Raw genomic sequence first — 57,671 nt, forward strand, 5'->3', positions numbered from 1 at the left:
TTAGAAAAGGAAAAACAAGCATGGACAAAATGGCACTCCTAACCGCAGAAAAACTTTATGAATTTGCTACAAGTAAAAAACAGTGACTCGGCACTGTTTTTTTTGTATTAAAATCCATCAACGTTCGTATAAATCTTTTGGACATCTTCGTCGTCTTCAAGGACTCCATACAGTTTTTCAAAGGTTGCAAGGTCATCACCCGATAATTCCACTTCTGATTGAGGAATCATCTCAAGTTCTGTGACTTGGAATTCTTCGATACCAGATTCACGCAAAGCCACAATAGCTTTGTGAAGGTCAGTTGGAGCTGTGTAAACAGTGATTGTTCCTTCTTCTGCTTCTACATCATCCACATCGACATCTGCTTCTAGCAAAAGTTCAAAGATTGCATCAGCATCGTCACCTGCAAATACGATAACGCCCTTGTTGTCAAAGAGATAAGATACAGAACCTGAAGCTCCCATATTCCCACCGTTTTTACCAAAGGCTGCACGCACGTTGGCAGCTGTACGGTTAACGTTTGAAGTCAAGGTATCAACGATTAGCATTGAACCATTTGGTCCAAAACCTTCATAACGGCCCTCTGTAAAGGTTTCGTCTGTGTTTCCTTTTGCTTTATCGATTGCTTTATCAATAACGTGTTTTGGCACTTGCGCTTGTTTAGCACGGTCGATAACGAATTTCAAAGCTGAGTTTGATTCTGGATCTGGATCGCCTTTTTTAGCTGCTACATAGATTTCTACACCAAATTTTGCATATACTTTCGAGTTAGCTCCATCTTTAGCCGTTTTCTTGGCTACGATATTGGCCCATTTACGTCCCATTAGGAATCTCCTTTTTTCACATTTTAATCTTCCTTATTATAACACAAGTCTATCCGATTTTCACTAGAGGAAACGGATTTTCTTTCGCAAATCCCGTTAGGATTTCACTCCACTCAGCAAGAGCTTCTTGCCCTCCTTTATCCAAGGGTGCTTGAAGAGCGAGAAGTAAAGTTGGATGGTCATAGCTAGCCAGATAAGGGGTTCGCAAAAAATAACACCTAAATAGCCAGACCAAGGAATAATCCAAGCAACAAAGGCAATCTTTCCTATAAGTTCAATAAAACTAGATACCAAAGGAAGGAGCTTTTGCCCTAAACCTTGCAAGCAATTCCGATAAATCAGCAAGAGACTCAAGATGGGATAAAAAGTAGAACTGATGCGCAGATACAAAGTGCCATTTTCTACCAAATAAGAGTCTGTCGAGCTTGCCAGGAAGGAGACCAAGGCAGGACTGGCAAAGAATAGGAAAATACAGACAAAGGCTGCCCAAGACATACTCAAACGACTAGAAATCCGAAGTCCTTGGACAATGCGGTCTGGCCGCTTGGCTCCATAGTTTTGAGAGGTGAAAGTCGTTATGGAGGCCGAAATAGAGGTCATCGGTAGTAAAGCAAAGGTCATAATACGCCTTGCCGCCGTTTGAGCACTGATAATGACTGCTCCAAAACTATTAACCGATGATTGTAAAATGACGCTACCAATAGAGACAATAGAACCCATCATCCCCATAGCTAAGCCTTGCTCCAAAAGATCTACATAGAGGGCCTTATCCCACTTAAAATGCTTGAGACTAGGCAGCAACTCAGGCACACTCCTGCGGATATAGAAAAAGCAGAGAAGAGCTGATAAACCTTGCGATATGATTGTTGCAAGACCTGCAGATTGGACTCCCAATTGCAGTTGTGTGATAAAGTACAAGTCAAGGGCAACATTGACCAGAGCTGAAAAAACCAAAAAGCCAAGTGCCGCAAGGCTGTCACCAACTGATCGCAATAAACCTGCAAAGAGATTGTAGGCAAAGCTGACGCCTACACAACTGACAATCATAGAGATATAATCGTAAGATTGGGAGAGAATTTCTGCAGGAGTTTCCAGATATTGGAGAAGTGGATAGAGACCAACAAAGCCTATCGCCATAACAATCACACTTAAAAGAGCCCCTAAAATCCAAGTAGCTGCGACAGCTTCTTTAATCTTTGAAAAGTTACGAGCTCCGTAATAGCGGGCAATCACCACTCCCATTCCATTGCCAACTCCAAGGGCAAAACCGATAATCAAATCAAAGATAGCCGTTGTTGCCCCAACAGCCGCCAAGGAGGATGGGCCTAGAAAACGTCCAACAATCAAAATATCAGCCGTATTGTAGAGTTGCTGAAAAATATTAGACAACAAGATTGGAAAGGCGAAGCTCAAAAGCGAGGGAAGGATGGGACCATGAATCAGGTCCACAGTTGATTTTTTATTCATAAGGCTATTATATCAGCTTTCTAGAAGAGGAACAAGGTCAGACTTAGCCTCTAACCCCCAAGAAAGCGGTTGCCTAGAAACTAACAATTTGGTATAATCGTGACAGAAAAGGAGTTTATGCATGAGCTTAACCAGCCAATTAATTACAGATGTATTTCCAGACCTTGAGAAAGTTGAAAAGTTAAATATCGAAGCCTTTCCTGAAGAAGAGCGAGTGTCCCTGTCTGAATTTTTACAATATCAGGATCGAGACGATGCCCACTTTTTCGCCTTTTACAACGAAGAGGAATTTGTAGGATTTGCCTTTGCCATTTCCAATCAAAAGGCTTTCTACATAAGTTTTTTTGCCATTATGCCTCATTTGCGTAGCCACGGCTATGGCAAAGAAATCATTGAAAAGCTGATTGATTTTTACCAGCGTACCATGATTCTTGAAGTTGAACGTTTGGATGAGGAATGCGATAACCTCGAACAGCGAAAAGCCCGCATGGAATTCTATACACAAAATGGCTTCAAAACCGCCAATGCCTTTTTGGAGTACGAAAGTCTTAGTTTTGAGATTCTATATCGTGGCGACCACTTTGATGAAGAAGCCTACCGTGATATCTTCCAAAAATTGCAAGAAGAAAATTATTTCGACTTCCACATAGAGTACCGTCGTTTCAGCGACCACTAACCTATACTGCAGTCTTTAACTTCCCAGTAAGAAACTGCAAATTTCTCTACAATGAATACCCAATCACCTGCACTACAGGTGATTTTTTTGTGATTCCGAAATAAGATAAAAACTTGGAAAAAATTATCACCGCATATCACAAATAAGAGACTGGGACAAAAGTCCTAGCCTCTCAATTGTCTTTGGATTGCCGAGCAAGACGCAGTGGTTGAGTGGGCTCTTCTACGCTGATTTCATCAGCTTTTACAGCCCTACTCAACTGTGCGGAGGTGGGACGACGAAATCGAATTCTAACGAATTACCGATTTCTGTCCCACTCTCTTATCATGATTTGTCTCATAAAGATGCACTAAGTTTACGCTTCTGTTCCAGCTTCTGGCATGATGAGCCAAAGAATGAGGTAAGCAAGAATTCCTGAACCACCTAGCAAAGTGAAGAGGATCCAAAGTCCACGAACAAGTGTTGCATCAATATCTAAATAGTCAGCAAGACCCGCACAAACACCAGCAATTTTTTTATCTTGAACATTACGAACTAAACGTTTTTCCATACCAACAGTCTCCTTAGCATTACTTTTATTCTCAATTTATTTTATTATCAAAGTAATCTTTTTGCAATAGTCTTCCTCATTTATATTGCGAAAACCTATCAATCCTGCCCTCATAACCTTGTTTTTTCTTCTCATATAGCAGAAAAAGTGGGGATTCCTCCACCACTTTCACTTTTTAATCTTCAATTTCGATTTCAAGATCATCGCCAAGGTCAAGAGTTACTTCTTGATTAGCTACTTCTACTTCGGTATCCTTTACTTTTTCATCGGCTACTGCATCGTCTTCAATCAAGCCAAACTTGACACGAACTTGGTGGTCAATCTCGTCAAAAATTTCTGGGTGATCCGCCAAGTATTTCTTAGCATTTTCAGAACCTTGTCCAATCTTTTCGTCTTTATAAGAATACCATGCTCCTGCTTTCTTGATGATGTCAAGATCACTTGCAATCTTCAAAAGCTCACCAGTTCTTGAAATTCCTTCACCATACATGATTTCAACAAAGGCTTCTTTAAATGGTGGAGCCACCTTGTTTTTAACAACCTTAATCTTGGTTTCTTTACCTACACTAGTATCTTTTTGATCACCAGTTCCCTTGATTTGTGTGCTTCCACGAACATCCAAACGGACAGAAGCGTAGAATTTAAGGGCGCGTCCACCAGGAGTTGTTTCTGGATTACCAAACATAACCCCTACTTTTTCACGCAACTGGTTGATAAAGATAGCAATCGTTTTTGTCTTATTGATTGAAGCTCCAAGTTTACGCATAGCCTGACTCATCATACGAGCTTGAAGACCAACGTGGCTATCTCCGATATCCCCATCGATTTCCGCACGAGGAACAAGGGCAGCAACTGAGTCAATAACGACAAGGTCAACGGCACCTGAATCGATCAATTTCCCCGCAATTTCAAGACCTTGCTCACCTGAGTCTGGTTGTGATAAGAGCAATTCATCAATATTAACACCAAGAGCTGCTGCATAGGCTGGGTCAAGAGCGTGTTCCGCATCGATAAAGGCTGCAATTCCGCCTTCTTTTTGCGCTTGCGCTACCGCATGAAGGGCAACAGTTGTCTTACCTGATGATTCTGGTCCGTAGATTTCAATGATACGTCCCTTTGGATAACCACCTGATCCGAGTGCGATATCAAGAGCCAAAGAACCTGAGCTCATCACTTGGACCTTTTGCTCGGCACGCTCACCCAAGCGCATGATTGACCCCTTACCGAAGTCTTTTTCGATCAATTTAAGGGCATCATTCAAGGCTTTTTCACGATCAGCACCGAATTTTTTGCCAATTTCGTCTAATTTTTTTGTTGGTTTTTTCGCCATTTTATTCTCCTGTATTCTAATAGTCCTTAGACCTTCTTCTATTATAACAAATCTCCAGCACTTAATAAAGCTTTGCGAACTAGGTTAAAGGCATGTAAGACTGCAATTTCTCGAACATCTCCACGACTTCTACCTGCGATATTTGCCTGGATAACTTCTGTACCCGAAGCTTGCGCTAAAGCAATGAAGACTGTACCTGCTGGATGTCCTTCTAGACTATCTGGACCAGCTACTCCCGTCAAACTAATTCCAAAATCTGACTGGGTCTTGATTCGTGCCTGTTCAGCCATTTTTTCAGCAGTAAAGGCTGAGGCAACTCCATGTTTTTCCAATTCAACTTGTGGAATATCAAGCATCTTAGATTTTTCTTCAAGGCTATAAGTCACAAAGCCACCTTTAAAGATAGCAGACACACCTGAAAAATCTGCCAAAGTTGCTTGAAAAAGTCCTGCCGTCAAGCTTTCTGCTGCGGTGATGGTTTTCTTTTGCTTTTTCAACTCTTCTACTACTAGGCTAGCCAAGCTAGTTTCTTCTCCATAGCCATAGCAAATTTCTCGAAGAGAAAGCCCCTCAAAGGTCTCTCTTTCAAGGATTTCCTCTGCTAACTCAACTAGAACACGATCCGCTTCTTCCTGACTGTCCGCCTTGGTAGACAAGCGAAGAGTCACCTCTCCAGTTTTAGCGTAAGGCGCTATGGTTGGATCCGTTTGCTGATCAATCAAATCTGATAGAATCGTCACTAGCTGACTTTCACCAATGCCAAAGAAACGCATGACATGCGAATAAAGCTTAGAGCCTGTTGTCAATCTCGGAAGTAACTCATTTAAGACCATAGGTTTCAATTCACTTGGAGGTCCTGGTACGACAACATAAGTGACTCCCGCAACCTTAATCATGCCACCTACTGCTAGACCCGTTTCATTTGGTAGCGGGGTCGCACCTTGGATGATTTGCGCTTGGCGCTCGTTGTTAGGAGTACGAGCATAGTCTGGTCTTTGAGCAAAAAAACGATCTAGTTTAGCCTGAGCTTGAGGATCAAAAACCAAATCTCGGCCCAAAAATTTGGCCACAGTTTGCTTGGTCAAGTCATCTTCCGTCGGACCCAAACCTCCCGTTAGAATGACCAGATTACTACGATTGCTAGCAAGCTCCAACAAGGATAAGAGACGACTTTCATTATCTCCCACAGCAGTCTGAAAATAGACATCCACGCCAATTTCAGCCAACTTTTCAGACAAGAATTGAGCATTGGTATTGACAATCTGACCCGTTAAAATCTCTGTCCCAACAGCTATAATTTCTGCTTTCATTTTTTCCTCCTACTTACCTATTCGGATTTCTTTGAAAAAATCGCAGGAAAATTCCTACGATTTGATGGATAGTCTCTTCTTATTCTGACTCTTCAGAAGATGGTGGCAAGTGGCCAAAGAGATTCTCATATAAAATCACATTGGTTTCCAACTCAGTTACCTCTGGTTTATCTACTGATCGACGTAAGAGATTCTGCATCTCTAACATATGCTCGGCGGAAACGATCTGGTAAGAAATCCCGTCAATCATTTCACCTTCACCACGTAATTGCTGGGTTTCGATATTTTTAAAGGCATCCTGATAACCCATCAACTGAGGAATGGTTGTTGTTGTAATCTCAATATTTGTCTGCATATTGTCACTAAGAGCCTTCAAAATGTCTTGGTAGTGACTCACACTGTTCAAACTGAGAATTTTCTCCACAACCTTTTGAATCACTTCACGTTGGCGTTTTTGACGACCATAGTCCCCTTCAGGATCCTGATAACGCATACGTGAATAAACAAGGGCTTCGTCACCATTGAGGGTTTGCTCACCGACTCCAATCGAAATCGTGTTAAAAGGTTCCTGATCTTGAATAGAGATTGGGAAGCCAAGTGTATTGTTCACTGTAATACCACCTACGGCATCAACCATTCTTTGAAGACCATGCATATTGACCATCACATAACGATCGATGTGGATATTCATCATCTTTTCAATAGTTGAAATAGCCAGCTCTGCGCCACCATTAGCATAGGCAGCGTTAAGTTTAGCCTCCCTTACACTACCGTCTGGTTGCTGAATTTGCGTCAGAATATCACGTTCCAAACTCATCATGATAGTTTTCTTGGTTTTAGGGTTTACTGTCACCAAAATCATCGAATCACTGTTACCTGCCCATGGGTCTGTACGCTCAACGTTCCCCGTGTCCACACCCATCAGTAAAATCGTCAGTGGCTCAGTCGCTTCAATTACCTTGGTTTCTTCCCCGATTTTTTTATAGGTTTTGGCTAGAGTCTGCGTACTTTGCTGATAAATTGTATAGGCATAAGCTCCTACACCTAGCACTGTCACAAGGACCAAACCCAAAAACATTCCAATTATTTTTTTTACCATACTCTTATTCGTCTATCAGTTGACCCATCAGGTAAACATCTAGAAACTCTCCTCCTTCTATACAAGCACCACGCTCCTGTGATCCTTCTATGATAAAACCCATTTTTTCATACAAATGAACGGCAGCTGTATTGCGTTTTTGTACTGTCAATTGTAAGCGGCGAATACTACCGCTAGATTTAGCCCATTCAATCGCTTCTTCCATCAAGATACTACCAAGGCCACAGCCCCAAAAAACTTTCTTGATTCCCAAGAAAACATCTCCGATATGACGGACCCTCGGTCGTTGGTCAGCTGTAATATTGATTATGCCTGCAAGATCATCATTCAAAAAAGCTAGTAGAGTGATTTGATTATCTGACTGGGCTTGTTGGTTAATGAACAACTCCATCTCAGACTCACTCATTGAGATTCCATTTTCATCCAAACTAGTAAAAGTCGACTCTTGTCCTATCTGATCCAGAAGGTTAATGACGGCTGAGGCATCATGGATTTCTACCTCACGAATTAAAAGATCATACTCCATCCGTCAACCTCTTTACTAAGTCTGTAGCCCTGCTACCATAAGGGTGAAAGATAATTTCTCGTCCCTCATCTGTTTTCAAGATTTCTAACTCTAGATAGTCTTTAGGCAGGTCTTCTCCTAGCAGATGCCCCCACTCGATAACTGTTACACCTTCTCCAAAAAGGAACTCATCTAGGTCAATCGAGTCAGCATCTCCTTCGATGCGATAAACATCTAAATGATACAAGGGTAGACGACCTTCATACTCTCTAACGATGGTATAGGTTGGACTCTTAATCATTTGATGAATCTCTAACCCCTTTGCCAGACCTTTTGTTAGGGTCGTTTTCCCAGCACCTAATTCACCAGTTAAAATCAAAACATCATTTTTTTCTAGCAGAGAACCCAGCTCTTTTCCAAGTGCTATCAGCTCATCTTCATTTTTTGTGTACATGTTACTATTATACCAAAAAGTTTTCTTTTGTGACATTTCCATCAACAAAAAACGAAGCTGTTGGACAGAAATCGATGGTCCAAATCTCCTTTTCCTAATCCTAGACCAGCAGAGCATCAAAAATAGACTGATTTGTTAAAGTTTATGAATCTAAAAAATGAAACTTTGGTTAAGAAATATTTGGATAGTAAAAAACCAATCATCAGGCATTTTATACTCAATGAAAATCAAAAAGCAAACTAGGAAGCGAGCCGCAGGTTGCTCAAAACACCGTATTGAGGTTGTGGATAGAACTGACCAAGTCAGTAACACATATACGGCAAGGCGAAGCTGACGTAATTTGAAAAGATTTTTGAAGAGTATTAAAAGTTCACTGCTCACAAAAAGGAGGCCGAGAAAAAAACCGCCCTCCCTCATTTTTAAGTTTTTGTCCTTAGTTTAGAGCCATGCTGATGTAGTTCAAGATGAACAAAGCATCCAAAATCCAAATCATAGCGTGTACGTCTTTAACTTGACCTTTGACAATTTTCGTCAAAGTGTAAGTTAGGAAGCCAATCGCAATCCCCTGAGTGATTGAGTAGCTGAATCCCATGAAGATAGATGTGAAGAAAGCAGGCACTGCTTCTGACATATCATCCCAAGGGATGTTTTTAAGATTAGAGAGCATCATGATTCCGACGATAATCAAAATTGGTGCTGTCGCTGCCGAAGGTACAATAGCAAGAAGTGGGCTAAAGAAGCTAGATAGGGCAAAACAGATAGCAACTACTAATGCTGTCAAACCAGTACGTCCACCAGCACCGATACCTGCTGCTGATTCGATATAAGTTGTAACGTTTGAAGTACCAGCAATGGCACCAACTGAAGTCGCTACCAAGTCAGAGTAAAGAGCCTTATCCAATTTATCTGACTCATGGTTTTCACCGTTTGTTGCAACGATACCAACTTTTTCACCTGTACCGATAAGAGTACCAATTGTGTCAAAAATATCAGTCAATGAGAAGGCAAGAATAGCCATCAAGGTTTCTGGTAAACGAGAAGTATTTGAAATCAAAGATCCCAAACCTTCTGATCCAAGACCTGCACCGAACAAAGTTCCCAAATCGTTAATCGCTGATGAAAGATTGTTGCTTGCAAAATCAATACTAGACAAATCAACAACACCAACTGCAATTGCAAGAACTGTAGTTGTTAAGATAGAAAGGATGATACCACCTTTGATCCCCTTAACAACGAAGAAGATAGTAATGGCAAGACCTGCAAGAGCTACCAAGACAGCTGGAGTGTTGAAGTCTACCAATCCTGGAACAGCTACTGAGTTTGCAGTAAGTGCTGCTTGAGCCTTATCTGCTCCTTCACCTGCTACTGTATAAGTCCCTGGGTCAATTGAGAATTTCAAAAGACCAGCATTCTTAATCCCGACATAGGCAAGGAAAACGCCAATACCAGCTGAGATTGCTGAACGAAGAGTTGTAGGAATGGATTCGATAATCATTTTACGAACATTGGTTAATGTAATAATCAAGGAAATAATCCCACAGATGAAGACCATACCAAGGGCTTCTTGCCATTTATAGCCCATCCCAAATACAACCGTAAAGGTAAAGAAGGCATTTAGTCCCATACCTGGTGCCTGAGCATATGGCAAATTCGCATAGAAGGCCATCATTGAAGTTCCTACAACCGAACCAATGATTGTCGCTAAGAAAACACCTTGAACTGGCATTCCAGTTTGTGAAAGCATTTGAGGGTTTACAAAGAGAATATAACTCATTGCAAAGAATGTTGTTAAACCAGCAAGCACCTCTGTTCGGACATCTGTCCCGTGCTCTTTTAGTTTAAATAGTTTGTCCATTTTTAATCTCCTTTGTCATTTTACGAACAATAGAACCATTATATCATCAATCATTCACCTTTTCAAGGTGTTTTTTTAAAAAATTAAAAAACACTAATAGATATTGTTCTCCCGCATTTCACTTAGAGTCAGCTTTTCTCTCCGCTTTTTGATATAATAGAAAACATCTTATCTGAAACTAGATTCGGGAGGATCTTATGACTAAAAAAATGATTGCCGTCGACTTGGACGGAACCTTACTTAATGGCGAAAGCAAACTATCGGATTTTACCAAGAATACTATCAAACAAATATCTAAAAAGGGCCACCATGTCGTAATTGCAACAGGTCGCCCTTATCGTATGGCTAAAGATTTTTATGACCAGCTTGAACTTGAAACGCCTATGATCAATTTCAATGGTTCACTCACTCACCTGCCTGGTAAGGTTTGGGACCATGAAAAATGCCTGACTGTTGATAAAAAATATCTCTTAGATATGGTTCAACGAAAAGAGGAAATTGAGGCAGACTTTATTGCAGGTGAATACCGTAAAAAGTTTTACATTACGGCTCCAGACAAGGAGATTGCCGACCCTAGGTTATTTGGTGTTGAAAACTTCAAACCTGAAAATCAATTTAATTCTGAGCTTGTCACCAAGGATCCTAACTGCATTTTATTGCAGACTCGTGCAAGTGACAAATATGCCCTCGCAGAAGAAATGAACAGTTTTTACAAGCATCAACTCAATATTAATACTTGGGGTGGTCCTTTAAACATCCTCGAATGTACGCCTAAAGGTGTTCACAAGGCCTTTGCTCTTGAATACCTCCTCAATGTCATGAATGTGGATAGAAAAAACTTGATTGCCTTTGGCGACGAACACAATGACCAAGAGATGCTTTCCTTTGCAGGCACAGGATATGCTATGAAAAATGCTAATCCTGCTCTACTTCCTTTCGCTGACCAACAGTTATCCCTAACCAACGAGGAAGATGGGGTTGCTCACTTTTTACAGGAACTCTTCCTTTAACATCATCCATTCTGTACTTTTGGGTTGAACTCAACTACCTTAAAAGTATGGAATTTTTTAATCACCAGAAATTGATGGAAGAAAAAAGGACTTGAATCTGGTTTATTTAGATTCAAATCCCTACAAATAATGTTTATTTCTTTAACACGATACGGTCTGAAATCTCACGATCCATATCATCAATGATAATCTGGTTTTCTTCTGCTACATAAACCTTGATATCATCTCCAACAAAGGCTCGCTGGTTTTCTGGTTCGAAGGTTACCTTTTTAATTTTCTGATCACCATCAGGCTCTACTTCCGTCCATGTTCCAGTGTTTCCAGTAACGACCAAGGTAATGGTGTCGCCATCATCTTGTCCCGTATAGGTTCCATCAATATTAGTTACTGAACTAGCTGTTGAACTAGAAGCAGATGTTTCCGATTTCTGACTAATGCTCGCTTCTGCACTACTACTTGCTTGAGAGGAAGGAGTTGACTGCGCTTTTGGGGAGCAAGCAACTAAGAGACTAAGACTTGCCAAAGCAGCAAGAGAAAGTGTGAATTTTTTTAGTGACATAGGGTCTCCTTTCTTTTAACAACTATGAAGCAACATAATACTGCTGAGCCATTCCACCTCTACTATATCAAATAAAGAGAGCGGGGTCAAACATTCACAAGATAGGCACGAACTTCAGATATAAAATAGAGGGAACCTGTCACAAAAAGCAAGTCTTTCTCTCCTGCAGAAGCTTCAAAAGTATCTATAAATTCTTGATAGGAACTAACTATTCTATAACCACTCAAGTCTTGCTCCTCTAAGGAGCCTTGGTAATCAAAACTCGTAACATAGAGATCTGCGTCAGGTAAATGCTCTGTTAAATAAGTAAGCATACCACTGTAATCTTTACGCTTTAAAGCTCCAAAAAGGATTTGAGGTTGATAACCTTGCTGGTTTTTCCCCTGAATAAACTCGACCAAGCGCTCTAGAGCTGGTAAATTGTGGGCCCCGTCCAGATAGATGTGTTCAGTGATAGCCTCTAGACGCCCAGCCCAGCTGGTTGTTTTCAGAGCACACCGGATAGCTTCCTCATTGAGCTTTTCACCTCTTTGTGTCATAAACAACAGAAATGCCTGCAAAGCAAGGGCGGCATTTTCCTCTTGATAAGCTCCTTCCAAACCCAGTTTTAATTGGGTCAAATCCTCTAGAGAAGAAGAAAAATTTCCTGATTTGAAAGAAAAATCTCGGTCAGCTTGATAGAGAGTCACACCTAAATCTTCCGAAACCTTTTGACAAACAATCTGTGCTTCCGGTGCTAGGTTGGCAATAACGGCTGACTTGCCTGACTTAAAAATCCCTGCCTTCTGCTCTGCAATTGCTTCCAGACTATCGCCCAAGGTCTCTTGGTGATCTAGGCCAATCGATGTAATAACTGCAATCTCTCCAGTTACCACATTAGTGGTATCAAGAAGTCCACCAATCCCAACTTCTAATAGAACTAGATCCACCTCTTGTTCTTTAAAATAGAGTAGAGCAATTAAGGTCAGCAACTCAAAAAAGGATAGCTGATCGTGAGTTTCTAGAAGTTCTTGCTCCATCGTCTTGACTTGATCTGCTAAACGAATAAAATCTGCGTCCGATACGGGGGCGCCATTAATGCAGATGCGATCATGGATGCTGACAATGTGGGGCGAAGTAAAGGTGCCAACCGTTTTCCCATGGGCAACAAAAAGCTCCCTCATAAAAGCAATGGTTGACCCCTTGCCATTTGTCCCTGTCACATGGATAATTGGATAGGTTTGCTCAGGGTTTCCCAGTAAATCTACTGCCCTTTGCATTCGTCCTAAACCTGATCTGAAATTCAATCCAATCCGACTATGGAGCCATTTTTCTACTTCAATCATGCTTATCTCCTTAACAAAAAAGCGAAGATTCTCTTCGCTTTTTACTCATTTTGCTAGATACTAGCTAAATTTTATTTTTAGCGTCAGGGTAAAAATGTTCACTGAACATTCCAACTCTTCCTAACTTCTGAGTTGGGCTGATACAGTTTCCCTGACTTACCAGCTCTCTCTTAATTCAAGGAGCTGGGCTAAAAACGTCCACTGGACTTACCAGTTCTCTCTTATTTCAAGGAACTGGGCTGATACAGTCTACCAGACTACCTGCGTTTCTAATTTCTAGCGCAGGGCTAAAAACGTCCACTGGACGTTCCTACTTTTTCTTATTTCTAGAAGCAGGGCTGATACAGTCTCCCAGACTGTATCACTCCTCCATAAAGCTGTTGAAGACTTCTTCAATCATGTTCCATTCATCTTCTGAATCTTCAGGGATTGGTTGCAATTCGCCTTCTGTTCCATCTTCATTTTCGATGAATGAGTATGCTTGGATTTCAACTTCGCCGTTTTCATCTTCTTCTGCGTTAACTGGTACAAGAAGAACATAGTTTTTACCAAATTCTTCTTTTCCGTCAATGGTCAAAAGGATTTCAAACAAAGTTTCGTTTCCTTGCTCATCTACAAGTGTAATAAGTTCACGTTCTTCGTGATCGTGGTTGTGATCGTGTGACATAGTTTCTCCTCTGTCTTAAAATTTTCTATCTAAATAATTTTGCAAAATCAATTGAGCAGCTAATTTATCAATAACTTTTTTACGCTTATTGCGACTAATATCCGCTTGCTCAATCAACATACGCTCAGCGGCAACCGTAGTCAAGCGTTCATCTTGATAATCTACCGGTAAGCCAAAGAGCTCTACCAACTTCTCGCCATATGCCTGGCTAGCTTCCACCCGAGGTCCACTGGTGTTGTTCATGTTTTTAGGCAAACCAACAACAAAACGATCTACCTTATAGGTAGTAACCAGTTCCTTGAGGCGTTCAAAACCGAACTCTCCCTGTTCTTCATTGATTTGGATGATTTCAAGCCCTTGTGCCGTAAAACCTAACGGGTCGCTAATCGCTACTCCTACCGTTTTGGAGCCAACGTCCAATCCCATAATTCTCATAGATTATAGATCGACTCCTTGTCCTTTAAGGTAGTAGCGAACCAGTTCTTCAACGATTTCATCTCGCTCATACTTACGGATTTGATTTCGTGCATTGTTATAACGAGGAACGTAAGCTGGGTCTCCACTGAGAACATAGCCCACGATCTGGTTAATAGGGTTATAGCCCTTTTCATTCAAAGAAGCATAGACATCTGTCAATGTTTCACTGATTTCTTTTTTATTGGAATCGTCCAATTTAAAACGTACGGTTTCTTCAGTAAATCCCATTCTAACACCCTCTTTCCTTAGAATAGTACTATTATAGCACATTCGCGGTCGTTCTACAAATCACACAGTCTGATTCTGCTGATTTTCTCTGACTTTTTACTGGACTGTTGCCCCATTTGCAACACGATTTGCGATATAGTCCTCTGGTTCGTTTTTCAATAGATTTTCCAGTCCAACATTCTTCAAGTATTCGTTTTCACTGGCTTTTTTAATATCCATCGTTTGGAAATCATAGCTAGTTTTGGTTTCCATTTCTTTCTCATTTAAAAGAGTCGTTTCAATGGTAAAGCCTGAAATTTTTCGAGCTGCTTGAACAGACTCATCCTTGTCCTCAGCTTCTTTAAGAGCTTTTTTAGCTTCATCTAATCCTCGTTCAGAAATATAAGTTTTTAAATCTTCTGATACGGGACGTTTTTGCTGAATGGTCAAGCTTAAAAATTGATTGCCTTTGTAAGTAATGATTTGAGTTTGCTGTGCTCCACTCTCATCAGCTGGCAACACCAAAGTCTTGGTAACAACTGTATTCTTGGTTGCATTTTCTAATACGGGCAAGGTAGACTGTAGAGCTTCCTGAGAACTCTCAGTAGTTGAAGCTGCTGTTTCTTTTTTCTGACCACATCCAACGAGCAAAAATAGTGCTGCGAATGTTCCAATGACTAACTTTTTCATAAATCCTCACATGTTATCCAATTTAAATATTAGAGAAGGCTAGGAGTCACTCCCAGCCTTGATGTTTTATAGAGCCGCACGTAAACGCGCTTCTGCATTTTCCACATTACGGACAGAGCGTGGCAAAAAGGCACGGATATCGTCTTCTTTATAGCCGACTTGTAGGCGTTTCTCATCTACAAGAATCGGACTTTTCAAGATACGTGGTGTTTCCATAATCAGGTTGAGCACTTCATTGACACTCAAATCTTCGATATCAACACCAAGGGCCTTTGCATAACGATTCTTCGATGATACGATACTTGCAATTCCATTATCTGTTTTTGTCAAAATATCAAGTAATTCTTCTCTCGTGATTCCTTCCTTACCGAGGTTTTGTTCTTTATAACTTAACTGGTGGGCATTGAGCCAGGTCTTAGCTTTTTTACAGCTAGTACAACTTGAGACTGTATAAATTTTAATCATGTACCTACCCCTTTCGCTACATGTTACTATCAGTTTAATCTATTATACCATAAAAAACATCGGACTTGCGACCTATTTTTAAAAAATTTTAACTTTTTTGGCAATTTTTGAACTTTTTTCTTGACAAAATACGAACTATAACCATTCTTTATACTTCTTAATGTAAAATTTCTTTATAACTGTGACGCTAAACATATACAAGAAAATAATACAGATTAAGAATAAGAAGTAAGGAAGCCCTAAGGGTGCTAGACGAAGGATATTTACTAGCGGTCCATAAGGCAGACTGGTTACGAAAAAGGCTGCAACCAGAGTCATCAAAATCACAAGCCAAGCTGGTCTGCTTTGTACAAAAGGAACTTTTGCTGTACGAAGCATATGGATGACCATGGTTTGAGACCACATAGATTCGATGAACCATCCTGTTTGGAACAAGATAATAAACTGAAGGGCAGATTCTGACCCATGAACATAGTGATGACCTGTTACCAAAGGAACAATGATAAAGTAGAGGAAGATAAAGGTCAAAATATCAAAGACAGATGAGATTGGTCCCATCCAAACCATAAATCGCGTAATGGATTTTGCTTCCCATGTATGGGGTTGTTTAAGGAAGTCTTGATCCACATTATCAAATGGCAATGCCACACAAGACAAATCATAGACTAGGTTTAGGACAATGAGATGAACAGGAGCCATTGGTAGAAATGGCAAGAAGATACTCGCAACAAGGAGTGAGAAGATATTCCCAAAGTTTGAACTAACGGTCATCTTGATGTACTTGGTCATGTTGGCGTAGACCTTGCGGCCCTCAACGATACCAGTTTCAAGGACCATGAGATCCTTGTCTAGCAAAATAACATCCGCAGTTTCCTTGGCGATATCAACTGCTGTATCTACAGAAATTCCAACATCAGCCACCTTCATGGATGGAGCGTCGTTGATTCCATCTCCCATATAACCAACGGCATGACCATTTTTCTTTAACTGTAAAATGATACGCGCTTTTTGATCAGGAGACAATTTAGCAAATACTGTTACACTTTCAACCGCTTCTGCCAATTCTTGATCTGTCATTTGGTCAATGTCAGCCCCTAAGAGCATATGCTCAACGTCCAAACCAACCTTTTCACAAATGGCTTGGGTTACTTTTTCGTTATCCCCAGTTAAAATTTTTGTTTTGACACCATGCTCAAGCAGAGCTTGAATAGCTGGTGCTGCAGATGGTTTTGGCGGATCCAAGAAGGCAAGGTAACCCGTAAGGATCATGTCACTTTCATCAGTCACAGCATAGGCATAATCTTCACGTAGACCTGACTTGTAACCAACACCTAAAACACGCAAACCTTGACGGTTTAATTGACCAACTTCTGCCAATACTTCTTGGCGAATGTCTTCGGTTAGGGGAATGATTTCTCCGCGATATTCCACATAAGTCGAAATGGTCAACATTTCTTCTAAAGCGCCTTTGGTAACCATACTAACGACATTGCTATCGTCTTTGACGATGACACTCATGCGTCTGCGTTCAAAGTCAAAAGGCAGTTCATCAATCTTTTGGAAGATGTTATCCAAATCTTGTAGAATAGCGTGTTCTTTGGCTTCTTTTTCGGTTCTACTGATAATGGCACGGTCCATCAAGTTTTTCAAACCGGTTTGGAAATGTGAATTTAGATAAGCTCTTCTCAAGACGGCCATATCCAAATCACCATGGATATCCAAGGGGTATTCTAAGACAATCTCATCTTGCGTTAGAGTTCCAGTTTTATCTGTACATAGGATATCAATTGCTCCTAAGTCCTGAATAGCATTAAGTTTTTTGATAACCACCTTTTCCTTGGCCATGATAATGGAACCTTTGGCCAAGCTGGCTGTGATAATCATTGGAAGCATTTCTGGTGTAAGTCCGACACCGACGCTCAAGGCAAAGACTCCAGCCTCTAGCCAGTCTCCATCAGTCAACCCATTTGCGAAAAACACGATCGGAACCATGACAAGCATCAAGCGGATCAAGAGCCAAGAAATGCTGTTCATTTCACGTTCAAAAGAAGTTGGTTCATCGTAGGTGTTGAGAGTCTGCTCAATGGCTCCCATCATGGTGTCATCACCAACTGCCAGAACCATAGCTGTAGCACTGCCTGAGATAACGTTTGTCCCCATGAATGCCAAAGATTCTGCTTCTAGTAGGCTATCTACATTTTGATTGGTGGCTTTATTTAAAGCAAGCTTTTCAACTGCATCACTTTCTCCAGTCAAGCCTGACTGTTGAACGAAAAAGTCGCGGGATTCAAATAAGATAACATCTGCTGGAATCATATCTCCCGCGCTTAATTTCACGAGATCTCCCACAACCAAGTCATCGATTGGCAACTCTTGTTCAAGACCATCACGAATAACAGTTGCAGTGTTGACAATCATTTTTGAAAGGTTGGTTGTTGCCTTATCGCTCCGCAATTCTTGGACAAAACGGATACCTCCTGAAATCAAAACCAAGACAACGATAATGATAGAAGTCGTTGGATCCTCTTGACCAGGTTTGGCAAGCCAGACGTTTGTAACGAGAGAGATAAAGGCAATCACAAGCAAAATGATTGTGAAAGGATTGATAATGGACTCATAAATCTTTTTTAAGATGGAATCCTCTTGACCTTTTGTGATGGTGTTTTCACCATATAGATCACGGTTTTCTTCAACCTGTTCTGAATCTAAGCCTTTTAGACTTGTATGATAAAAAGCTAGACTCTCTTTAAATGGAGTTTGAATAGCTGCTGCTAATCTTTCTTTTGTAGTTTTCATTGGTTTCTCCTATCTGTATGAATGGTGATTTCATACACGGGGACCAATCACTTTATAAGGACAGAACGACACAAATCAGCGATTGGCTGTGTATGTGCGGTTCTGGATGATCGTCAATTTGCATCGTTTGTCTCCTTTCTTTGTTTTAAAACAGCAGAAAGTCCTGCCATAAAATGGCAGGACTAAAAAACTTATTGTCTGTTTTCGTTCAAGCTTTAACTCCATAGGGCGATGTAATGAGCTTAGTCTTGACCTTCGCGACCAGGACTGTTGACCAACGAGTAGTGTCTCCACTGCTTTGCGGTAGTCATCCGTATCCCTATGGTAGCCTCACCTACCGTTTTCGCCTTTCAGTATACACCTTTAACTAGTAAAAGTCAACGATTTATCTCATTTTTCTTAGATTACGATTAATTCTTTTGGAGCAAGGGTTAATAACTCACAACCTGTATCTGTAATCAGGATATCATCTTCGATACGAACTCCGTATTTACCTTCAATATAAATACCCGGTTCATCAGTCAAGACCATACCAGTTTTGATAACTTCTTTAGAAGTTTGGCTAAAGTAAGGTTCTTCGTGAATATCAAGTCCGATACCATGCCCGATACCGTGTGTAAAGTATTCTCCATAGCCTGCTTCCACAATAATATCACGAGGAATTTTATCAAAATCACGGAAACCTAAGCCATCCTTAGCTTGGTCAATCAGAGCTTGGTTAGCCTTCAAAACAGTGTTGTAGATTTCTGCTTGTTCATCACTGACATGACCTAGATAGATAGTACGTGTCATATCACTGACATAGTGTTCATAAAGGCACCCAAAATCCATAGTGATTGCTTCACCTAGTTCTACTGGCTTGTGCATTGGGTGAGCATGGGGTTTAGAAGAGTTGATCCCACTAGCTAGAATCGTGTCAAAAGACAAACCAGCAGCGCCTAATTCACGCATACGGAAGTCAAGGAAGTTGGCAATCTCAATCTCAGTCTTTCCTGGCTTAATAAAGTCAAGCGCATCGCGGAAAGCTTGGTCTGAGATAGAACAAGCCTTGCGAATCGCTGCAATCTCCGTCTCATCTTTAATCATGCGAAGACCTTCAACAAACTGAGTTTGTGGAAGCAAGTCCAAACCCGCAAAAGCTGCCTGCATACGGTGATAATAAGACACTGAAATCTCATCTTCAAAACCGATTCGAGACAAGCCCATGTCCTTAACAATGCCAGCAATGACAGCCAATTCATCACGGTCAGCCACAATCTCAAAACCACTGGTTTCTTGCTTGGCTGCAATGATATAGCGAGAGTCTGTCACCAAGACCTGACGGTCACGGCTGATAAAGACTGTTCCGTTTGAACCCCAAAAACCAGTCAGGTAATAGACATTTTTAAGGTTATTGATAATGATTCCATCTAGTTCTTTTTCTTGCATTTTAGCTAGAAATGCTTGTACACGTTTATTCATGATGTAACTTTCCTTTCAAATAGTGTCCTGTGTAGCTGGCTTCGTTGGCCGCTACTTCTTCTGGAGTTCCTGTTGCGATGATGGTTCCACCGCCGACACCGCCCTCAGGACCCAAGTCAATAATATGGTCTGCCGTCTTGATAACATCTAGATTGTGCTCGATAACGAGGACTGTATTGCCATCGTCTACAAAGCGAGCTAAGACTGTAAGCAAGCGAGCAATATCCTCGGTATGAAGCCCTGTCGTCGGCTCATCCAGAATGTAGAAAGATTTTCCTGTCGAGCGTTTGTGGAGTTCGCTAGCCAACTTCATACGCTGAGCTTCTCCTCCAGAAAGGGTCGTAGCGGGTTGCCCTAGCGTTACATAGCCCAACCCCACATCCTTGATAGTCTGAAGTTTGCGTTGGATTTTCGGAATGTGTTGGAAGAACTCCACCGCATCGTTGACCGTCATATCCAAAACCTGCGAGATATTTTTTTCCTTGTAGTGAACTTCTAGGGTTTCGCTGTTATAGCGAGTCCCATGGCAAACCTCACAAGCCACATAAACATCTGGCAAGAAGTGCATCTCAATCTTGATAATCCCATCACCCGAGCAGGCTTCACAGCGCCCACCCTTGACATTGAAACTAAAACGACCCTTTTTGTAGCCACGAATCTTGGCTTCATTTGTCTGGGCAAAGAGGTCACGTATATCGTCAAAAACTCCCGTATAGGTAGCTGGGTTGGACCTTGGCGTTCGTCCGATAGGGCTCTGGTCAATATCAATCAAGCGGTCTACATGCTCAATCCCTGTTATGGTCTTGAATTTACCAGGCTTGTCTGAATTGCGGTTGAGCTTCTGAGCAATCGCTTTTTTGAGGATACTGTTGATTAAGGTCGATTTCCCTGAACCTGATACACCTGTCACCGCGATGAATTTTCCTAAGGGGAAACGAGCAGTGATATTTTGTAGGTTGTTTTCACGCGCTCCCGTCACTTCGATAAAACGACCATTACCGACACGACGCTCTTCTGGCACTGGAATGGCACGTTTGCCTGACAAGTACTGACCTGTGATAGACTTGCTGTTGCGAGCCACTTGCTTGGGCGTTCCTGCGGCAACAATCTCCCCACCAAAAACACCGGCACCAGGACCAACGTCAATTAGATAATCAGCCTCGCGCATGGTATCTTCATCATGTTCCACCACGATGAGGGTATTCCCCAAGTCACGCATCTTTTTGAGACTGGCAATCAGACGGTCATTATCCCTCTGGTGAAGACCAATTGACGGCTCGTCTAGAATATAAAGAACACCTGATAGGTTAGAACCAATCTGGGTTGCCAAACGAATACGCTGACTTTCCCCACCTGAAAGGGTTCCTGCCGAACGTGACAGGGTCAGATAGTTAAGACCCACGTTATTAAGGAAGGTCAAACGGTCCTTGATTTCCTTGAGAATAGGCCGAGCAATAATAGCTTCATTTTCAGACAAGGTTAACTGGCTCACCAACTCCAAGTGGTCTGCGATAGACAGGTCTGAAATTTCTCCGATATGTGGTCCTTTCTCACCACCAACACGGACAGACAAAGCCTGGTCATTGAGGCGATAACCATGACAAGTTCCGCAGGTCAGCTCATTCATGTAGAGGCGCATCTGGGTGCGCGTGTAATCACTGTTAGTCTCATGGTAACGACGTTTGATATTATTGACAACTCCCTCAAAAGGAATATCGATATCGCGCACACCACCAAATTCATTCTCATAGTGGAAATGGAATTCCTTGCCATCTGATCCATAGAGAATCAAGTTCTTATCTTCTTCTGACAAGTCCTCAAAAGGCTTATCCATATCCACTCCAAAGGCTGTCATGGCTTGTTCTAGCATATTTGGATAATAGTTAGAAGAGATCGGATTCCAGGGCGCTAAGGCTCCCTCACGAAGAGTCTTACTAGCATCTGGTACGACTAAGTCCGTATCAACCTCTAGCTTGATTCCCAAACCATCACACTCACTACAGGAGCCAAACGGTGCATTGAAGGAGAAGAGACGGGGTTCTAGCTCTGGAACCGTAAATCCACATACTGGACAAGCATAGTGTTCTGAAAAGAGCAACTCTGAATCATCCATAGTATCAATAACGACATAACCTTCAGCAATACGGAGAGCTGCTTCAATCGAATCGAAGAGACGACTACGGATACCTTCTTTGATAATGATACGGTCTACCACCACATCAATGTTGTGTTGCTTATTCTTTTCAAGTTCAGGAACTTCAGTCACGTCGTAGACAACTCCATCGACACGGACACGGACGTAACCATCCTTTTGAATCTTTTCAATCAGCGTCTTATGCTGACCCTTTTTCTTACGAATAACAGGAGCCAAAATCTGCAAGCGTTGGCGTTCTGGCAATTCCAAGACCTTATCCACAATCTGCTCTACAGACGAAGCCTTGATAGCCCCATGTCCATTGATACAGTAGGGTGTCCCTACACGTGCATAGAGAAGACGTAGATAATCGTTGATTTCCGTCGTTGTTCCAACCGTCGAACGAGGATTTTTACTGGTCGTTTTCTGGTCAATGGAAATGGCAGGGCTGAGACCATCGATAGAATCCACATCTGGCTTTTCCATATTGCCCAAGAACTGACGAGCATAGGCTGACAGACTTTCAACGTAGCGACGTTGCCCTTCTGCATAAAGGGTATCAAAGGCCAAACTAGACTTTCCTGATCCAGATAGTCCCGTCACCACAACTAGCTTGTCACGCGGAATTTCCACATCTATATTTTTTAAATTATGGGCGCGTGCCCCATGGATGACAATCTTATCTTGCATATTACTTCTTTCTAGTTCATTGTTGCTTTCCATTATACCAAAAAAAGTGAAATTCTATTACCAAAAAAGCCGATTTTGTAGTATAATAGTACGGTGTCAAAAATCACTGAAACACGGATTAGATTAGGAAAGGATAAGAGATATGAAGCAAGTCTTTATCTCAACAACAACTGAATTTAAAGAGATTGATACGCTCCAGCCGGGCACTTGGATCAATCTCGTCAATCCTACACAAAGCGAATCGATGGAAATTGCCTCAGCCTTTGATATTGATATCGCAGACCTCCGTGCACCGCTCGATGCGGAAGAGATGTCTCGTATCACCATCGAAGATGAGTACACCTTGATTATCGTAGACGTCCCAATCACAGAGGAAAGAAATAACCAGACCTACTATGTGACTATTCCCTTGGGGATTATCATCACAGAAGAGGCTATTATTACCACTTGCTTGGAGCCTCTACCACTTCTTGATGTCTTTATCAATCGTAGGCTTCGAAATTTCTATACCTTCATGCGTTCGCGCTTCATCTTCCAAATCCTCTACCGCAATGCGGAGATTTACTTGACAGCCCTCCGTTCAATCGAACGTAAGAGTGAGCAGATTGAGAGTCAACTTCATAAATCTACTCGAAACGAAGAATTGATTGAACTCATGGAGTTGGAAAAGACCATCGTCTACTTCAAAGCTTCACTTAAGACAAATGAGCGCGTGATTAAAAAATTGACCAGCGCAACTAGCAATATCAAGAAATATCTCGAAGACGAAGACTTACTGGAAGATACCTTGATTGAAACGCAACAGGCCATCGAGATGGCGGACATCTATGGAAACGTCCTTCACTCTATGACAGAGACCTTCGCTTCTATCATTTCAAACAACCAGAACAATATCATGAAAACCTTGGCCCTCGTGACCATCGTTATGTCCATCCCGACCATGATTTTCTCAGCCTACGGAATGAACTTTAAGGATAATGAAATTCCTTTAAACGGAGAACCACACGCTTTCTGGCTCATCGTCTTTATTGCCTTTGCTATGAGTGTTTCCCTCACTCTTTACCTCATCCATAAAAAATGGTTCTAAACAGGAGTTATTATGTCACAGATTGATTTACAAGAATTAACAAAGAAAAACCAGGAATTTATCCATATTGCAACCCAGCAATTTCTCAAGGACGGGAAAACAGATGCTGAAATCAAGGCTATCCTTGAAGAAGTCATTCCTCATATCCTTGAGGAGCAACCAAAAGGAGTGACAGCTCGTTCTATCTACGGAGCACCAACTCACTGGGCTCATAGTTTCAGCGAAAAAGAGCAATACGAAAAAGAACATCCAAAAGAAAACGACGATCCAAAATTGATGATGTTGGATTCAGCCCTTTTCATCACCGGACTTTTTGCAGTAGTTAGCGCTTTGATGAGCTTCTTCTCAAACCAACCTGTGGCCTACGGCTTGGTAACACTCATCAGTGTAGGGGCGTTTGGTGGGGTTGCCTTTTACCTGCTCTACCACTTCATCTACCGCTACTACGGACCAGATACTGACCGCAGCCAACGTCCTCCATTCTGGAAATCACTTTTGGTCATGTTAGCAACCATGTTTGCCTGGGTCTTCATCCTCTTCTTGAGTAACTTTCTTCCACAAGCCATCAACATTAGTCTCCCACCACTTGTTTTGTTGGTGATTGGAGGATCTCTCCTTGCCCTCCGTTTCTACCTCAAAAAACGTTTCAATATTAAGAGCGCAAGTGCAGGACCTGCTAGATATTAAGATAAACAATAAAAGTAGTGTGTTTTGTAGACAGACTACTTTTATCATGGCTCCAAAGTATTTTTTGATTCTCCAAAGAAAAGTAGCTACATTTTCTAAAAACGTTCTAATGTAACGGCTCCCCTTAAAATCCCTAGGTTTTATCCTTGAATTCAAGTTGTTTTTCTGTTATGATAATAAAGTAATAAGGAGAAATATATATGACTAAACAGAGAATTAATCAAATTGTCGGTTCAATTGGTGCCTTTATCGGAATTATTGTATTTATAGCCTACATCCCCCAAATTTTTGCCAATTTACAAGGGAACAAAGCTCAACCATTTCAACCTTTATCAGCAGCAATCTCTTGCTTAATCTGGGTCATTTATGGATGGACAAAAGAGCCTAAGAAAGACTGGATTCTAATCATTCCAAACTCGGCCGGGGTTGTCCTTGGCGGACTGACCTTCCTTACTGCTCTATAAGAATACAACTACTATAAAAAGCAACCACACGATTGGTTGCTTTTTTGCTTACTTTTTTGATCTAAAAGCCTTTTTCTGATTCTAATTCTTGTTGTTTCTCCTTATCTTTTGTGATACAATAGCATCAATTTATTTCTAGGAGGATGAGATATGGTTTCTACTATTGGTATTGTTAGTTTGTCTAGTGGCATTATCGGAGAAGACTTTGTCAAACACGAAGTGGACTTGGGTGTCCAACGTCTCAAAGATTTGGGACTCAATCCTATCTTTTTACCCCATTCGTTAAAAGGCTTAGACTTTATCAAGGACCATCCTGAAGCGCGTGCAGAGGATTTGATGCAGGCCTTTTCTGATAATAGCATCGACATGGTCCTATGCGCCATCGGTGGAGACGATACCTATCGTTTATTACCCTATCTTTTTGAAAATGACCAACTAGAAAAAGTTATCAAACAAAAGATTTTTCTTGGCTTCTCGGATACGACCATGAACCATCTCATGTTGCATAAACTAGGAATCAAGACTTTTTACGGCCAATCATTTCTAGCAGACATTTGTGAGTTAGACAAAGAAATGTTGCCATATAGCTGCCACTACTTTAAAGAATTGATTGAGACTGGAAAAATCTCAGAAATTCGCCCTAGTAACGTTTGGTATGAGGAAAGAACTGACTTCAGTCCCAAGGCTCTGGGAACACATCGTATCAGTCATGCAAATACTGGTTTTGACTTGTTACAAGGAACTGCCCAATTCGAGGGGGAAATCCTCGGCGGTTGCCTCGAATCCCTCTACGATATCTTTGACAACTCTCGATATGTAGACAGTACAGAACTCTGCCAAAAGTACAAACTCTTCCCTGACTTATCCGACTGGAAAGGAAAGATTCTCTTGTTAGAAACAAGCGAAGAAAAGCCTGAGCCAGAAAACTTCAAAAAGATGCTGCAGGCTTTAAAAGAAACTGGGATATTTGAAGTCATCAGTGGACTCTTGGTCGGAAAACCTATGGATGAAACTTTCTATGACGACTATAAAGAGGCACTATTGGATATCATTGACAGCAATACCCCGATTGTCTATAATCTAAACGTTGGCCATGCCACACCAAGAGCAATTGTTCCCTTTGGAGTCCACGCGTATGTAGACGCAACGGATCAAGTCATTCGCTTTGACTATAACAAAGAAAGCTGAGATGAATTTCTCAGCTTTTTCTCATTATCATTACTGGCATTTTCGTCACATACTACTGATAGCTAAAATGATGAAGGAGAGGCTATTCCCTAACATGTGAACAAATAGGGGATAGTAAATATTCTCCTTTTCTTTCACATAAATAATAGAAAAGGCAAGCCCACCACCTAGGTATCCGACTGCACCAATCCACTCTGATAAACTTACATTATGCATATGAGTCAGAGCAAAGACAAGTCCTACCAGAAGAATGCTTAGCCAAGTTGACAGTTTTTTCTGCAGGTGATGCAATAACAGTTGACGGAAAAAGAGCTCTTCCACTATAGGCCCTATGATGCAGGCGAAAACGGCTATCAGTAGTGGTTGCTCTTGAAAGGTGCTTTGAATATTCGACTGGTTTAGACCTTGTCCGACCAGCCCCAAAAACTGCCTCAACATCTCTGATACAAAGCCAAAGACAACAGTCATCAGAATGAGAAAGAGCCAGCCTGTTATGACGCCAAAGAAGAATTTTCTTTTAGTTTTTCTAATCTCATTCCATTGTTGAATCAATCTATCCCTGCACAAGAAAGAGCCATATAGTGCTAATACTACATAGACTAAATAATTTGCAATGGTAGATGGCATCAAATAAGACAGCAATTTAACACCATCAAACACAAAGAGAACTGTATAGAGAATCGCAAAAATCAGAATTCCCTTATTTTTGTTAGACATCATTTAAGACCCTTCCATTCACAATCATTCTCATGGTCATCAACCAAACCTGCAGCTTGTAGAAATGACAAAACTGCAACAGGACCCGTAAACTTAAAGCCTCGTTTTTTGAAATCTTTGGATAATTTCTCAGATAGAGCTGTTTTGGCAGGCGCCTGGCTGTAGTCAGGCACATCATTGACGATGGTTTTCCCCTCAACAAAAGACCAAAGGTAGGCATCAAAAGAACCATACTCCTTCTGAACTTGTAGAAAAGCCTGAGCGTTGGCCCGCGTCGCAAATATCTTGGCACGATTGCGGATGATGGCTGGATTATCCATCAAATCTTCCAATTCTTCATCAGTCATGTCCGCAACAGCTTGAATTTGGTAACCATGAAAAGCTTGGCGGAAGGCTTGGCGTTTATTGAGCACCGTTTCCCAAGAAAGACCAGCCTGATAAGTCTCCATACAGAGTAACTCAAAGAGAGCACGGTCATCATGTAGGGGACGCCCCCACTCCTCATCATGGTAGGCTACATATAGCGGGTTGTTCATTTTAACCCAGCCACAACGTTTTGGCATAGAAATCTCCTATTTCACCAACATTTTAAGGGCCGACTTGATATAATTCTCTGCTGTATCTGTCGTTCCTTCAAAAAATTTCTTGATTTTCTTGAGTTCAGTTGCCTTGTAGCCCAATGCCAACATGGCTTCCATCGCTTCTTCCAATTCTTGGTTGTCACTGCTAGATGGAGCTGCAGCCTTAGCAGGGAGGTCGTCTCCTGCCACAACAACTTTCCCTTCTAAGTCCAAGACCATCTGTTGGGCTGTTTTCTTACCGATTTTAGGGAACTTGGTCAAGTAGGTGATGTTCTTAGTCTCAATGGCTTGAACGAGGCCTGCATTGTCATCCGCCGCAATAATGGCAAGAGCGGAAACAGGACCAATGCCTGATACAGAAATCAAGCTGAGAAAGAGCTTTTTCTCGTCTTCTGAACGAAAACCGTAAAGCAGATGAGCATCTTCACGTACAACCTGATGCACATAGATTTGTGCTTCTTGGTTGACTTGCCCTGAGTAGGCATAAGGATTAGCCACGTGCAGGATGTAGCCAATACCATTAGCCTCTAGGACGATGTATTTGGCGGTAATTTTGGTAATAATACCCTTTAGATATTCGTACATAATTTTCCCTTCAATTTAGACTCAATGAAAATCAAATCTAAACTAGGAAGCTAACCGTAGGCATAACTTGAGTTAGGCAAGGTAAGGCTGACGCAGTTTAGAGAGATTTTCGAAGAGTATTAGTATTTTCCTAGCTCTCGGAGACTAGTATGATTTTCCTGAATGCGACGGAACATCTTTTCCATGTCCGACTTGGTAAAGTGTACCAAAACAGGACGTCCGTGTGGACAGTTATAGGGGTTGTCACATTGAGAGAGCTGATAGAGGAGTTGCCTAGCTGAGTGGTCATCGATACGATGATTGGCCTTGATGGATCGCTTGCAGGACATCATAATGGCTAGTTCAGCTCGGTATTTCTTGATTGAAACTTCCTTGGTCAAGAGGAGCATGTCGCACATCTCATAGATTCCAGACTCGATTTCCTCCTCTGCCATCCAAATGGGATGTTCGCGCAGGATGAATTGATTCTCCCCGTACTCTGCTAGAAAGACGCCTACTTCCTCTAAGAGAGGCATTCTTTCCTTGAGACGAAGGGCATCATCCGCAGGAAATTCAAAGATATAGGGCACTAGGAGTTGCTGCTGGCTCTGGTCAACATTGCCAATGCTCTCACGGTACTCCTCATACTTAACCCGTTCCTGAGCCGCGTGCTGATCTATGATGTAGAGCCCATCTCGACCTTGGGCAAAGAGATAGGTTCCATGCATTTGCCCGAAAAAATCCAACTCTGGGAAGCTCGAAGATTCTTCTCGCTCCAGCTTATCATAAGCCTTATCCAAACTAGCTAGATCTAACTCTGGATGGTCCAGTTGGTCATAGCTAGCAGGCTTTCTCTCTGCAAAATGCAGTTTAGCTGGCTTGGTCATCTGGTCCAAGGTTTCCTTAGCAAACAGATTCAAATCCTGTCTGTCTTCAGTCAGATTCACCTGATGGTCTGCCACCTCAGCTTGTGTCGGTCTGGTCGGTTCATTTTTTTCATAATAGAGCGTATTTTCTCTCAGTGGCAAAGTCGTTTGCTCTACTTTTTCACGATTTCTAACCGCAGATTTGGCTAGATTTTCCAAGGCATCTGGAATCAAGGTCTGTTCCTTGAGACTCTTTGCAATAGCTTCTGAAACCAGCGCCATCAGTTCTCTTTCCTTGGAAATTCGCACCTCTTGCTTGGTCGGGTGCACATTGACATCTGCTAAGTAAGGGTCAATCTGGATATGAATCACAGCCAGTGGAAAACGCCCCACCATAAGCTTGCTACCGTATCCATCTAAAATGGCACGATTGAGCAGGAAGTTTTTGATATAACGGCCATTGATAAAAAGGCTGATATAGTTACGATTAGCCCGTGTCAATTCAGGCAATGAGACAAAACCAGAAATTTCAAAGTCTAGGTCAGAATTCTCAATCTCAACCATTTTTTTAGCACTGGCTAAACCATAAATCCCAGCGATTGCTTGGCGCAGTTGACCCGTACCAGCTGTTCGTGTCATCTCCTTGCCATCGCTAATCAGGCTAAAGGAAATCTCAGGATGGGCTAGCCCCAAACGGTTGACAATATCAATGATGTGAGACAACTCTGCCTGCTGACTCTTCATATACTTGAGACGAGCCGGTGTATTGAAAAATAGGTCTTCCACACAAACCTTAGTCCCAACAGGACTGGTCGCTGGGCTAATCTCTTCAACTTCTCCCCCACGAGCCACTAACTTGGTTCCGTGACTTGCTCCATCCACCGCAGTCAACAAGGTTAAGACACTAACAGAAGCGATTGAAGGCAGAGCTTCACCACGAAAACCGAGGGTCCGAATCCGAAAAAGATCCGCTTGATTCTTAATTTTACTGGTCGCATGACGGCGGAGAGCCAACTCGACTTCATCGTGGGCAATCCCGTGACCATTATCTGTGATTTGGATTTTCTTAAGCCCAGCTTCTTCAATCTCTACGATAATCTGGCTAGAGCCAGCATCAATGGCATTTTCAACTAGCTCCTTAACCACACTAGCAGGACGTTCTATTACTTCTCCTGCCGCGATTTGATTGGCCAAGACTTCCGGCAATTCAATAATATGAGACATCTTTCAGCCCCTTTCTTAACTATTTTTATCTATTTCTCTGAAAATAATACTCTTCAAAAATCAAATTCAAACCACGTCAGTCTCGCCTTGCCGTATATGTGTTACTGACTTCGTCAGTTCTATCCACAACCTCAAAACTGTGTTTTGAGCAACCTGCGGCTAGCTTCCTAGTTTTCTCTTTGATTTTCATTGAGTATAAGCTAGTGCTATTATACCATATTTCACTCGTTTCCAAAAAAGTACAAGCAGCAACTTTCTTCCCGAATTTACTAGGTTATTTGCCAAGTTTGTGGTACAATAGGTAGAAACAATATTTTAAAAAGGAGAAAAGACACATGCACATTTTTGATGAGCTAAAAGAGCGTGGTTTGATTTTTCAAACGACTGATGAAGAAGCTTTGCGTAAAGCCCTAGAAGAAGGTCAAGTTTCTTATTATACTGGCTACGATCCAACTGCTGACAGCCTTCACCTAGGTCACCTTGTCGCAATCTTGACAAGTCGTCGCTTGCAGTTAGCAGGTCACAAACCTTATGCGCTCGTTGGCGGTGCTACAGGTCTCATCGGAGATCCGTCCTTCAAAGATGCTGAACGTAGTCTCCAAACAAAAGACACAGTGGATGGCTGGGTCAAGTCTATCCAAGGACAACTTTCTCGCTTTCTTGATTTTGAAAATGGGGAAAATAAAGCTGTCATGGTCAACAACTACGACTGGTTTGGCAGTATCAGCTTCATTGACTTCCTCCGTGATATCGGAAAATACTTCACTGTCAACTACATGATGAGCAAGGAGTCTGTGAAGAAACGTATTGAAACAGGGATTTCTTACACTGAGTTTGCCTACCAAATCATGCAAGGATACGACTTCTTTGTCCTTAACCAAGATCACAATGTTACTCTTCAAATCGGCGGATCTGACCAATGGGGAAATATGACAGCTGGTACTGAGTTGATGCGTCGTAAAGCCGACAAGACTGGTCACGTTATCACTGTTCCACTGATTACAGATGCAACTGGTAAGAAATTTGGTAAATCTGAAGGAAACGCTGTTTGGCTCAACCCTGAAAAGACTTCTCCATACGAAATGTACCAATTCTGGATGAATGTCATGGACGCTGACGCTGTTCGCTTCTTGAAAATCTTTACTTTCTTGTCACTTGATGAGATTGAAGAGATTCGCAAACAGTTTGAGGCTGCGCCACACGAACGTTTGGCTCAAAAAGTCTTGGCTCGTGAAGTCGTGACTCTTGTCCACGGAGAAGAAGCTTATAAAGAAGCCCTTAACATCACTGAGCAACTCTTTGCTGGAAATATCAAAAACCTTTCTGTCAAAGAACTCAAACAAGGACTTCGTGGCGTGCCAAACTACCAAGTACAAGCAGGCGAAAACCACAACATCGTTGAACTCCTCGTATCTTCTGGCGTGGTTAACTCAAAACGCCAAGCCCGCGAAGACGTACAAAATGGAGCTATCTACGTCAACGGTGACCGTATCCAAGACCTTGACTATGTCTTAGGAGATGCAGATAAGTTAGAGAACGAACTCACTGTTATCCGACGTGGGAAGAAAAAATACTTCGTATTGACTTACTAAATTGTTCAACATTTACCTATAAACAAAGGAGTTAACCTCGATAAAGGTAACTCCTTTTTGCTGTGAATAGTCCCCACCTATCCCTTAATAGACAGGCTACGCAGTACAATGCGTAAGGTTGTTAGATTATGTAAGATAGAAAGATTTGAAGGGCTGAGCCAGTTAAACAAGCCAAAGCCAATCAAACTACTATTTACGACAACGGTATCTTGAATATTCTTCTTGATGAGTGTTTGCAAAGATGATGATAGCGAATCCAACTCTTGGAAGAAATCCAAACGATTATCTAACAACAAGATATCGCTCATCTGCTTAGAAATATCTGCACTCTCATTCATCACCACGCCGATATCTGATAGGGTTAGAGCCGCTGAGTCATTCAATCCATCTCCAACCATCAAAATAGTGTGACCTGCTTTCTGCAGTTTCTCTACTAACTCAAATTTCCCATCAGGTTTTAAGTCTGTATAGACCTGATCAAAGGGCAAATCTTTGACTAATTCCTCTGTTCTAACCAAGGTGTCCCCTGTTGCCAGAATCAATTTTTTCCCTTGTTCCTTAAGTTTATCCAAGGCTGCCTTAGCTTCTTTTCTCAAAGGAGTATGAATGCAGAACATTCCAATCAATTCATTCTGGTAGGCTAAGAATAAGAGATTGTAGTGACTCTTGTACTCTTCAATTAAAGCATTTTGTTCTGAACTGATATGAATCTGCTCATCCTGCATCAAGACATAATTCCCAATAAGAACTGGTTGACCATCTATATGAGATTTGATCCCCTTACTTGCGATATATTGGAGTTTCCCATGCATTTCCTCATGTTCAATCCCCTCTATCTCGGCTTGCTTGACGATGGCATTAGCAATAGGATGATAAATGTGTTCCTCAAGACAGGCACTGATTCTGAGAATATCTTCCTCACTATTGTCTCCAAAAGGTAACACCTTTTCAACTATAGGATAGCTAGTTGTGATTGTCCCAGTCTTATCAAATAAGAAGGTATCAACTTCCAGGTATTTCTCCAGAACATCTCCATCCTTAATCACCATTTCACGGTTCAACCCCTCCTTGATAGCTGTCAAATAAGCTACAGGAGTAGAGATTTTCAAAGCGCAGGAGAAATCGACCAATAGGAAAGAGATAGCCTTAGAAAAAGAACCCGTTAATAGGTAAGTCAGCCCAGCCCCCAAGAAATTATATTTGACGACCTTGTCCGCCATCTTGATGAAATAGCGTTGTTTCGTTTTCTTGTTTTCTTCAGATTTTTTCATCAACTCAATCAGTTGTAAAATCCGGCTGTTCATCTGATTATCGGTTACACGAATGCATAACTCTCCAGTTTCTAATACTGTATTTGCACAAACCAAATCAGACTCTCTTTTTTCAACTGGAAAACTCTCTCCCGTCAAGGAACTTTCGTTGACCATACCTAAACCTGAAACTACTTGTCCATCAAACAGAATTTCATTTCCTTGAGATAAGATCAAAACATCTCCTATTTGAACATCGGAACTCTTGATACTAACAACCGTATCGCCCTGTACTAGGAATACATCGCTCTCTTTTGCAAGAAGGCTTTGTTCTAAATCTGTTGCAGTTTTTTTCAAAGACCACTGATCTAAATGATTCCCCAAATCAAGCATAAACATGATATTGCTAGCTGTCTTGGATTGGTTCATAAACAAGGACAATAAAATCGCCGAACAGTCCAAGACCTCCATCGTTAGTTCCTTACGCGCTAGTGTTTGATAGGCTTCTCTGATATAACCCAAAGCCTGATAGCAAGTCCATATATAGCGAATGGGATACGGCACAAAACTACGAAAAAGCACACGCTTAATCGCTGCACCTGAAACAATAGAATAAGCACTCTCTTCTCTACGAATGGGAAGAGTCATCAACTCAGAAACTTTCCCTTTATCAATTCTTTTTAAAAAGGCTTCTGCATTATCTAATACAGAAAAGCCTTCTTTTATACGTAGAGTAAAGTGCTGTTGATCCATGTAAAACTGGATAGACTCAATCCCCTTTTCATCTCTCGCCAAGGAACGAAGATAGTCTTGAATATCCAAGGTGAGTGAAAAAGAAGATGATAGTCGGATATGTTGGTATCCTTTATGTAGCACTTTAAAAGACATATTATTCACCTATAAGGCTATCTAATTGCTCTTCTTTTTTCTCTTGCTCGTACAAATATTTGGCATCTTGCAAGACATCGTCTCCATGTTGCTTCACAACAGAAACAGATGCATCTAGCTCGTCTTTCAACTTGTAAGCCTTAGCTAAAGCTTTAGAATAACCTTTTTTAGCTTCCTTACTTGCTAAGATTTTCAAACCAAGGGTACCAAATGCGACACCACCCAAAAAGAGTGATGATTTTTTCGCAACTTTTGCAACGGTTAGTACTTCTTTTAACATACTTATTTCCTCCTTATCATTATTATATAGCAATTTAGACATAAAAGCAATTTCATTCCATAAATTGGAGAATTAGTTTTATTTCTACTGAATCTCCCATCTACTTATTCCTAAAGTTGCTTTCATTTGCCTCTTTTGATACACTTAAACTATGAATACAAATCTCAAACCCAAACTTCAGCGTTTTGCTTCTGCGACTGCCTTTGCCTGTCCTATCTGTCAAGAAAATCTGACTCTGCTAGAGAGTAGTCTCAAATGCAACAATCGCCATTCTTTTGACTTGGCTAAATTTGGCTATGTCAATCTGGCACCTCAAATCAAGCAATCCGCCAACTATGACAAGGAAAACTTTCAAAATCGCCAGCAAATTCTAGAAGCTGGCTTTTATCAGACTATCTTAGAAGGCATCTCAGACATACTAGCGACTAAATCATCTGCAAAAACTGTCTTAGATATCGGTTGTGGCGAAGGCTTCTACTCTCGCAAACTCCAAGATGCCCATCCCGACAAAACCTTTTATGCCTTTGACATTTCAAAAGACTCGGTCCAAATCGCTGCTAAGAGTGAACCCAACTGGGCAGTCAACTGGTTCGTTGGCGACCTGGCTCGCCTTCCTATAAAAGACGCCAGTATGGATATTCTACTTGATATCTTCTCACCTGCCAACTACGGAGAATTTCGACGAGTCTTATCAGAGGACGGCATCTTGATCAAGGTCATCCCTACCGAAAATCACCTCAAAGAAATCCGTCAAATGGTACAGGGCCAACTGACAAAGAAAGATTATTCTAATCAGGATATCAAGGAACATTTCCAAGAACATTTCAGCATCCAATCTAGTCAAATCACTTCCCTGACCAAGCCCATTACAGCAGAACAACGCCAAGCCTTACTCAGCATGACTCCCCTGCTCTTTCATGTCGACCAAAGCAAGATTGATTGGAGTCAGTTGACAGAAATTACTATCGAAGCAGAGATCCTGGTCGGAAAAGCTCTGTAAACTAGTTTTTAAGATAAAACAAAACCCGCACCTCTTCTTGAGATGTGGGTTTAAAACACGATTTTTCACTGTCTTTCCGAAAAGTATTAAAAAATTTTGACCTCTCCATTTATTTTCGATTTGAAATGACAAATTTATCAATAAATAGCAAGTGATATAAGGCAAGTGATGCCCCATAACAACATCCATGAAAAGAGATTTCTTGATGAGTCAGTGGAAACGAAGAACTATTACCCATATAAAGGCATGACAAAATTACAAAAATAATCCAAAATAAATCAGTCCATTTATATTTTGAAAAATATTTTTTCCACATAAGAACATCCTCCTTCTTTACTACAATACAATTATAATACTGTTTGTAAACGAATACAAGAAATTTGAGGTAACAGCTAAGAAGAACCTCAGGCTTAAAGGTAGTAAAACCAGCCTTCTTAGTGTTCTCTAGGTCTTATTTTTAAGTCTAGAAATTATTGACAAATTATTTTTTTTTGAGACCAGTCAACCTCAAATCCATAACATTCAAAAAAGCGAATTTCATTTGAAACTCGCTTTTTTACAAAATGTATTAGTATAATTTTCTTAGTTCAAGTGCCAGATATCTTCGTTATACTGAGCGATTGTACGGTCAGATGAGAAGAATCCTGCTTTAGCAATGTTAACGATAACTTTATCCAACCATGCGTCACGGTCTTCGTACTCAGCAAGCATTTGCTCTTTCACTTTGATGTAGTCTTCCAAGTCAAGGAGAGTCATGAACCAGTCTTTGTTGATCAATTCATTGTAAAGACGTTCCAAGCGTTCTTTCTTACCTACTGCAAGAACAGCGTCGCTCACGATGAAGTCAACCAATGGTTTGATAGCTTCACGAGCGTAAAATTCGCTTGATTTGTATGCTGATTTAGCGTAAAGGTCGATAACAGTTTCTGAATCTTCACCGAAGATGTAGATGTTTTCGTCTCCAACCAACTCAGCGATTTCCACGTTAGCACCGTCCATAGTACCAAGAGTCAAAGCTCCGTTCAACATGAATTTCATGTTACCAGTACCTGAAGCTTCTTTAGAAGCAAGTGAGATTTGTTCTGAGATATCACATGCTGGGATGAGGAAGCTTGCTGCAGTAACGTTGTAGTTTTCAACCATTACAACTTGCAAGTGTGGTGCTACTGCTGGGTCGTTAGCAATCACTTCTGACAAGCAAAGAATCAAGTGGATGATGTCTTGGGCGATTGTGTAGGCAGGAGCTGCTTTACCACCAAAGAATACTGTGATTGGACGAGCAGGGATATTACCAGCCTTGATGTCCAAGTATTTGTGGATCACATACAATGCATTCATTTGTTGGCGTTTGTACTCGTGAAGACGTTTGATTTGGATGTCAAAGATAGAGTTAGTATTGATTTCCACACCTTGGTGTTCTTTCAAGTGGCGAGCCAATTTACGTTTGTTGTGAGCTTTGATGCTTTCCAATTTTTCTTTGACAGCAGCCTTGTCTTCGTAAGAAAGAAGGTCTTCCAATTTAGAAGCTTCATGGTGCCATTCGCGGCCAAGGATCTCATCCAAGTAGTGAGACAAGCTTGGGTTAGCATGCATGAGCCAACGACGGAAAGTGATACCGTTTGTTTTGTTGTTGAATTTTTCTGGGTAAAGATCGTAGAAAGCTTTCAACTCAGAGTTCTTCAAAATTTCTGTGTGAAGAGCTGCAACCCCGTTTACGCTGTATCCATAGTGGATATCCATGTGGGCCATATGTACACGATCGTTTTCATCAATGATTTGAACAGCTGGATCTTTGTATTCAGCACGAACACGACGATCCAATTCTTTGATGATTGGTACCAAGTGAGGAACCACTTCTTCTAAGAATTCAAGAGGCCATTTTTCAAGGGCTTCAGCAAGAATTGTGTGGTTTGTGTAGGCAGTCATGCTACGAACGATAGAGATTGCTTCATCAAGTTCGATACCACGTTCAGTCAAAAGACGGATCAATTCAGGGATCACCATTGATGGGTGAGTATCGTTGATTTGTACAACTGCGTAGTCAGCAAGGTCATGCAAGTTGCTTCCTTTTTCGATTGCTTCATCGATGATCAATTGCGCACCGTTTGAAACCATGAAGTATTGTTGGAAGATACGGAGCAATTCACCTTGTTTGTCGCTATCGTCTGGGTAAAGGAAAAGAGTCAAGTTGCGAGCGATGTCTGTCTTGTCAAAGTTAATGCCATCTTCAATGATAGATGAATCAACTGAATCCAAGTCAAACAAACGCAAACGGTTTTTCGTAGCTGTTTTGTAACCAGGTACATCGATATCGTAAAGAGTAGATGTCAATGTAAAGTGTGCAAATGGCACTTGGTAGCTACGGCTTGAGCGAACCAACCAGTTTTGGTCAGTCAACCAAGCGTTAGGAATTGTTTCTTGTTGGTTGTTTTTAAGCACTTGTTGGAAAAGACCGTAGTGGTAGTTCAAACCAACCCCATCACCGTTCAAACCAAGTGTAGCGATTGAGTCGATAAAGCAGGCTGCCAAACGTCCCAAACCACCATTACCAAGTGATGGTTCCAATTCTACTTCTTCGATTTCGATCAACTCTTTACCTGCATCAGCAAGTTCTTTCTTAACATCGTCATAAAGACCAAGGTTAATCAAGTTGTTAGACAAGAGTTTACCAATCAAGAACTCAGCTGAGATATAGTAAACTTTTTTCTTACCAGTGTTGACTGGTTTTTGGCTGCTTGCAAGTTTGCTGTAGTTAAGAAGAGCAAGGTAAAGCTCTTCGTTACTACATTCTGCGATAGATTTATTGTAACGATTTTGTACAAATTCTTTTAATGGTAACATTTTTTGTGTCTCCTGATAATGTCTTATTTCTTTAATTCTACCAAATTTTCATTGATACGGCGATAAATTGTAGTCAAGTCAAGCAAAGTTTCTTCGACAGCAGGAGTCAATTGTTCCTCTGTCATACGCCATGACCAGTTTCCACCAAGAGTAGATGGGAAGTTCATACGAGCTGAACCATCCAACTCTAGCAAATCTTGCATAGTTGCAATCGTCATGAAACTTACTGATGCGAAGGCTGTACGAAGCATAGCATGCACCACTGTTTCGTACTCTTTACGATTTGTGTAGCGTGCCATGTACTCACGAGTTGGATCATCAATCTCATCACGGTACCAACCAAGAACAGTGTTGTTATCATGTGTTCCTGTGTACATAACAGAGTTAGCTGGTGCCAAGTGTGGGCTGTCGATACTTTCGTCTTCTGGATTGAAGGCAAATTGAAGGACCTTCATTCCTGGGAATCCAGTGCGCTCACGTAATTCAATAACTTCATCAGTCATGAAACCAAGGTCTTCAGCGATGATGTTCAAGTCACCAAGTTCTTCTTTAACCGCTGCAAAGAGTTTGTAGTCAGGTCCTTTCACCCATTTACCAGGTGCTGCTGTTTCAGAACCAGCTGGAATTTCCCAGTAAGACTCAAATCCACGGAAGTGGTCGATACGAACGATATCGTAGATTTTGAAGCTTTCACGCAAGCGTTCAATCCACCATTTGTAACCATCGCGATCCATAGCTTCCCAGTCATAGATTGGGTTACCCCAGAGCTGACCAGTAGCAGAGAATTCATCTGGTGGGCAACCTGCGATGCAAGTCGCTTTCCCGTTTCCATCTGTTTTAAAGAGATGTGGATTTGCCCACATATCGCTTGAATCTTCAGCAACATAGATTGGCATATCCCCCACAATCTCGATGTGGTTTTCGTTAGCGTATGCTTTCAATTTCAACCATTGTTGGAAGAAAAGGTATTGGGTTACGCGGTGGTAAACAAGCTTGTCAGCTAATTTCTCACGGTAGCTTTCAAGAGTTGAAGCTTTACGAGCACGAGCATCTGCATCTGGCCATTCTGTCCAAGCAAGATTATCAAAATGCTCCTTGATAGCCATATACTCTGCAAATAGTTCAAGCCATGATTGATTTTCTTGAGCAAATTTTTCGAAGTCTTTGACATCTCCGGCTTCAAGGAAACGTTTGACAGCTTTCTCTAGAAGCGGACGACGTGCATAGTAGATTTTAGCGTAGTCAACTTCAGTTGGGTTACTACCAAAGTCCACGCCTTCAAGATCACTTGCTTCCAAGAGACCTTGCTCAACCAAGATATCAAGATCGATAAAGTGAGTATTACCTGCAAAAGCTGAGAATGATTGGTAAGGTGAGTCACCATAGCTTGTTGTTCCCAATGGAAGGATTTGCCAGTAGCGTTGCTTAGTGCGAACCAAGAAGTCAACGAAATCATAGGCGCTTTGACCAAATGATCCGATTCCGTAAGCTCCTGGAAGTGATGAGATGTGCATCAACACACCACTTTGACGTTTTTTCATATTAGCACCTCAAGTGTTTATAGTTAAATATTTCATTTTTATACGCGCAAACGTTTGCGCTAACTAAAGTATAACCCATTTCTAAAATAAATGCAAGCGTTTGTAAAAAAACTTTTTCAAATTATTTGCTTTTATAGCTTTTTAAAAATACTATATTCTTATTTTTTCATCTCCTATAAATTTCCTCTAAATCATGCAATCGTTTCCCTTCAATTATTTTTGAATCGAAATTTACACGATTACATCTTTTTCTTCTATTATATAAATAATTTTGAGAATTAGCTAGTCACAAGCTTTTTAAATTTTTTTCAAAAAAACGCTTGCAACCGTTTTCTGTTTGTGCTATACTAAGGTCATAAGGGAAAACGTTTGCGTTTCCTCGAAATTAAAATTTGTTATTCTTTAGGAGGAATACACTATGTCAACTAAATTCATGAAGAGCGCTGCTGTACTTGGTACTGCTACTCTTGCTAGCTTGCTTTTGGTAGCTTGCGGAAGCAAAACTGCTGATAAAGCAGCTGATTCTTCTGCATCAGGAAGCCAAGAAATCACTTTCTATGTTGAAGACCAATATAAAGCCTACGCTGAAAAAGTTGCTGCAGCTTATGAAAAAGAATCAGGTACAAAAGTTAACATCAAATCTGGTGACCAACTTGGCGGACTTGACAAACTTTCACTTGACAACCAATCAGGTCAAGCTGCTGACGTTATGATGGCACCATACGACCGTGTAGGTAGCCTTGGTACTGATGGACAACTTTCAGAAGTTAAACTAAGCGACGGTGCTAAAACAGATGATACTACTAAATCTCTTGTAACAGCTGCTGACGGTAAAGTTTACGGCGCTCCAGCCGTTATCGAGTCACTTGTTATGTACTATAACAAAGACTTGCTCAAAGAAGCTCCAAAAACATTTGCTGAACTAGAAGAACTTGCAAAAGATAGCAAATATGCTTTCGCTGGTGAAGATGGCAAAACTACTGCCTTCCTAGCTGACTGGACAAACTTCTACTACGCATACGGACTCCTTGCTGGTAACGGTGGTTATGTATTCGGTCAAAATGGTAAAGATCCTAAAGATATCGGTCTTGCTAACGATGGTGCTATCGCAGGAATCGAATACGCTAAAACTTGGTACGAAAAATGGCCTAAAGGTATGCAAGATACTGAAGGTGCTGGAAACTTGATCCAAACTCAATTCCAAGAAGGTAAAACAGCTGCTATCATCGATGGTCCTTGGAAAGCTCAAGCATTCAAAGATGCTAAAGTAAACTACGGTGTTGCAACTATCCCAACTCTTCCAAACGGCAAAAACTACGCAGCCTTTGGTGGTGGTAAAGCTTGGATCATCCCATCAAGCACTAAGAACCTTGAAGGCGCTCAAAAATTTGTAGACTTCCTTGTTTCAACTGATCAACAAAAAGCATTCTACGATGCAACTAACGAAATCCCAGCTAACACTGAAGCTCGTGCTTATGCTGAAGGTAAAAAAGATGAGTTGACTACAGCTGTTATCGAGCAGTTCAAGAACGCACAACCAATGCCAAACATCTCTCAAATGTCAACAGTTTGGGACCCAGCTAAAACAATGCTCTTTGACGCTGTAAGCGGTAAGAAAGATGCTAAAACAGCTGCTAATGATGCTGTAACATTGATCAAAGAAACAATCCAACAAAAATTTGGTAACTAATTGATTGATTCAAGGGAGATAATTTAAACATCTCCCTTGATTTTTAGATATATTGACAATGTTTTCAGCGATTTTGCTGATTAGCATCGAGCTCAACGCTCGTATCTTAGGAAAGGAGCACTCATGGAACAACAACCAAAAAAAGCAGCCTTGCTTTCATTGATTCCTGGGTTGGGACAAATCTATAACAAACAAAAAGCTAAAGGTTTTATCTTCCTTGCAGTAACAGTAGTTTTCGTCCTCTATTTTATAGCACTTGCAGCACCTGAATTGAGCAACTTGATCACACTCGGTGAAAAACCTGGCCGTGACAACTCTCTATTTATGTTGATTCGTGGTGCATTTCACTCTATTTTTGTAATTGTTTATCTAGCATTTTATATTCTCAATATTAAAGATGCTCATACCATTGCAAAACGTATCAATAATGGCATCCCTGTCCCAATGACACTTAAGGATATGATTAAAGGTATCTACGAAAATGGATTCCCATACTTGCTCATTATCCCATCTTACGTTGCCATGACATTTGCCATCATCTTCCCAGTTATTGTAACCTTGATGATCGCCTTTACTAACTATGATTTCCAACATTTACCACCAAATAAACTCCTGGACTGGGTTGGATTGACCAACTTCACAAATATCTGGAGCTTGAGTACTTTCCGTTCAGCCTTCGGTTCTGTTCTTTCTTGGACTATTATCTGGGCTTTGTCTGCATCTACTTTGCAAATTGTACTCGGTATCTTTACAGCTATTATTGCTAACCAACCATTCATCAAGGGGAAACGTATCTTTGGTGTTATCTTCCTTCTACCTTGGGCGGTCCCAGCCTTCATCACTATCTTGACATTCTCAAACATGTTCAACGATAGTGTTGGTGCTATCAACACTCAAGTAATCCCTCTCTTTGCTAAGGTTCTTCCATTCCTCGATGGAGCACTCATTCCTTGGAAAACAGACCCTACTTGGACTAAGGTTGCCTTGATTATGATGCAAGGTTGGCTTGGATTCCCATATATCTACGTTTTGACTTTGGGTATCTTGCAATCTATTCCTAACGACCTTTACGAAGCAGCTTATATTGACGGTGCCAATGCTTGGCAAAAATTCCGCAACATCACTTTCCCAATGATCTTGGCTGTTGCAGCACCTACTTTGATTAGCCAATACACTTTCAACTTTAACAACTTCTCTATCATGTACCTCTTCAATGGTGGAGGACCTGGTAGTGTCGGAGGGGGAGCTGGTTCAACCGATATCTTAATCTCATGGATCTACCGTTTGACAACAGGTACATCTCCTCAATACTCAATGGCGGCAGCTGTTACCTTGATTATCTCTATCATTGTCATCTCAATCTCTATGATCGCATTCAAGAAACTACACGCATTTGATATGGAGGACGTCTAAGATGAATAACTCAATCAAACTCAAACGTAGACTGACTCAAACCCTTACTTACCTTTACTTGATTGGCCTTTCAATCGTGATTATCTACCCACTGTTGATTACCATCATGTCAGCCTTTAAAGCAGGTAACGTCTCAGCCTTTAAACTAGATACTAACATCGACCTCAATTTTGATAACTTTAAAGGCCTCTTCACTGAAACCTTGTACGGCACTTGGTACCTCAACACTTTGATTATCGCCTTGATTACCATGGTTGTTCAAACAAGTATCATCGTATTTGCTGGCTATGCTTACAGCCGTTATAACTTCTTGGCTCGTAAACAAAGTTTGGTTTTCTTCTTGATTATCCAAATGGTGCCAACAATGGCCGCTTTGACTGCCTTCTTCGTTATGGCACTTATGTTGAACGCCCTTAACCACAGCTGGTTCCTCATCTTCCTCTACGTTGGTGGTGGTATCCCGATGAATGCTTGGCTCATGAAAGGCTACTTCGATACAGTGCCAATGTCTCTAGACGAATCTGCAAAACTAGACGGTGCAGGACACTTCCGCCGCTTCTGGCAAATTGTTCTTCCACTTGTTCGCCCAATGGTTGCCGTACAAGCTCTCTGGGCCTTCATGGGACCTTTCGGGGACTACATCCTCTCTAGTTTCTTGCTTCGTGAGAAAGAATACTTTACTGTTGCCGTAGGTCTCCAAACCTTCGTTAGCAATGTGAAAAACATGAAGATCGCCTACTTCTCAGCAGGTGCTATCCTCATCGCCCTTCCAATCTGTATTCTCTTCTTCTTCCTACAAAAGAACTTTGTTTCAGGACTTACAAGTGGTGGCGACAAGGGGTAATATACCCCCCGCCACCCTTTTTCATTTTGGAACTTGTCCTTACTTAGATAATCTGATGAGAAATAAAAGTTTAAGGTAAGGCTTCTTGTTTGTGAACAATTTAAAGCAAAAGCCTACTTTCAACCAGCATTGTACCTGCCCCACTTGAAATTAAACACATTTCTCTATATAATACTCATATAGAAAAATGCCTTAGAAAGAGAATTATGTTGCCATATCCATTTTCTTATTTTAATAGTATCTGGGGATTCCGTAAGCCCCTATCTCAACGTTTTGATCTCAACTGGTTCCAACTGATTTTTACCAGTATTTTCCTGATCAGCTTGTCTATGATCCCTATTGCCATCCAGAACAGTTCTCAGGAAACTTATCCTTTAGAAACTTTCATCGATGATGTCTACACTCCTTTGACGGATAGTGTAGTTCAGGATTTGGCTGCCAATGCAAAGATTATAGATGGTAAGTTGAGCTACACTGGTTCAACCCCTCATCAAGCTTCTATCCAAATCGGAGACGCTTCTAGTTCAAACTTCCCTGAGGAATTACTTCTGAACTTTGAACCTGCGAAACTCATCATCAGCAAGCAAGGAAAAGAATTGACCAGCATTCGCTATCACGCGATAACGACTGAGAGCTTCCAAAGCAAGGAAAGCTTAACACAAGCCATTTCTAAAGACTGGTATCAACAGAATCGCGTCTATATTAGTCTCTTTCTTGTGCTAGGTTCTAGCTTCCTCTTTGGACTTAATTTTTTTATTGTTGCTTTAGGTGCTAGCCTCTTGCTCTACTTCACGAAAAAATCGCGTCTCTTTTCATTTAAAAACTACAAAGAGTGCTATCATTTCATTTTGAACTGTTTAGGTTTACCAACCTTACTTGCTATGATTCTAGGTCTCCTAGGCCAAAATATGGCAACTTTAATTACTGTTCAAAATATTTTATTTATTCTATACCTGGTCACTATCTTTTACAAAACGCATTTCCGTGATCCAGACTACCATAAGTAGGAGATTATTATGCCTGTTACGATTAAAGACGTGGCCAAGGCTGCTGGTGTTTCACCTTCAACCGTAACCCGTGTCATTCAAAATAAATCAACCATTAGCGACGAAACGAAAAAACGCGTTCGCAAGGCTATGAAGGAACTCAACTACCATCCTAACCTCAATGCCCGAAGCCTAGTAAGTAGCTATACACAGGTTATCGGATTGGTTCTTCCTGACGACTCAGATGCCTTCTATCAAAATCCTTTCTTCCCATCTGTCCTCCGTGGTATCGCCCAAGTCGCCTCTGAAAACCACTACGCCATTCAGATTGCGACAGGTAAGGATGAAAAAGAGCGTTTAAAGGCCATTTCACAAATGGTCTATGGTAAGCGTGTAGACGGTTTGATTTTCCTCTATGCCCAAGAAGAGGACCCTTTGGTTAAGTTAGTAGCAGACGAGCAATTTCCTTTCCTTATCTTAGGTAAATCTCTATCTCCCTTCATTCCACTTGTCGATAATGACAATGTCCAAGCTGGTTTTGATGCGACAGAGTATTTCATCAAAAAAGGATGCAGCCGAATTGCCTTCATCGGGGGGACCAAAAAACTTTTCGTAACTCAGGATCGTTTAAAAGGCTACGAACAAGCCCTTCAAGAAAATCAGTTGCCTCTCGACAGTCAACGTACCTTCTTTGCAGATGAGTTTCTAGAAGAGAAGGGCTATAACTTTAGTAAACAACTCTTTAAATATGACCCTCAGACCGATGCTATTATCACAACGGATAGCCTCTTAGCTGAAGGTGTATGTAACTATCTCAACGAACACCAACTTGATGTTCCAGTCCTCAGCTTTGACTCGGTAAATCCAAGGTTGAATCTAGCTGCCTATGTAGATATCAACAGCCTTGCTCTTGGCCGAACTTCATTTGAAACCATCCTGCAAATCATCAGCGATGCCAAGGAAAATAGACAAATTTGCTATCGTCAATTGATTGCCCACGAAATCGTTGAAAAATAAAAACCAACTCTCTATTTTGAGTTGGTTTTTTTGTATCCTATTTACCTGAACAACTAGTTTTCGACTTCGACAAATCGTCCGAGGATATGGACATTTTCTGAGACAGATACAAAGGCCGTCGGATCCACTTGTTTCATAATCAGTTTAAAATCATTGAATTCTGCGCGAGTGATAACCGTAATCAAAACCGCTTTACGCTCGTGGTTATAGGTCCCTTCCGCATCATGAATGATGGTCGCTCCACGATGTAATCTATTGTGGATTTTTTCAATCACTGCATCGGGATTATTGGTCACTATCGTCGCCTGCATCCGTTTTTGTTTAGTGAAAACTGCATCTGTCACACGACTGGAGACAAAGATGGTAATCATGGAATAAAGAGCGTATTTCCAGCCAAAGGTCAAACCTGCAATCAGCATGATTGTCCCGTTCACCAAGAAAGAGATGCTTCCAACGTTACGACCTGTCTTCTTGCGAATAGTCAGACTGACAATATCTGTTCCACCACTGGAGATGTTATGGCGTAAAGCAAAGCCGATTCCTAGTCCCATGACGACTCCCCCAAAAAGGGCATTGATGATTGGGTCCTCTGTCAAGACCACCACTGGCACAAACTGGATAAAGAGCGAGCTCATAGATACCGTGATAAAGGTAAAAATCGTAAACTTATGTCCAATTTGGTACCAGGCCAAAATCATGAGTGGAATATTGATAGCATAGAAAGCCACTGAAATTGGGAAATAAAAGCCAAACCAGTGATTACTAAGCGCAGAAATGATCTGAGCCAAACCTGTTGCTCCACTTGAATAAACATGTCCTGGTTGGAAAAAGAAATTGACCGCTACTGCTGATAAAAAGCCATAGACCAGAGAAGCTGAAATCTTCTCATCATATTTTTCCTTTGAAATGCTTTGTAACACACGCAACATCTTTATCTGATAAGCAAAGCGGCGCAGATAGTAGCGCCACCGCTTAGTTCGCTTCGTTTGTTTCATCTTGTTCTACTTGTAGATTGAGTTCTTCTAGTTGTTTAAGGGCTACTGTTGATGGGGCTTGCGTCATTGGGTCGCTAGCCTTGTTATTCTTAGGAAAGGCAATGACTTCGCGAATATTTTCTTCTCCAGCGAGCAACATGACAAAACGGTCAAGACCGATAGCCAAACCACCGTGTGGTGGGAAGCCATAGTCCATAGCTTCCAAAAGGAAACCAAACTGGTCATTTGCTTCTTCAGCTGAGAAACCAAGAGCCTTGAACATACGTTCTTGAAGTTCTTTTTGGTTGATACGAAGGCTACCACCACCTAGTTCATAACCATTCAAGACGATGTCGTAAGCAATGGCACGGACATTAGCCAATTCACCTTCGAGTTCATGAGCAGTATCTGCCTGAGGAAGGGTAAATGGATGGTGGGCGCTCATGTAGCGACCTTCTTCTTCAGACCATTCAAACATTGGCCAGTCAACCACCCAAAGGAAGTTGAATTTATCACCATCAATCAAACCAAGCTCTTTGGCAATACGTCCACGAAGGGCTCCAAGTGTTGCATTAGCTACTTCAAGCGTATCAGCAACAAATAGAACCAAGTCCTTATCTTCAAGACCAAGTGCTGCTGTCAAGTCTGCTTGAATGCCAGTCAAGAATTTAGCAACTGGTCCGTTCAATTCTCCGTCAACAACCTTGACCCAAGCAAGACCTTTGGCACCGTACTGTTTGGCCACTTCAGTCATCTTGTCGATGTCTTTACGGGAATAGTTGTCCGCAGCGCCTTTAACTACAATTGCTTTTACAGCAGGTGCTTCTGAAAAGACTTTAAAGTCTACACCTTTGACCACTTCTGTCAAGTCTTGAAGCAACATGTCAAAACGAGTATCAGGCTTGTCAGAGCCATAAAGAGCCATAGCATCATCATACTTCATACGAGGGAATGGCAGGCTTACTTCAATCCCTTTTGTTTCCTTCATCACGCGCGCAATCAAGCCTTCTGTGATATCTTGGATTTCTTGCTCAGTAAGGAAAGAAGTTTCCAAGTCGACCTGTGTAAACTCAGGTTGACGGTCACCACGCAAGTCCTCGTCGCGGAAACATTTGACGATTTGGTAGTAACGATCAAATCCCGCATTCATTAACAACTGTTTTGTAATCTGCGGACTTTGAGGAAGAGCATAAAAATGCCCTTTATTAACACGTGATGGCACCAAATAGTCACGCGCCCCTTCTGGTGTTGACTTAGAAAGGAATGGTGTTTCAACATCGATAAATTCCAACTCATCCAAGTAGTTGCGGATAGAATGTGTTACTTTGGCACGAAGTTTAAGGTTTTCCAACATCTCTGGACGACGAAGGTCAAGATAACGGTAACGTAGACGCGTATCATCGTTCGCTTCAATGCCATCCTTGATTTCAAATGGTGTTGTTTTGGCTGTGTTAAGCACTGTAAGAGCTGTAACATTCAGTTCAACCGCTCCAGTCGCCAACTTATCATTTGCTTGCTCACGTGCTACAACATGCCCAGTAACCTCAATGACAAACTCACTACGAAGGCTTTCAGCTGTTGCCATCACTTCTGCAGAAACTTTCTCAGGGTTAATGACCAACTGCATGATCCCTTCACGGTCACGAAGGTCAATAAAGATCAATCCACCCAAGTCACGACGACGGGCAACCCATCCTTTCAAGGTAATTTCTTGTCCAATGTGCTCTGCACGAACACGGCCAGCATACATACTACGTTTCATGATTTCTCTCCTCTATTATTCTTTTACTATTTTACCATAAAAGCGCAGGCTCTTCATGAAAATCAGCAGAAAAGTTTGAGAGAATCCATTTTAAAAAGAAAAAATCCAGCGAAGTCTTCACTGGATCCAATTTTATTTGCTATTTCCTTCTTTTTTACCTTTTTCAGCGATCTCTGCTGCCTTTTTGGGCAAAACAATCTCTGTCACATAAGCCGTCGCAAATCGTATAACTCCTGCAAGAGGAGCAAAAAATACTGCTAGATTGTTATAAAAGAAATCCCCTTTAAAGACGTAGCCAAGTGCCCCCACGATAAAGAAGAGAACTACGGTCTGAACCACTGCTAATAATATTACTCGTTTCATGACTTCCTCCTGAGTCTATTATAGCATGAGAATCATTAAAAATCCGATTAAATTATTTAAAGCATGTAAAGCAATGCTGTATGCCAAACCACCTTTGCTGACATAAGCTAAGCCCAAGCTCAAACCTAGGGAACCATACACTAGGAATTGTTGAGGAGTGCCAGGGAAATGAACAAGTGCAAAAATGATAGTACTTACAAGAAGAAAGAGTACTGTCTGCTTGACGTTATCCTGCTGAGGGAAGACATAACGAGCTAACAGACCTCTAAAGGTCAACTCTTCTGTCAGGGGTGCAAAGACAACAATCATGAAGAAAGAGAAGAGAGGTTGATTATGAGTCAATTGTTCTGCCGTCTGTTGACTGACAGATGGATCATTTGGCAAAAAGAATTGTGCAACAATGATAAGGACCCATACCAAGGCAGGCAACCAGATGTATTTGTTAAGGCCCGTTTTTTCTATCGTAACAGTTCCTGTCTTATACCACTTGTATGTTAAGAAGGTAAAAGCTCCTGCTAATAGAATATAAAGCGGAAGAACACCGACTATAGGTGCACCTGAACCAAGAGCAATCAGAGGTAAAGTCTGAATAAAACCGTAGATAAACAAAAATGATAAGAAAGCTAGAACAAACCAGCCGATGTTTTTAAGTAATTTCATAAAAGACTCCTATTTTCCTTTATAACTATTTTTCAATACAAAGAGACTCGCTAGGCATAGAACAAGGACCCATACCAGTAAAAGACCAAGATTTCCCAGAGACAACTCGCCTCCACCTTCTTTTAATAAACCTACAAAAGGACCGATAAAAGAATAGTCCAACAGTTTTTGAACCGTATCATTTTGAAGAGCAATTATGGGTAAAAAAGAGACGATTAGCATAGGAAAGATACTATAGACTTGCGCTTTAGACTGAGTATCTGATACCGCACCGATTAGAAGGTTGAGAAAAATAATACTAATAGTTGCTAGGATCAAATAGATAACGTAGGCAAATAAGTAACCTGATAGATCTACTTTAAGATAGATTGGGAGTGAAATCATTCCAAGCAACATAATCAACATAGGGAGAACGAGCATACTGAAAGTATATTCTGTTGCTGTCACACCACTTAGGATGAGTGATTTAAGATTGCGCTTTTCCTTATCTTCCGCCATCATAATCGATACCATATAACCACTTCCCATACTCAAGACCATAGTCAAACTCGTAGAGAGAAGAAACATATTCAATTCTCCATTCTTATTTAAGAATTCATTTTGTAGAATAGTTATTCCAAAAGGCATCAATAGAGTCGCCAACAAAGTTGAATTGCTAATAAGAACTTGCACTCTTAACCATAGTAGGGCATTTAATTTTCTAAACATCTAACTTTTCTCCTGTCAATCTGATAAAGATCTCTTCTAAAGTTGGTTCACAAGAGTGAACAACCATCAAATCTGTCGTGTCTAAATGCGGCAATTCTTCAAACAGAACTATTTGTTCTCTTCCATCTTTATAACCTACACGTACTTTCTTATCCACATGGTATTTTTGAATAATCTCTTGTGGACTTCCATACTCTATTAAATTTCCCTTATTTAAAAGAGATAAGCGATCACAAAGCAAAGTTGCTTCATTCATATCATGCGTGGTCAGAAAGATAGTTGTCCCCGCCTGTTTTAATTCTTGAAGTAGGGTATGAATCATCTTAGATGTTGTAGGGTCTAAGCCACTGGTTGGCTCATCTAGAAAGAGAATCTTAGGAGCATTCAGAAGGGCACGAGCCAAGAACATTCGTTGTTTCATTCCTGTAGATAGTTTTTCTGCGATAATATCTTTAGCATCTGCCAATCCAACCTGTTGGAGCACCTGATTTACTCTATCTGACTTGAGACCATATAACTTAGCATAGATGAGAAGATTTTTATAAAGACTCATCTTTTCATAAAAACCACTGCCATCACTAACTATACCAATTTGTTCCAAATCATTTGAGGTTAAATCTTGAGAATTCTTGCCTAACAAAACTGTTTTACCTTGATCTGCAGCCAACTGACCTGTCAAGACATTGATCATGGTTGTTTTACCTGAGCCAGAAGGACCCAGAAAACCAAAGATTTCACCTTCCTTAATCTCAAAAGAAATCTGGTGAAGAGCTTTTTTGCTCCCAAAACTTTTGCTTACATTTTCAACACGAATCATAGAAACTCCTTTATTTGAAATAGCGTTTTGTTTTTCTTAATTGTGCGATAGTTATATAAAGATGGATGATAATCAAAAGAACTAAGGCAACTACTTGTATTTCTCGTAAAATAACTGATAATACTATCAGTAAAATATAGAGCAATGGCAGTATAATTTGATCCAGCCTAAACAGAGTTAAAAAGGCACTCTCCATCTCTGCCTGCTTTTCTCCCTCATCATAACTGTTAAGATAGGTTAAAATATCTTTTGGAGTGTAATAAGCAGACAGTTTATAGTGTCGAACGATAAAAATAGTTCGCAACAAGTAATTGGCAACAATAATGTATAAGCATAATAGAATAAGAGTAGGAAGAATTAGCAAGGTATTTTTAAATATCGGAGAAATTAGTATGATCCCACTGGTCATCATTGCTATCATCAAAACATTTGAAGAAACTGAACCATAATCTAAGTAACGATAAGCTCTTACATAGGTTTGGTTACTATCTTCTTCCTCTGTCGCCCTTTGATAAAGAGTATAAACTTCGCGACTTTTACCAAGATAATACATGGCTAAAACGAAGGAAAGTCCTCCAATAACAAGAGCGATTCCATAAATAGTAGGTAAGACTTGTTCCATTTGAATCTGTTCAACTATCCCTCTAAGAGTGTAGGCAAAGGCTACTACAAAAGCACTTAACATACACATTACTACTCTCAACCATCTACGGTTATTATTCATTTTCTGACCTCTATCTAAACTAGCCAATAACCTTAAGTAGTTTCAGTGATCTTTCCTATTTGAAATAGCGTTTTACCATAGGTAACTGCATCACATTGATATAAATATGGATTGTTCCTACGAGCAAGAAGGCTAGTAACTGAATCTCTCCTGTCAGTAAAGAAAAGAGAGCAATCAGAAAGTACAAAGCTGGCAAGACATACTGATGTAATTGGAATAAAATCCGAAAACTCTGTTCCAAATTAGCCTGGCGCTCCCCTTCATCGTAAGAATTGACATAATCTAAGATATCCTTTGGCATAGAGAAAAATACCATATCAAACTGGCGAACAATCGCAATGGTTTTATAAAAATATTTTTGAGCATTAAAAATCAACACTAATCCCAAAAAAGAAAGAGATAAGGTTATATTGCTTCTATTTAGTATAACCACTTCACTTGCTGAAATGAAGAGAGCCAATAAAATCGCTACGTTTGTAATATTAAAAGCAATGTTACCAAACTCAAGATTCCGGTACATTTGCACATAATAGGTTTCATTCAGGTCATCATCCATCTCCTCTTGATACAAGGAATGAAATTTTCTGCTTTTCTTTAAGAAATTGAACGTCAAAAGAATGCTAATGAAACCTAACAGTAAACAAATAGTTGATATCCAGGGTATCAAGACTTTTACATCTAAAATAACTTCGTAGGATTCGGCACCGGCCTTATACATCCCTACAAAACCGCCCAAGAAACCTCCAAAGACAACAGACATTAAAAATAACAAGCCACCTTTCTTATTCTTTTTCATATTCATTCTCCTTTTTCACTTGCTAAATTGTTTACTTTCTTTTCAATCCAGTCAACGACTGGGATAAGAGCAAAGTAGGTCCAAATAAATTGGTTGCTTTGATATGGATTAAACCAGCCTAGGTCCATCCCAATCAGTAGAAATACGCTGACTAATAAAGCTAGGGCAACTACATAATAAATCACTTTATACTTGTTCATCATTTTTCTCCTTTTTCTTCAACCGATTGAAAATGGACAAGAGGGCTAAATTAAGCCAAAACAAATACTTACTTTCAACAAAATAGAACCACCCCAGTAATGTTCCAACCATAGCGAAAGCATTCACAATGAGGGCAAGAACACTCATGTAATAAATCACTTTAAACTTATTCATCACTCGTCCTCCTCCAAGCGAAATACCGATTCGACTGTTTCGTTGAAAATTTGAGATATTTTCAGGGCAATGATAATGGACGGGGTGTATTCGTCCCGTTCTAATAGACTAATGGTCTGCCTGGACACGCCAGCTAGTTTGGCCAGCTCGGTTTGATTCAGGCCATCGCGAGCCCGAAGCTCTTTTAGACGGTTTTTTAGTTGCATGTTACACACCTACTCTCCGTCAAATTGAATCGTTTGGATATCCTCAATGCGTTGTAGTTTGAATTTTTCTTTTCCCTTTTTATCTACACGACGTAGCTTAACCCAATCTTCATCCATATCCACTACTTCCCAATTATCTGTCCTAAACACTTGTCCAAGGATTGTTGGTTTTTTCCCAATCAATTCTTTTAATAATCTTGACATATCTGTATTTCCTTTCTCTTTTTGCTCAATTCTTTTGATTTTATTCTCTAGTTTCTTGACCTTTTGGGAATGGTAGATATAATACATAATCACAAGAGGTACAAATCCTAATGCCCACATAATCGTTACTTTCTCCTTTTCTCTTAACTTGCTTATATTGTAACACATCTTTTTCTTTTTGACAAGCATATTTGTCAAAAAGTTTATGATTTTTGTCATTTTGCAAAAGAAAAAGGTCAGGAATAGGTTCCTGACCGGTTTATCTATTATTAAAAGCCTAGTTTTTCAAAGATTTCTGAGAAGTTTTGGCTGATTGCATCAAGTGACACTTGGAGTTCTTCTCGTGTTTGGTTGTTCTTGACAGTCACTTGTCCGCTTTCGACTTCGCTTTCTCCCAGGGTGATGAGGGTCTTAGCCGCAAAGACATCGGCTGACTTGAACTGAGCTTTGAGCTTACGGTTAAGGTAATCACGCTCTGCTTTGAAACCTTGTTGGCGAAGAGCTTGTACCAACTCCAAAGCCTTGACATTTGCTCCTTCTCCCAAGACTGCGATATAGACATCTAGGGCGTTTTCGATAGGGAGAGCCACACCTTGCTTTTCAAGGATGAGAAGCAGGCGCTCTACACCAAGTCCAAAACCAAATCCAGCAGTTTCAGGGCCTCCAAAGTAAGAAACCAAGCCATCATAACGACCACCCGCACAGACTGTCAAGTCATTGCCCTCAATCTCTGTGATGAACTCGAAAATGGTGTGGTTGTAGTAGTCCAGACCACGCACCATATTGGTATCGATGATATAGTCTACACCAAGATTTTCCAACATCTGACGCACAGCATCAAAGTGAGCTTGGCTTTCTTCATCAAGGAAGTCCAAGATAGAAGGCGCATTCTCCACTGCCACCTTGTCTTCTTTTTCCTTAGAGTCCAAGACACGAAGAGGATTTTCCTCCAAGCGACGCTGGCTATCCTTAGACAAGGTCTCCTTGAGCGGTGTCAAATAGTCAATCAAGGCTTGGCGATAGGCCGCGCGGCTCTCAGGATTTCCAAGAGTGTTGAGGTGCAACTTGACACCTTGGATGCCGATTTCTTTCAAGAAATGGGCTGCCATAGCGATTGTTTCCACATCGGTAGCTGGATTGCTAGAGCCAAAGCACTCAACCCCAATCTGGTAGAACTGGCGCAAACGCCCTGCCTGTGGACGCTCATAACGAAACATAGGGCCCATGTAGTAGAACTTGCTTGGCTTTTGGACTTCCGGTGCGAAGAGTTTGTTTTCCACATAAGAACGAACGACTGGAGCTGTTCCTTCTGGACGGAGAGTGATGTGGCGGTCACCCTTGTCGTAAAAGTCATACATTTCCTTGGTTACGATATCGGTTGTGTCCCCAACAGAACGACTGATGACCTCGTAGTGCTCAAAAATAGGGGTACGTACTTCTGCGTAGTTATAGCGTTTGAAGATTTCACGCGCAAAGCCTTCAACGTACTGCCACTTGGCAGACTCAGCAGGTAAAATATCCTGCGTTCCTTTTGGTTTTTGTAATTTCATAGGGAATCCTCTTTCTAACTTAATAGTCCTATTTTACCATAAATGAGAGGATTGGGACAGTGTGAAAAGAAGACTAACACCTAAATTTCATTTTTGAGATTGAGACTTGTCAGAAGAATAGCTATCAGAGAAAGACCTACGAAAAGTATCCAAGTCAACTGTATATCCCATACCGCCACCAGTGAAAAACAGGCCGTCCCCACTGGTATAGATAGAGTAAACAACAAACCTAAAAAATTACTGGTACGAGAGAGAACCTCTGGAGCAAGATTTTTCATGAGCAGAGCACTAATTTTTGGAGAAATTTTCCCAGAAACATACATGGTAAAAAAGACGAAAATCATCCCGAGCAAGACTTGGTTTAACAAATTAGATAGACCAACTAGACTGGCTCCTAATGTAACCCACATCATCAATTTAGGCAAAGATTGCTTCCCAAAATAGTCATTTCCCGTAAGACTACTGATGATAACTGCTAATAAGGTAATCAATTGTAAGATAAACAATGCATCCTTGTAGGAAAAATTCAGTAAGGAATGATTTAAAAGGAAGATGTTATAGATACCACCTAAGGCACCACCCAAAGCATTGATAAGCAAGATAGCAAAGAGCATAAAACCAAAGTTTTTCTGTCCACTTTTAAGAAAAACGAGACGTAAGTTTCGGTAAATCGTTAAAAACTGATCTTTGATAGAAAGTTTCTCATTTTTCAGTGATTTACTATCACCAAGTGGAGTTGATAAGCTTAATTCAGCCCTTCCTAAAAAGAGAATGAGAGCTGACACTAGGAAAAATATAGCATTGATTCCCGCTACGAGCGAAAAGTTCTGTGTCGACACCCCTAATAGCCAAACTCCGAAAGCTTGACCGCCAATAGCAGAAATATAGGTGATAAACTGGGAAAATGAGTAAGCCTCCATCAAATCTGACTCTGCTACTTTTTCTTTAACGAGAGGCATTCGCAAGCCACCCGCAAAATCACTGGCTACATCACTAATGACATTGATGAGGCAAAGGGTCGAAAAGGCAAAGAAACTAGCTTGCTGAACAACTAGGGCTGCTAGAAAAAATAAAACCGCCTGAAATAAACCGACATAGGTCATCCATTTGACCTTGTCCTTGGTATAATCTGCCCGAATTCCCACAAAAACTGTAAAAAGAGTTGGAAGCATCATCACAACATTCGCCATGGCAACGGCAACAGAAGCCTCTGGCAAAGTTGAGGCATAGACCACAAATACTAAATTAAAAATGGAAGCTCCAAAAGCATTGAAAAATCGTGATAAACTCAAAACTCTGTAAGCTTGATTTCTTAGTAATAGTTTCATATAGATTCCTCTCTTTCTCACATTCTACTTTTATGGTAGCTCTAGTATAGCATCAAGAATCTTACGAGAAGACATTTTTGAATATATGCAACAGACTAAACTGATAACGAAAACGATAGAATTTGTCTAATGCTAATAAGTATCTTCACAGTCCTATCGTTTCAAGTTATTTTATCTAGTTGCAGATATTCAACACTCCATGGCACTTCTATAATAGTCAGCAGATCTGCTACAACTAATCATCTCAAAAATACGAATAGCGTCCTCCATCTTTCTCTGCCCTTCCTCTGCTCTTCCTTGCTTACTATCAAGCAAACCTTCTGCCCATAGGTAGACTATTCGAAAATAGGTTTCATTTTCTTCAAAGAAGTTCTTTTCAATTTGTTTTTTAAAATAGAGGGCATTGGTAAAATCATCAATTTCAATACAGGCCATAAAAGCATTGAGGAGCAAGGTGTGCATCATATTTCGATTTTTCCCAACTCCTTGCAAGAAATCTGACTTCCGCAACATTTCTCGAGTGTACTTTGTAAAAAGCTGGACCGATAAAAGAGGAGAGCAGGAAGAAAAGAACAACAATTCATAGTGTCCCCAAATTTCGACAGAAAATAGATAATCATGTAGGACTCTTTCTTCCTCAGCGGTCAATGTAACCGTCTCATCAATGGCTTTCATATAGGATTTTATTAAAATCGCATTGAGAATGTGTTGCTGTCTATCTTTTGAAAAAGGAAGTTGTTGATACTCTCTCTGGTAGAGAGTGCGCAAGGATGTCAAATCTTGAGGGTCAATAGCCTCAACTATTCTGTTTCTAAATTCAGAATAGGCATCCTGATGAAAACCTCTCGCCAAAAATAACAATTCTTCCATACTCGCATGAATATTCTCCAAAGCTGTGATTAACTTTGGAGCAGATATTTCACTCTGACCATTTTCAAAACGCGACAATAAGGATGCTGAAAAGCGTCCACCTGTTGCTTTTCTCAAAGAAATTTTTCTTGATTCCCGTAACTCTTTAAAAACTTTTCCTAAATTCTTCATCCTCTTACCACTCGTCTTTTATTTTTTCCTATTTTACCACATTTCCTAATAAATACTAGTTCCAAACCAGCATTTACAATCTGCCACAGGCATGATACAATGAATAACATCAGATATACGAAGGAGAATTTATGAAAAAGAATATCTTGACAACTCTTGTGGCTACCCTTGTCTACTTTCTTTGCATCGGAGTAGGGGTTCTACTAGGAAACCTTGTCGACCACACTGGAAATATGTTTTATGCCCCTGCCTTTTCTGCTCTTGTGGGTGGTAGCATCTATATAATCCTTTTAGCAAAGGTTCCTCGTTTTGGGGCGATTACTACGATTGGGCTCGTTATCTCTCTATTTTTCCTCGGAAGCAAGCATGGTGCTGGTGCCTTTCTTCCAGGAATCATCTGCGGTCTTGCAGCAGATGGCATTGCTCATCTTGGCCACTACAAAGATAAGGTCAAGAACCTTCTTTCCTTCCTAGTTTTTGCTTTTGGTACTACTGGTCCCATCCTACTCATGTGGTTGACACCTCAAGCTTACATAGCAACCCTAGTTGCTCGTGGAAAATCCCAGGACTATATCGATCGCATCATGGTCGCACCTAACCCTGCTAATATCCTCCTCTTTATCACAAGTATTCTCATCGGCGCTTTACTTGGTGCCCTGATTGGACAAGCACTTAGTAAAAAATTTGCAGATAAAATGTGATAGAAAAAGAGCTACTAAGCTCTAAGAAGGTAGACAAACCCTTTCGGTAATTAAAGGAGCTTGGTTACTACATCTTGAAAACTCTTAGAAATGCAGATATAATGCTCTTTTTATACTCAATGAAAATCAAAGAGCAAACTAGGAAACTAGCCGCAGGCTGTACTTGAGTACGGCAAGGCGAAGCTGACGTG

The 57,671-nt window shown here is 40.9% G+C and carries 57 protein-coding genes and 1 riboswitch; of the genes, 14 read left to right on the forward strand and 43 right to left on the reverse strand.

The genetic code is table 11. From position 1 onward, the window contains the following. Positions 1-107: 107 nt before the first annotated feature. Positions 108-824: a YebC/PmpR family DNA-binding transcriptional regulator gene (locus tag HMPREF2987_RS05150; protein WP_075229615.1), complete on the reverse strand. Its 717-nt coding sequence runs from the start codon at positions 822-824 to the stop codon at positions 108-110. Between the two features lie 96 nt (positions 825-920). Next, complete coding sequence (locus HMPREF2987_RS05155) at positions 921-2,291, reverse strand: MATE family efflux transporter (protein ID WP_075229616.1); 1,371 nt, start codon at positions 2,289-2,291, stop codon at positions 921-923. Between the two features lie 121 nt (positions 2,292-2,412). On the opposite strand from HMPREF2987_RS05155, the gene HMPREF2987_RS05160 reads away from it, so the two are divergent. Continuing rightward, positions 2,413-2,967: a GNAT family N-acetyltransferase gene (locus tag HMPREF2987_RS05160; protein ID WP_075229617.1), complete on the forward strand. Its 555-nt coding sequence runs from the start codon at positions 2,413-2,415 to the stop codon at positions 2,965-2,967. Positions 2,968-3,322: 355 nt separating this feature from the next. Here the strand turns inward: HMPREF2987_RS05160 and HMPREF2987_RS05165 are convergent, their stop codons facing one another. The 7 genes from HMPREF2987_RS05165 to HMPREF2987_RS05200 form a co-directional block, all read right to left on the reverse strand. Then, complete coding sequence (locus HMPREF2987_RS05165; protein ID WP_075229618.1) at positions 3,323-3,517, reverse strand: PspC domain-containing protein; 195 nt, start codon at positions 3,515-3,517, stop codon at positions 3,323-3,325. Positions 3,518-3,692: 175 nt separating this feature from the next. Continuing rightward, positions 3,693-4,847: a recombinase RecA gene (gene recA / locus HMPREF2987_RS05170; RefSeq protein WP_075229619.1), complete on the reverse strand. Its 1,155-nt coding sequence runs from the start codon at positions 4,845-4,847 to the stop codon at positions 3,693-3,695. A gap of 41 nt (positions 4,848-4,888) precedes the next feature. Beyond that, a complete protein-coding gene (locus HMPREF2987_RS05175; RefSeq protein ID WP_075229620.1) occupies positions 4,889-6,157 on the reverse strand; it encodes a competence/damage-inducible protein A in 1,269 nt (422 codons plus the stop codon). A gap of 79 nt (positions 6,158-6,236) precedes the next feature. Next, on the reverse strand, positions 6,237-7,256 hold the full coding sequence (locus tag HMPREF2987_RS05180) for a glycopolymer--peptidoglycan transferase LytR (RefSeq protein ID WP_075229621.1): 1,020 nt from the start codon (positions 7,254-7,256) through the stop codon (positions 6,237-6,239). Positions 7,257-7,260: 4 nt separating this feature from the next. Beyond that, positions 7,261-7,782 (reverse strand): GNAT family N-acetyltransferase, encoded by a 522-nt coding sequence (locus HMPREF2987_RS05185; RefSeq protein WP_075229622.1) that lies wholly within the window; start codon positions 7,780-7,782, stop codon positions 7,261-7,263. After that, entirely contained in the window at positions 7,772-8,215 is a 444-nt protein-coding gene (tsaE, locus tag HMPREF2987_RS05190; protein ID WP_075229623.1) for a tRNA (adenosine(37)-N6)-threonylcarbamoyltransferase complex ATPase subunit type 1 TsaE, read from the reverse strand. Before tsaE ends, HMPREF2987_RS05185 begins: the two co-directional genes overlap by 11 nt. 433 nt (positions 8,216-8,648) lie before the next feature. Next, on the reverse strand, positions 8,649-10,070 hold the full coding sequence (locus tag HMPREF2987_RS05200) for an NCS2 family permease (RefSeq protein ID WP_075229625.1): 1,422 nt from the start codon (positions 10,068-10,070) through the stop codon (positions 8,649-8,651). A 197-nt stretch (positions 10,071-10,267) separates the two neighbouring features. Between HMPREF2987_RS05200 and HMPREF2987_RS05205 the strand changes: the two genes are divergently transcribed. Continuing rightward, entirely contained in the window at positions 10,268-11,080 is an 813-nt protein-coding gene (locus tag HMPREF2987_RS05205) for a Cof-type HAD-IIB family hydrolase (protein WP_075229626.1), read from the forward strand. 133 nt (positions 11,081-11,213) lie between these two features. On the opposite strand, the gene HMPREF2987_RS05210 is transcribed toward HMPREF2987_RS05205, so the two are convergent. From HMPREF2987_RS05210 to uvrA, 10 genes are all read right to left on the reverse strand, one after another. After that, a complete protein-coding gene (locus HMPREF2987_RS05210) occupies positions 11,214-11,639 on the reverse strand; it encodes an SP_0198 family lipoprotein (RefSeq protein ID WP_075229627.1) in 426 nt (141 codons plus the stop codon). Between the two features lie 86 nt (positions 11,640-11,725). Further along, a complete protein-coding gene (locus HMPREF2987_RS05215; protein WP_075229628.1) occupies positions 11,726-12,964 on the reverse strand; it encodes a bifunctional folylpolyglutamate synthase/dihydrofolate synthase in 1,239 nt (412 codons plus the stop codon). Positions 12,965-13,325: 361 nt separating this feature from the next. Next, the gene (locus HMPREF2987_RS05220) at positions 13,326-13,631 is read right to left on the reverse strand and encodes a DUF1292 domain-containing protein (protein ID WP_000017624.1); all 306 of its coding nucleotides are present in this window, start codon (positions 13,629-13,631) and stop codon (positions 13,326-13,328) included. A 15-nt stretch (positions 13,632-13,646) separates the two neighbouring features. After that, positions 13,647-14,066, reverse strand: a complete 420-nt coding sequence (gene ruvX / locus HMPREF2987_RS05225; protein WP_075229629.1) for a Holliday junction resolvase RuvX — start codon at positions 14,064-14,066, stop codon at positions 13,647-13,649. A gap of 3 nt (positions 14,067-14,069) precedes the next feature. Beyond that, entirely contained in the window at positions 14,070-14,336 is a 267-nt protein-coding gene (locus HMPREF2987_RS05230; protein ID WP_000507060.1) for an IreB family regulatory phosphoprotein, read from the reverse strand. Between the two features lie 96 nt (positions 14,337-14,432). Next, a complete protein-coding gene (locus tag HMPREF2987_RS05235) occupies positions 14,433-15,005 on the reverse strand; it encodes an SP0191 family lipoprotein (RefSeq protein WP_075229630.1) in 573 nt (190 codons plus the stop codon). A 66-nt stretch (positions 15,006-15,071) separates the two neighbouring features. Then, positions 15,072-15,470, reverse strand: a complete 399-nt coding sequence (gene spx / locus HMPREF2987_RS05240; protein ID WP_000591165.1) for a transcriptional regulator Spx — start codon at positions 15,468-15,470, stop codon at positions 15,072-15,074. Positions 15,471-15,605: 135 nt separating this feature from the next. Next, positions 15,606-18,266, reverse strand: coding sequence for a magnesium-translocating P-type ATPase (gene mgtA / locus HMPREF2987_RS05245; protein ID WP_075229631.1), 2,661 nt, complete (start codon positions 18,264-18,266; stop codon positions 15,606-15,608). Between the two features lie 192 nt (positions 18,267-18,458). After that, a riboswitch (M-box (ykoK) riboswitch) is annotated at positions 18,459-18,615 on the reverse strand. A gap of 50 nt (positions 18,616-18,665) precedes the next feature. After that, on the reverse strand, positions 18,666-19,727 hold the full coding sequence (locus HMPREF2987_RS05250) for a M24 family metallopeptidase (RefSeq protein WP_075229632.1): 1,062 nt from the start codon (positions 19,725-19,727) through the stop codon (positions 18,666-18,668). Next, positions 19,720-22,551: an excinuclease ABC subunit UvrA gene (gene uvrA, locus HMPREF2987_RS05255; protein ID WP_075229633.1), complete on the reverse strand. Its 2,832-nt coding sequence runs from the start codon at positions 22,549-22,551 to the stop codon at positions 19,720-19,722. The genes HMPREF2987_RS05250 and uvrA overlap by 8 nt, the downstream gene beginning before the upstream one ends. A gap of 142 nt (positions 22,552-22,693) precedes the next feature. Between uvrA and HMPREF2987_RS05260 the strand changes: the two genes are divergently transcribed. The 4 genes from HMPREF2987_RS05260 (at position 22,694) to HMPREF2987_RS05275 (ending at position 25,977) form a co-directional block, all read left to right on the forward strand. Next, a complete protein-coding gene (locus HMPREF2987_RS05260; protein WP_075229634.1) occupies positions 22,694-23,638 on the forward strand; it encodes a magnesium transporter CorA family protein in 945 nt (314 codons plus the stop codon). 12 nt (positions 23,639-23,650) lie between these two features. Further along, positions 23,651-24,325, forward strand: coding sequence for a DUF1129 domain-containing protein (locus HMPREF2987_RS05265; RefSeq protein ID WP_075229635.1), 675 nt, complete (start codon positions 23,651-23,653; stop codon positions 24,323-24,325). Positions 24,326-24,525: 200 nt separating this feature from the next. Next, a complete protein-coding gene (locus HMPREF2987_RS05270) occupies positions 24,526-24,789 on the forward strand; it encodes a SemiSWEET family transporter (RefSeq protein WP_000166358.1) in 264 nt (87 codons plus the stop codon). A gap of 150 nt (positions 24,790-24,939) precedes the next feature. Next, entirely contained in the window at positions 24,940-25,977 is a 1,038-nt protein-coding gene (locus tag HMPREF2987_RS05275) for a S66 family peptidase (RefSeq protein WP_075229636.1), read from the forward strand. A gap of 45 nt (positions 25,978-26,022) precedes the next feature. On the opposite strand, the gene HMPREF2987_RS05280 is transcribed toward HMPREF2987_RS05275, so the two are convergent. From HMPREF2987_RS05280 to mutL, 4 genes are all read right to left on the reverse strand, one after another. Continuing rightward, entirely contained in the window at positions 26,023-26,697 is a 675-nt protein-coding gene (locus tag HMPREF2987_RS05280) for a CPBP family intramembrane glutamic endopeptidase (RefSeq protein ID WP_075229637.1), read from the reverse strand. Further along, positions 26,694-27,257, reverse strand: coding sequence for a DNA-3-methyladenine glycosylase I (locus tag HMPREF2987_RS05285; protein WP_075229638.1), 564 nt, complete (start codon positions 27,255-27,257; stop codon positions 26,694-26,696). The genes HMPREF2987_RS05280 and HMPREF2987_RS05285 overlap by 4 nt, the downstream gene beginning before the upstream one ends. 9 nt (positions 27,258-27,266) lie before the next feature. After that, positions 27,267-27,860 carry a Holliday junction branch migration protein RuvA gene (gene ruvA / locus HMPREF2987_RS05290; protein WP_075229639.1) on the reverse strand — a complete coding sequence of 198 codons (594 nt, stop codon included), beginning with the start codon at positions 27,858-27,860 and terminating at the stop codon, positions 27,267-27,269. Positions 27,861-27,979: 119 nt separating this feature from the next. Next, positions 27,980-29,929, reverse strand: a complete 1,950-nt coding sequence (gene mutL, locus HMPREF2987_RS05295) for a DNA mismatch repair endonuclease MutL (RefSeq protein WP_075229640.1) — start codon at positions 29,927-29,929, stop codon at positions 27,980-27,982. A 335-nt stretch (positions 29,930-30,264) separates the two neighbouring features. Between mutL and tyrS the strand changes: the two genes are divergently transcribed. Beyond that, positions 30,265-31,521 (forward strand): tyrosine--tRNA ligase, encoded by a 1,257-nt coding sequence (gene tyrS / locus HMPREF2987_RS05300; protein WP_075229641.1) that lies wholly within the window; start codon positions 30,265-30,267, stop codon positions 31,519-31,521. A 77-nt stretch (positions 31,522-31,598) separates the two neighbouring features. Here the strand turns inward: tyrS and HMPREF2987_RS05305 are convergent, their stop codons facing one another. Further along, complete coding sequence (locus HMPREF2987_RS05305; RefSeq protein ID WP_075229642.1) at positions 31,599-33,659, reverse strand: heavy metal translocating P-type ATPase; 2,061 nt, start codon at positions 33,657-33,659, stop codon at positions 31,599-31,601. Position 33,660: 1 nt separating this feature from the next. Then, complete coding sequence (locus HMPREF2987_RS05310; RefSeq protein WP_000910909.1) at positions 33,661-33,939, reverse strand: DUF6110 family protein; 279 nt, start codon at positions 33,937-33,939, stop codon at positions 33,661-33,663. 151 nt (positions 33,940-34,090) lie between these two features. On the opposite strand from HMPREF2987_RS05310, the gene HMPREF2987_RS05315 reads away from it, so the two are divergent. After that, entirely contained in the window at positions 34,091-34,939 is an 849-nt protein-coding gene (locus HMPREF2987_RS05315) for a putative RNA methyltransferase (protein ID WP_075229643.1), read from the forward strand. A gap of 109 nt (positions 34,940-35,048) precedes the next feature. Here HMPREF2987_RS05315 and HMPREF2987_RS11375 read toward each other — a convergent pair whose 3' ends face one another. From HMPREF2987_RS11375 to malQ, 3 genes are all read right to left on the reverse strand, one after another. After that, a complete protein-coding gene (locus tag HMPREF2987_RS11375) occupies positions 35,049-35,255 on the reverse strand; it encodes a hypothetical protein (protein ID WP_075229644.1) in 207 nt (68 codons plus the stop codon). A 266-nt stretch (positions 35,256-35,521) separates the two neighbouring features. Then, the gene (gene glgP, locus HMPREF2987_RS05325; RefSeq protein WP_075229645.1) at positions 35,522-37,780 is read right to left on the reverse strand and encodes a glycogen/starch/alpha-glucan family phosphorylase; all 2,259 of its coding nucleotides are present in this window, start codon (positions 37,778-37,780) and stop codon (positions 35,522-35,524) included. Positions 37,781-37,803: 23 nt separating this feature from the next. Next, entirely contained in the window at positions 37,804-39,321 is a 1,518-nt protein-coding gene (malQ, locus tag HMPREF2987_RS05330) for a 4-alpha-glucanotransferase (RefSeq protein ID WP_075229646.1), read from the reverse strand. 418 nt (positions 39,322-39,739) lie between these two features. On the opposite strand from malQ, the gene HMPREF2987_RS05335 reads away from it, so the two are divergent. From HMPREF2987_RS05335 to HMPREF2987_RS05355, 5 genes are all read left to right on the forward strand, one after another. Beyond that, positions 39,740-41,011 carry an extracellular solute-binding protein gene (locus HMPREF2987_RS05335; protein WP_075229647.1) on the forward strand — a complete coding sequence of 424 codons (1,272 nt, stop codon included), beginning with the start codon at positions 39,740-39,742 and terminating at the stop codon, positions 41,009-41,011. 123 nt (positions 41,012-41,134) lie between these two features. After that, entirely contained in the window at positions 41,135-42,424 is a 1,290-nt protein-coding gene (locus tag HMPREF2987_RS05340; RefSeq protein WP_075229648.1) for a sugar ABC transporter permease, read from the forward strand. 1 nt (position 42,425) lies between these two features. Continuing rightward, positions 42,426-43,268, forward strand: coding sequence for a sugar ABC transporter permease (locus HMPREF2987_RS05345; protein ID WP_075229649.1), 843 nt, complete (start codon positions 42,426-42,428; stop codon positions 43,266-43,268). 206 nt (positions 43,269-43,474) lie between these two features. Further along, positions 43,475-44,275, forward strand: a complete 801-nt coding sequence (locus HMPREF2987_RS05350; protein WP_075229650.1) for a DUF1189 domain-containing protein — start codon at positions 43,475-43,477, stop codon at positions 44,273-44,275. A 9-nt stretch (positions 44,276-44,284) separates the two neighbouring features. After that, positions 44,285-45,271, forward strand: a complete 987-nt coding sequence (locus tag HMPREF2987_RS05355; protein ID WP_075229651.1) for a LacI family DNA-binding transcriptional regulator — start codon at positions 44,285-44,287, stop codon at positions 45,269-45,271. A 53-nt stretch (positions 45,272-45,324) separates the two neighbouring features. Here HMPREF2987_RS05355 and HMPREF2987_RS05360 read toward each other — a convergent pair whose 3' ends face one another. The 15 genes from HMPREF2987_RS05360 to HMPREF2987_RS05430 all read right to left on the reverse strand — a co-directional run bounded on the left by HMPREF2987_RS05360 (position 45,325) and on the right by HMPREF2987_RS05430 (position 56,779). After that, on the reverse strand, positions 45,325-46,266 hold the full coding sequence (locus HMPREF2987_RS05360) for a YitT family protein (protein ID WP_075229652.1): 942 nt from the start codon (positions 46,264-46,266) through the stop codon (positions 45,325-45,327). Further along, positions 46,244-48,007: an aspartate--tRNA ligase gene (aspS, locus tag HMPREF2987_RS05365; protein WP_075229653.1), complete on the reverse strand. Its 1,764-nt coding sequence runs from the start codon at positions 48,005-48,007 to the stop codon at positions 46,244-46,246. Before aspS ends, HMPREF2987_RS05360 begins: the two co-directional genes overlap by 23 nt. Positions 48,008-48,139: 132 nt before the next feature. Next, a complete protein-coding gene (locus HMPREF2987_RS05370) occupies positions 48,140-48,370 on the reverse strand; it encodes a hypothetical protein (RefSeq protein ID WP_075229654.1) in 231 nt (76 codons plus the stop codon). Positions 48,371-48,388: 18 nt separating this feature from the next. After that, positions 48,389-49,030, reverse strand: a complete 642-nt coding sequence (locus HMPREF2987_RS05375) for a CPBP family intramembrane glutamic endopeptidase (protein WP_075229655.1) — start codon at positions 49,028-49,030, stop codon at positions 48,389-48,391. Between the two features lie 9 nt (positions 49,031-49,039). Next, positions 49,040-49,738 (reverse strand): ABC transporter permease, encoded by a 699-nt coding sequence (locus HMPREF2987_RS05380; RefSeq protein ID WP_075229656.1) that lies wholly within the window; start codon positions 49,736-49,738, stop codon positions 49,040-49,042. After that, positions 49,731-50,555 carry an ABC transporter ATP-binding protein gene (locus HMPREF2987_RS05385; RefSeq protein WP_075229657.1) on the reverse strand — a complete coding sequence of 275 codons (825 nt, stop codon included), beginning with the start codon at positions 50,553-50,555 and terminating at the stop codon, positions 49,731-49,733. The genes HMPREF2987_RS05380 and HMPREF2987_RS05385 overlap by 8 nt, the downstream gene beginning before the upstream one ends. A gap of 10 nt (positions 50,556-50,565) precedes the next feature. After that, complete coding sequence (locus tag HMPREF2987_RS05390; protein WP_257375140.1) at positions 50,566-51,279, reverse strand: DUF3169 family protein; 714 nt, start codon at positions 51,277-51,279, stop codon at positions 50,566-50,568. Positions 51,280-51,334: 55 nt separating this feature from the next. Next, positions 51,335-52,081: a DUF3169 family protein gene (locus HMPREF2987_RS05395; protein ID WP_142995362.1), complete on the reverse strand. Its 747-nt coding sequence runs from the start codon at positions 52,079-52,081 to the stop codon at positions 51,335-51,337. Next, entirely contained in the window at positions 52,078-52,275 is a 198-nt protein-coding gene (locus tag HMPREF2987_RS05400) for a hypothetical protein (protein ID WP_075229660.1), read from the reverse strand. The genes HMPREF2987_RS05395 and HMPREF2987_RS05400 overlap by 4 nt, the downstream gene beginning before the upstream one ends. Next, positions 52,262-52,450 carry a hypothetical protein gene (locus tag HMPREF2987_RS05405; RefSeq protein WP_075229661.1) on the reverse strand — a complete coding sequence of 63 codons (189 nt, stop codon included), beginning with the start codon at positions 52,448-52,450 and terminating at the stop codon, positions 52,262-52,264. The genes HMPREF2987_RS05400 and HMPREF2987_RS05405 overlap by 14 nt, the downstream gene beginning before the upstream one ends. Next, positions 52,450-52,656, reverse strand: a complete 207-nt coding sequence (locus tag HMPREF2987_RS05410; RefSeq protein ID WP_020902358.1) for a helix-turn-helix transcriptional regulator — start codon at positions 52,654-52,656, stop codon at positions 52,450-52,452. The genes HMPREF2987_RS05405 and HMPREF2987_RS05410 overlap by 1 nt, the downstream gene beginning before the upstream one ends. A 9-nt stretch (positions 52,657-52,665) precedes the next feature. After that, on the reverse strand, positions 52,666-53,130 hold the full coding sequence (locus HMPREF2987_RS05415; RefSeq protein WP_075229662.1) for a hypothetical protein: 465 nt from the start codon (positions 53,128-53,130) through the stop codon (positions 52,666-52,668). Then, positions 53,130-54,410: a histidine--tRNA ligase gene (gene hisS, locus HMPREF2987_RS05420; RefSeq protein ID WP_075229663.1), complete on the reverse strand. Its 1,281-nt coding sequence runs from the start codon at positions 54,408-54,410 to the stop codon at positions 53,130-53,132. Before hisS ends, HMPREF2987_RS05415 begins: the two co-directional genes overlap by 1 nt. Positions 54,411-54,490: 80 nt before the next feature. After that, positions 54,491-55,738, reverse strand: a complete 1,248-nt coding sequence (locus tag HMPREF2987_RS05425; RefSeq protein WP_075229664.1) for an MFS transporter — start codon at positions 55,736-55,738, stop codon at positions 54,491-54,493. 189 nt (positions 55,739-55,927) lie between these two features. Further along, positions 55,928-56,779 (reverse strand): Rgg/GadR/MutR family transcriptional regulator, encoded by an 852-nt coding sequence (locus HMPREF2987_RS05430; RefSeq protein ID WP_075229665.1) that lies wholly within the window; start codon positions 56,777-56,779, stop codon positions 55,928-55,930. Positions 56,780-56,910: 131 nt separating this feature from the next. Here HMPREF2987_RS05430 and HMPREF2987_RS05435 point away from each other — a divergent pair, with 131 nt between their 5' ends. Beyond that, on the forward strand, positions 56,911-57,480 hold the full coding sequence (locus HMPREF2987_RS05435; RefSeq protein ID WP_075229666.1) for an MptD family putative ECF transporter S component: 570 nt from the start codon (positions 56,911-56,913) through the stop codon (positions 57,478-57,480). Positions 57,481-57,671 lie beyond the last annotated feature (191 nt).

Origin of the sequence: Streptococcus sp. HMSC067H01 (genome assembly GCF_001814775.1) — a bacterium.
Classification (GTDB): Bacteria; Bacillota; Bacilli; order Lactobacillales; family Streptococcaceae; genus Streptococcus.

Excerpts from the sequence above, each read along its gene's own strand:
- HMPREF2987_RS05150 (WP_075229615.1), bottom strand. The coding sequence starts at position 824 with ATGGGACGTAAATGGGCCAATATCGTAGCCAAGAAAACGGCTAAAGAT.
- HMPREF2987_RS05155 (WP_075229616.1), bottom strand. The coding sequence starts at position 2,291 with ATGAATAAAAAATCAACTGTGGACCTGATTCATGGTCCCATCCTTCCC.
- HMPREF2987_RS05160 (WP_075229617.1), top strand. The coding sequence starts at position 2,413 with ATGAGCTTAACCAGCCAATTAATTACAGATGTATTTCCAGACCTTGAG.
- HMPREF2987_RS05165 (WP_075229618.1), bottom strand. The coding sequence starts at position 3,517 with ATGGAAAAACGTTTAGTTCGTAATGTTCAAGATAAAAAAATTGCTGGT.
- recA (WP_075229619.1), bottom strand. The coding sequence starts at position 4,847 with ATGGCGAAAAAACCAACAAAAAAATTAGACGAAATTGGCAAAAAATTC.
- HMPREF2987_RS05175 (WP_075229620.1), bottom strand. The coding sequence starts at position 6,157 with ATGAAAGCAGAAATTATAGCTGTTGGGACAGAGATTTTAACGGGTCAG.
- HMPREF2987_RS05180 (WP_075229621.1), bottom strand. The coding sequence starts at position 7,256 with ATGGTAAAAAAAATAATTGGAATGTTTTTGGGTTTGGTCCTTGTGACA.
- HMPREF2987_RS05185 (WP_075229622.1), bottom strand. The coding sequence starts at position 7,782 with ATGGAGTATGATCTTTTAATTCGTGAGGTAGAAATCCATGATGCCTCA.
- tsaE (WP_075229623.1), bottom strand. The coding sequence starts at position 8,215 with ATGTACACAAAAAATGAAGATGAGCTGATAGCACTTGGAAAAGAGCTG.
- HMPREF2987_RS05200 (WP_075229625.1), bottom strand. The coding sequence starts at position 10,070 with ATGGACAAACTATTTAAACTAAAAGAGCACGGGACAGATGTCCGAACA.
- HMPREF2987_RS05205 (WP_075229626.1), top strand. The coding sequence starts at position 10,268 with ATGACTAAAAAAATGATTGCCGTCGACTTGGACGGAACCTTACTTAAT.
- HMPREF2987_RS05210 (WP_075229627.1), bottom strand. The coding sequence starts at position 11,639 with ATGTCACTAAAAAAATTCACACTTTCTCTTGCTGCTTTGGCAAGTCTT.
- HMPREF2987_RS05215 (WP_075229628.1), bottom strand. The coding sequence starts at position 12,964 with ATGATTGAAGTAGAAAAATGGCTCCATAGTCGGATTGGATTGAATTTC.
- HMPREF2987_RS05220 (WP_000017624.1), bottom strand. The coding sequence starts at position 13,631 with ATGTCACACGATCACAACCACGATCACGAAGAACGTGAACTTATTACA.
- ruvX (WP_075229629.1), bottom strand. The coding sequence starts at position 14,066 with ATGAGAATTATGGGATTGGACGTTGGCTCCAAAACGGTAGGAGTAGCG.
- HMPREF2987_RS05230 (WP_000507060.1), bottom strand. The coding sequence starts at position 14,336 with ATGGGATTTACTGAAGAAACCGTACGTTTTAAATTGGACGATTCCAAT.
- HMPREF2987_RS05235 (WP_075229630.1), bottom strand. The coding sequence starts at position 15,005 with ATGAAAAAGTTAGTCATTGGAACATTCGCAGCACTATTTTTGCTCGTT.
- spx (WP_000591165.1), bottom strand. The coding sequence starts at position 15,470 with ATGATTAAAATTTATACAGTCTCAAGTTGTACTAGCTGTAAAAAAGCT.
- mgtA (WP_075229631.1), bottom strand. The coding sequence starts at position 18,266 with ATGAAAACTACAAAAGAAAGATTAGCAGCAGCTATTCAAACTCCATTT.
- HMPREF2987_RS05250 (WP_075229632.1), bottom strand. The coding sequence starts at position 19,727 with ATGAATAAACGTGTACAAGCATTTCTAGCTAAAATGCAAGAAAAAGAA.
- uvrA (WP_075229633.1), bottom strand. The coding sequence starts at position 22,551 with ATGCAAGATAAGATTGTCATCCATGGGGCACGCGCCCATAATTTAAAA.
- HMPREF2987_RS05260 (WP_075229634.1), top strand. The coding sequence starts at position 22,694 with ATGAAGCAAGTCTTTATCTCAACAACAACTGAATTTAAAGAGATTGAT.
- HMPREF2987_RS05265 (WP_075229635.1), top strand. The coding sequence starts at position 23,651 with ATGTCACAGATTGATTTACAAGAATTAACAAAGAAAAACCAGGAATTT.
- HMPREF2987_RS05270 (WP_000166358.1), top strand. The coding sequence starts at position 24,526 with ATGACTAAACAGAGAATTAATCAAATTGTCGGTTCAATTGGTGCCTTT.
- HMPREF2987_RS05275 (WP_075229636.1), top strand. The coding sequence starts at position 24,940 with ATGGTTTCTACTATTGGTATTGTTAGTTTGTCTAGTGGCATTATCGGA.
- HMPREF2987_RS05280 (WP_075229637.1), bottom strand. The coding sequence starts at position 26,697 with ATGATGTCTAACAAAAATAAGGGAATTCTGATTTTTGCGATTCTCTAT.
- HMPREF2987_RS05285 (WP_075229638.1), bottom strand. The coding sequence starts at position 27,257 with ATGCCAAAACGTTGTGGCTGGGTTAAAATGAACAACCCGCTATATGTA.
- ruvA (WP_075229639.1), bottom strand. The coding sequence starts at position 27,860 with ATGTACGAATATCTAAAGGGTATTATTACCAAAATTACCGCCAAATAC.
- mutL (WP_075229640.1), bottom strand. The coding sequence starts at position 29,929 with ATGTCTCATATTATTGAATTGCCGGAAGTCTTGGCCAATCAAATCGCG.
- tyrS (WP_075229641.1), top strand. The coding sequence starts at position 30,265 with ATGCACATTTTTGATGAGCTAAAAGAGCGTGGTTTGATTTTTCAAACG.
- HMPREF2987_RS05305 (WP_075229642.1), bottom strand. The coding sequence starts at position 33,659 with ATGTCTTTTAAAGTGCTACATAAAGGATACCAACATATCCGACTATCA.
- HMPREF2987_RS05310 (WP_000910909.1), bottom strand. The coding sequence starts at position 33,939 with ATGTTAAAAGAAGTACTAACCGTTGCAAAAGTTGCGAAAAAATCATCA.
- HMPREF2987_RS05315 (WP_075229643.1), top strand. The coding sequence starts at position 34,091 with ATGAATACAAATCTCAAACCCAAACTTCAGCGTTTTGCTTCTGCGACT.
- HMPREF2987_RS11375 (WP_075229644.1), bottom strand. The coding sequence starts at position 35,255 with ATGTGGAAAAAATATTTTTCAAAATATAAATGGACTGATTTATTTTGG.
- glgP (WP_075229645.1), bottom strand. The coding sequence starts at position 37,780 with ATGTTACCATTAAAAGAATTTGTACAAAATCGTTACAATAAATCTATC.
- malQ (WP_075229646.1), bottom strand. The coding sequence starts at position 39,321 with ATGAAAAAACGTCAAAGTGGTGTGTTGATGCACATCTCATCACTTCCA.
- HMPREF2987_RS05335 (WP_075229647.1), top strand. The coding sequence starts at position 39,740 with ATGTCAACTAAATTCATGAAGAGCGCTGCTGTACTTGGTACTGCTACT.
- HMPREF2987_RS05340 (WP_075229648.1), top strand. The coding sequence starts at position 41,135 with ATGGAACAACAACCAAAAAAAGCAGCCTTGCTTTCATTGATTCCTGGG.
- HMPREF2987_RS05345 (WP_075229649.1), top strand. The coding sequence starts at position 42,426 with ATGAATAACTCAATCAAACTCAAACGTAGACTGACTCAAACCCTTACT.
- HMPREF2987_RS05350 (WP_075229650.1), top strand. The coding sequence starts at position 43,475 with ATGTTGCCATATCCATTTTCTTATTTTAATAGTATCTGGGGATTCCGT.
- HMPREF2987_RS05355 (WP_075229651.1), top strand. The coding sequence starts at position 44,285 with ATGCCTGTTACGATTAAAGACGTGGCCAAGGCTGCTGGTGTTTCACCT.
- HMPREF2987_RS05360 (WP_075229652.1), bottom strand. The coding sequence starts at position 46,266 with ATGAAACAAACGAAGCGAACTAAGCGGTGGCGCTACTATCTGCGCCGC.
- aspS (WP_075229653.1), bottom strand. The coding sequence starts at position 48,007 with ATGAAACGTAGTATGTATGCTGGCCGTGTTCGTGCAGAGCACATTGGA.
- HMPREF2987_RS05370 (WP_075229654.1), bottom strand. The coding sequence starts at position 48,370 with ATGAAACGAGTAATATTATTAGCAGTGGTTCAGACCGTAGTTCTCTTC.
- HMPREF2987_RS05375 (WP_075229655.1), bottom strand. The coding sequence starts at position 49,030 with ATGAAATTACTTAAAAACATCGGCTGGTTTGTTCTAGCTTTCTTATCA.
- HMPREF2987_RS05380 (WP_075229656.1), bottom strand. The coding sequence starts at position 49,738 with ATGTTTAGAAAATTAAATGCCCTACTATGGTTAAGAGTGCAAGTTCTT.
- HMPREF2987_RS05385 (WP_075229657.1), bottom strand. The coding sequence starts at position 50,555 with ATGATTCGTGTTGAAAATGTAAGCAAAAGTTTTGGGAGCAAAAAAGCT.
- HMPREF2987_RS05390 (WP_257375140.1), bottom strand. The coding sequence starts at position 51,279 with ATGAATAATAACCGTAGATGGTTGAGAGTAGTAATGTGTATGTTAAGT.
- HMPREF2987_RS05395 (WP_142995362.1), bottom strand. The coding sequence starts at position 52,081 with ATGAATATGAAAAAGAATAAGAAAGGTGGCTTGTTATTTTTAATGTCT.
- HMPREF2987_RS05400 (WP_075229660.1), bottom strand. The coding sequence starts at position 52,275 with ATGAACAAGTATAAAGTGATTTATTATGTAGTTGCCCTAGCTTTATTA.
- HMPREF2987_RS05405 (WP_075229661.1), bottom strand. The coding sequence starts at position 52,450 with ATGAATAAGTTTAAAGTGATTTATTACATGAGTGTTCTTGCCCTCATT.
- HMPREF2987_RS05410 (WP_020902358.1), bottom strand. The coding sequence starts at position 52,656 with ATGCAACTAAAAAACCGTCTAAAAGAGCTTCGGGCTCGCGATGGCCTG.
- hisS (WP_075229663.1), bottom strand. The coding sequence starts at position 54,410 with ATGAAATTACAAAAACCAAAAGGAACGCAGGATATTTTACCTGCTGAG.
- HMPREF2987_RS05425 (WP_075229664.1), bottom strand. The coding sequence starts at position 55,738 with ATGAAACTATTACTAAGAAATCAAGCTTACAGAGTTTTGAGTTTATCA.
- HMPREF2987_RS05430 (WP_075229665.1), bottom strand. The coding sequence starts at position 56,779 with ATGAAGAATTTAGGAAAAGTTTTTAAAGAGTTACGGGAATCAAGAAAA.
- HMPREF2987_RS05435 (WP_075229666.1), top strand. The coding sequence starts at position 56,911 with ATGAAAAAGAATATCTTGACAACTCTTGTGGCTACCCTTGTCTACTTT.